Origin of the sequence: Enterococcus sp. DIV0712 (assembly GCF_050554855.1) — a bacterium.
Taxonomy (GTDB): Bacteria; Bacillota; Bacilli; order Lactobacillales; family Enterococcaceae; genus Enterococcus; species Enterococcus faecalis.
Genome location: NZ_CP187333.1, coordinates 2,614,880 through 2,672,550 on the forward strand (window position 1 = coordinate 2,614,880; position 57,671 = coordinate 2,672,550).

At 40.3% G+C, this 57,671-nt stretch carries 47 protein-coding genes and 1 riboswitch (2 of these 48 running past the window's edge); of the genes, 15 read left to right on the forward strand and 32 right to left on the reverse strand.

The genetic code is table 11. The features are described from left to right. The 6 genes from IGL42_RS12505 to IGL42_RS12530 form a co-directional block, all read right to left on the reverse strand. Positions 1-186, reverse strand: partial view of a WxL domain-containing protein gene (locus IGL42_RS12505; protein ID WP_002385163.1) — the start only. Its footprint begins 573 nt before the window's first position; 186 of the gene's 759 nt are visible here — the first part of the coding sequence; the start codon lies at positions 184-186; the stop codon falls past the left edge of the window. Next, positions 187-987 carry a WxL domain-containing protein gene (locus IGL42_RS12510; protein WP_002385162.1) on the reverse strand — a complete coding sequence of 267 codons (801 nt, stop codon included), beginning with the start codon at positions 985-987 and terminating at the stop codon, positions 187-189. 4 nt (positions 988-991) lie between these two features. Continuing rightward, positions 992-1,726: a WxL domain-containing protein gene (locus IGL42_RS12515; protein ID WP_002365407.1), complete on the reverse strand. Its 735-nt coding sequence runs from the start codon at positions 1,724-1,726 to the stop codon at positions 992-994. Next, the gene (locus IGL42_RS12520) at positions 1,683-2,072 is read right to left on the reverse strand and encodes an LPXTG cell wall anchor domain-containing protein (RefSeq protein ID WP_002365408.1); all 390 of its coding nucleotides are present in this window, start codon (positions 2,070-2,072) and stop codon (positions 1,683-1,685) included. Before IGL42_RS12520 ends, IGL42_RS12515 begins: the two co-directional genes overlap by 44 nt. Before the next feature lie 19 nt (positions 2,073-2,091). Next, positions 2,092-6,951: a hypothetical protein gene (locus tag IGL42_RS12525; RefSeq protein WP_010710865.1), complete on the reverse strand. Its 4,860-nt coding sequence runs from the start codon at positions 6,949-6,951 to the stop codon at positions 2,092-2,094. Between the two features lie 366 nt (positions 6,952-7,317). Then, positions 7,318-8,331, reverse strand: a complete 1,014-nt coding sequence (locus IGL42_RS12530; protein WP_002378998.1) for an alpha/beta hydrolase — start codon at positions 8,329-8,331, stop codon at positions 7,318-7,320. Positions 8,332-8,496: 165 nt separating this feature from the next. Between IGL42_RS12530 and IGL42_RS12535 the strand changes: the two genes are divergently transcribed. After that, a complete protein-coding gene (locus IGL42_RS12535) occupies positions 8,497-9,042 on the forward strand; it encodes a cysteine hydrolase family protein (protein WP_010710864.1) in 546 nt (181 codons plus the stop codon). A gap of 213 nt (positions 9,043-9,255) precedes the next feature. Here IGL42_RS12535 and lrgB read toward each other — a convergent pair whose 3' ends face one another. The 8 genes from lrgB to IGL42_RS12575 form a co-directional block, all read right to left on the reverse strand. After that, the gene (lrgB, locus tag IGL42_RS12540) at positions 9,256-9,939 is read right to left on the reverse strand and encodes an antiholin-like protein LrgB (protein WP_010710863.1); all 684 of its coding nucleotides are present in this window, start codon (positions 9,937-9,939) and stop codon (positions 9,256-9,258) included. Next, on the reverse strand, positions 9,936-10,355 hold the full coding sequence (gene lrgA, locus IGL42_RS12545) for an antiholin-like murein hydrolase modulator LrgA (RefSeq protein ID WP_002354829.1): 420 nt from the start codon (positions 10,353-10,355) through the stop codon (positions 9,936-9,938). The genes lrgB and lrgA overlap by 4 nt, the downstream gene beginning before the upstream one ends. Positions 10,356-10,506: 151 nt before the next feature. Continuing rightward, entirely contained in the window at positions 10,507-11,235 is a 729-nt protein-coding gene (locus IGL42_RS12550) for a LytR/AlgR family response regulator transcription factor (RefSeq protein WP_002380989.1), read from the reverse strand. Then, positions 11,216-12,985 (reverse strand): sensor histidine kinase, encoded by a 1,770-nt coding sequence (locus tag IGL42_RS12555; RefSeq protein WP_010710862.1) that lies wholly within the window; start codon positions 12,983-12,985, stop codon positions 11,216-11,218. The genes IGL42_RS12550 and IGL42_RS12555 overlap by 20 nt, the downstream gene beginning before the upstream one ends. 91 nt (positions 12,986-13,076) lie before the next feature. Continuing rightward, the gene (locus tag IGL42_RS12560; RefSeq protein WP_002354826.1) at positions 13,077-13,895 is read right to left on the reverse strand and encodes a MetQ/NlpA family ABC transporter substrate-binding protein; all 819 of its coding nucleotides are present in this window, start codon (positions 13,893-13,895) and stop codon (positions 13,077-13,079) included. A gap of 12 nt (positions 13,896-13,907) precedes the next feature. Beyond that, positions 13,908-14,579 carry a methionine ABC transporter permease gene (locus tag IGL42_RS12565; RefSeq protein ID WP_002368484.1) on the reverse strand — a complete coding sequence of 224 codons (672 nt, stop codon included), beginning with the start codon at positions 14,577-14,579 and terminating at the stop codon, positions 13,908-13,910. Continuing rightward, complete coding sequence (locus tag IGL42_RS12570) at positions 14,576-15,298, reverse strand: methionine ABC transporter ATP-binding protein (RefSeq protein ID WP_002354824.1); 723 nt, start codon at positions 15,296-15,298, stop codon at positions 14,576-14,578. The genes IGL42_RS12565 and IGL42_RS12570 overlap by 4 nt, the downstream gene beginning before the upstream one ends. Before the next feature lie 361 nt (positions 15,299-15,659). Next, on the reverse strand, positions 15,660-16,058 hold the full coding sequence (locus tag IGL42_RS12575) for an OsmC family protein (RefSeq protein ID WP_002401145.1): 399 nt from the start codon (positions 16,056-16,058) through the stop codon (positions 15,660-15,662). A gap of 200 nt (positions 16,059-16,258) precedes the next feature. Here IGL42_RS12575 and rpsN point away from each other — a divergent pair, with 200 nt between their 5' ends. The 5 genes from rpsN to IGL42_RS12600 all read left to right on the forward strand — a co-directional run bounded on the left by rpsN (position 16,259) and on the right by IGL42_RS12600 (position 19,490). Continuing rightward, positions 16,259-16,528 carry a 30S ribosomal protein S14 gene (rpsN, locus tag IGL42_RS12580; RefSeq protein ID WP_002354822.1) on the forward strand — a complete coding sequence of 90 codons (270 nt, stop codon included), beginning with the start codon at positions 16,259-16,261 and terminating at the stop codon, positions 16,526-16,528. 110 nt (positions 16,529-16,638) lie between these two features. Further along, complete coding sequence (rpmG, locus tag IGL42_RS12585; protein ID WP_002354818.1) at positions 16,639-16,788, forward strand: 50S ribosomal protein L33; 150 nt, start codon at positions 16,639-16,641, stop codon at positions 16,786-16,788. A 15-nt stretch (positions 16,789-16,803) separates the two neighbouring features. Next, entirely contained in the window at positions 16,804-17,778 is a 975-nt protein-coding gene (locus IGL42_RS12590) for a CobW family GTP-binding protein (RefSeq protein WP_010710861.1), read from the forward strand. Between the two features lie 33 nt (positions 17,779-17,811). Then, entirely contained in the window at positions 17,812-17,934 is a 123-nt protein-coding gene (locus tag IGL42_RS12595) for a putative metal homeostasis protein (RefSeq protein WP_002383181.1), read from the forward strand. A gap of 20 nt (positions 17,935-17,954) precedes the next feature. Next, positions 17,955-19,490: a zinc ABC transporter substrate-binding protein AdcA gene (locus IGL42_RS12600; protein WP_002401146.1), complete on the forward strand. Its 1,536-nt coding sequence runs from the start codon at positions 17,955-17,957 to the stop codon at positions 19,488-19,490. A 199-nt stretch (positions 19,491-19,689) separates the two neighbouring features. On the opposite strand, the gene IGL42_RS12605 is transcribed toward IGL42_RS12600, so the two are convergent. The 3 genes from IGL42_RS12605 to IGL42_RS12615 all read right to left on the reverse strand — a co-directional run bounded on the left by IGL42_RS12605 (position 19,690) and on the right by IGL42_RS12615 (position 22,551). Beyond that, positions 19,690-20,664: a tRNA dihydrouridine synthase gene (locus IGL42_RS12605; protein WP_010710860.1), complete on the reverse strand. Its 975-nt coding sequence runs from the start codon at positions 20,662-20,664 to the stop codon at positions 19,690-19,692. Positions 20,665-20,852: 188 nt separating this feature from the next. Next, complete coding sequence (locus IGL42_RS12610) at positions 20,853-21,623, reverse strand: ABC transporter permease (RefSeq protein WP_002354811.1); 771 nt, start codon at positions 21,621-21,623, stop codon at positions 20,853-20,855. Next, positions 21,616-22,551 (reverse strand): ABC transporter ATP-binding protein, encoded by a 936-nt coding sequence (locus IGL42_RS12615; protein WP_002354809.1) that lies wholly within the window; start codon positions 22,549-22,551, stop codon positions 21,616-21,618. The genes IGL42_RS12610 and IGL42_RS12615 overlap by 8 nt, the downstream gene beginning before the upstream one ends. Before the next feature lie 257 nt (positions 22,552-22,808). Here IGL42_RS12615 and IGL42_RS12620 point away from each other — a divergent pair, with 257 nt between their 5' ends. From IGL42_RS12620 to IGL42_RS12640, 5 genes are all read left to right on the forward strand, one after another. Next, positions 22,809-23,228, forward strand: coding sequence for a PTS sugar transporter subunit IIA (locus IGL42_RS12620; protein ID WP_002354802.1), 420 nt, complete (start codon positions 22,809-22,811; stop codon positions 23,226-23,228). 12 nt (positions 23,229-23,240) lie between these two features. Then, positions 23,241-23,732: a PTS system mannose/fructose/N-acetylgalactosamine-transporter subunit IIB gene (locus tag IGL42_RS12625; protein WP_002354800.1), complete on the forward strand. Its 492-nt coding sequence runs from the start codon at positions 23,241-23,243 to the stop codon at positions 23,730-23,732. 16 nt (positions 23,733-23,748) lie between these two features. Beyond that, complete coding sequence (locus IGL42_RS12630; RefSeq protein WP_002365419.1) at positions 23,749-24,564, forward strand: PTS mannose/fructose/sorbose/N-acetylgalactosamine transporter subunit IIC; 816 nt, start codon at positions 23,749-23,751, stop codon at positions 24,562-24,564. Beyond that, positions 24,561-25,388, forward strand: a complete 828-nt coding sequence (locus tag IGL42_RS12635; protein ID WP_002354796.1) for a PTS system mannose/fructose/sorbose family transporter subunit IID — start codon at positions 24,561-24,563, stop codon at positions 25,386-25,388. The genes IGL42_RS12630 and IGL42_RS12635 overlap by 4 nt, the downstream gene beginning before the upstream one ends. Before the next feature lie 147 nt (positions 25,389-25,535). Further along, positions 25,536-28,055 (forward strand): sigma 54-interacting transcriptional regulator, encoded by a 2,520-nt coding sequence (locus IGL42_RS12640; RefSeq protein ID WP_002358978.1) that lies wholly within the window; start codon positions 25,536-25,538, stop codon positions 28,053-28,055. A gap of 146 nt (positions 28,056-28,201) precedes the next feature. On the opposite strand, the gene IGL42_RS12645 is transcribed toward IGL42_RS12640, so the two are convergent. From IGL42_RS12645 to IGL42_RS12675, 7 genes are all read right to left on the reverse strand, one after another. Further along, entirely contained in the window at positions 28,202-28,762 is a 561-nt protein-coding gene (locus IGL42_RS12645) for a hypothetical protein (protein WP_002354788.1), read from the reverse strand. 189 nt (positions 28,763-28,951) lie between these two features. After that, entirely contained in the window at positions 28,952-31,969 is a 3,018-nt protein-coding gene (locus tag IGL42_RS12650) for an alkaline phosphatase family protein (protein WP_025191894.1), read from the reverse strand. Between the two features lie 138 nt (positions 31,970-32,107). Beyond that, positions 32,108-32,500, reverse strand: coding sequence for a 30S ribosomal protein S9 (gene rpsI / locus IGL42_RS12655; protein ID WP_002354786.1), 393 nt, complete (start codon positions 32,498-32,500; stop codon positions 32,108-32,110). Positions 32,501-32,513: 13 nt separating this feature from the next. Beyond that, entirely contained in the window at positions 32,514-32,942 is a 429-nt protein-coding gene (gene rplM / locus IGL42_RS12660) for a 50S ribosomal protein L13 (RefSeq protein ID WP_048670019.1), read from the reverse strand. 236 nt (positions 32,943-33,178) lie between these two features. Then, positions 33,179-33,646, reverse strand: a complete 468-nt coding sequence (locus tag IGL42_RS12665) for a Dps family protein (RefSeq protein WP_002354782.1) — start codon at positions 33,644-33,646, stop codon at positions 33,179-33,181. Positions 33,647-33,773: 127 nt separating this feature from the next. Continuing rightward, positions 33,774-34,493 carry a DUF5105 domain-containing protein gene (locus tag IGL42_RS12670; protein WP_010710858.1) on the reverse strand — a complete coding sequence of 240 codons (720 nt, stop codon included), beginning with the start codon at positions 34,491-34,493 and terminating at the stop codon, positions 33,774-33,776. An 83-nt stretch (positions 34,494-34,576) separates the two neighbouring features. Then, complete coding sequence (locus IGL42_RS12675; RefSeq protein ID WP_002396789.1) at positions 34,577-36,097, reverse strand: gluconokinase; 1,521 nt, start codon at positions 36,095-36,097, stop codon at positions 34,577-34,579. A gap of 108 nt (positions 36,098-36,205) precedes the next feature. On the opposite strand from IGL42_RS12675, the gene IGL42_RS12680 reads away from it, so the two are divergent. Beyond that, the gene (locus IGL42_RS12680) at positions 36,206-36,898 is read left to right on the forward strand and encodes a prepilin peptidase (protein WP_010710857.1); all 693 of its coding nucleotides are present in this window, start codon (positions 36,206-36,208) and stop codon (positions 36,896-36,898) included. 48 nt (positions 36,899-36,946) lie between these two features. On the opposite strand, the gene rpoC is transcribed toward IGL42_RS12680, so the two are convergent. The 5 genes from rpoC to IGL42_RS12705 all read right to left on the reverse strand — a co-directional run bounded on the left by rpoC (position 36,947) and on the right by IGL42_RS12705 (position 45,869). Then, on the reverse strand, positions 36,947-40,600 hold the full coding sequence (rpoC, locus tag IGL42_RS12685; protein WP_002354777.1) for a DNA-directed RNA polymerase subunit beta': 3,654 nt from the start codon (positions 40,598-40,600) through the stop codon (positions 36,947-36,949). A gap of 166 nt (positions 40,601-40,766) precedes the next feature. Further along, positions 40,767-44,381, reverse strand: coding sequence for a DNA-directed RNA polymerase subunit beta (rpoB, locus tag IGL42_RS12690; RefSeq protein WP_002389470.1), 3,615 nt, complete (start codon positions 44,379-44,381; stop codon positions 40,767-40,769). Positions 44,382-44,751: 370 nt separating this feature from the next. Further along, the gene (locus tag IGL42_RS12695; RefSeq protein ID WP_010710856.1) at positions 44,752-45,093 is read right to left on the reverse strand and encodes a type II toxin-antitoxin system PemK/MazF family toxin; all 342 of its coding nucleotides are present in this window, start codon (positions 45,091-45,093) and stop codon (positions 44,752-44,754) included. After that, positions 45,093-45,323: a type II toxin-antitoxin system PemI/MazE family antitoxin gene (mazE, locus tag IGL42_RS12700; protein WP_002354773.1), complete on the reverse strand. Its 231-nt coding sequence runs from the start codon at positions 45,321-45,323 to the stop codon at positions 45,093-45,095. The genes IGL42_RS12695 and mazE overlap by 1 nt, the downstream gene beginning before the upstream one ends. Positions 45,324-45,653: 330 nt before the next feature. Beyond that, entirely contained in the window at positions 45,654-45,869 is a 216-nt protein-coding gene (locus tag IGL42_RS12705; protein WP_002354768.1) for a zinc ribbon domain-containing protein, read from the reverse strand. 138 nt (positions 45,870-46,007) lie between these two features. On the opposite strand from IGL42_RS12705, the gene IGL42_RS12710 reads away from it, so the two are divergent. Beyond that, the gene (locus IGL42_RS12710; RefSeq protein ID WP_002394775.1) at positions 46,008-47,000 is read left to right on the forward strand and encodes a biotin--[acetyl-CoA-carboxylase] ligase; all 993 of its coding nucleotides are present in this window, start codon (positions 46,008-46,010) and stop codon (positions 46,998-47,000) included. A 166-nt stretch (positions 47,001-47,166) separates the two neighbouring features. On the opposite strand, the gene IGL42_RS12715 is transcribed toward IGL42_RS12710, so the two are convergent. Next, positions 47,167-47,805, reverse strand: coding sequence for a lytic polysaccharide monooxygenase (locus tag IGL42_RS12715; protein WP_002378863.1), 639 nt, complete (start codon positions 47,803-47,805; stop codon positions 47,167-47,169). A 426-nt stretch (positions 47,806-48,231) separates the two neighbouring features. Next, positions 48,232-48,398, forward strand: a riboswitch (M-box (ykoK) riboswitch). Positions 48,399-48,489: 91 nt separating this feature from the next. On the opposite strand from IGL42_RS12715, the gene IGL42_RS12720 reads away from it, so the two are divergent. Both IGL42_RS12720 and IGL42_RS12725 read left to right on the forward strand, forming a co-directional pair. Further along, the gene (locus IGL42_RS12720) at positions 48,490-50,106 is read left to right on the forward strand and encodes a phosphatase PAP2/LCP family protein (RefSeq protein ID WP_010710855.1); all 1,617 of its coding nucleotides are present in this window, start codon (positions 48,490-48,492) and stop codon (positions 50,104-50,106) included. A gap of 269 nt (positions 50,107-50,375) precedes the next feature. Further along, positions 50,376-50,519 carry a putative holin-like toxin gene (locus IGL42_RS12725; RefSeq protein WP_002396786.1) on the forward strand — a complete coding sequence of 48 codons (144 nt, stop codon included), beginning with the start codon at positions 50,376-50,378 and terminating at the stop codon, positions 50,517-50,519. 194 nt (positions 50,520-50,713) lie between these two features. Here the strand turns inward: IGL42_RS12725 and IGL42_RS12730 are convergent, their stop codons facing one another. Continuing rightward, complete coding sequence (locus IGL42_RS12730) at positions 50,714-55,405, reverse strand: WxL domain-containing protein (protein WP_010710853.1); 4,692 nt, start codon at positions 55,403-55,405, stop codon at positions 50,714-50,716. A gap of 348 nt (positions 55,406-55,753) precedes the next feature. After that, positions 55,754-57,671 carry the 3' portion of a WxL domain-containing protein gene (locus IGL42_RS12735; protein ID WP_010711264.1) on the reverse strand. The gene runs 1,082 nt beyond the window's last position, so only the last 1,918 of its 3,000 coding nucleotides appear in the window; the start codon falls outside the window, past its right edge — the gene reads right to left on this strand; it ends in the stop codon at positions 55,754-55,756.

The window sequence follows — 57,671 nt, forward strand, 5'->3', positions numbered from 1 at the left end:
AATTGGTTTATCTGGGTCTGGATTCGTCGGATCAACTGGATTCGTTGGGTTCGTATTTGGTGCAAATTGAATCGCTCCGTTTGTTTGGTATTCACCACCGTCGACTGCTAATGCACTCATTGGTACAAGTGCCAATGCGCCTAAAGTTGTGGTTGCCATCAATGTCATTACTTTTGTCTTTTTCATTTATTTCCCTCCATTATTTACTGGTACATCTGAAAGTAGCCAAGTCAAAGTTGTTTTATATTGTACTGCATCCTTAGGGGTTTTCCCGGGAACAGTTAGTGAGATTGCCCGTGTGATTGTGGCATTTACTTGCTGTCCTTGTTGATTTTTTTCGGTCACTTTTTCTGCTTGCCCCCACAGCGTGATCCACGTTCCGGCGCCGGTCTTTTCTGGGGCTTGCATGACAACAGTTTCTGCGCCCGCAGCATCTAATTGAATGTTTGCGGTAGCAGTTGGCGGCAATACGTCCGTCGCATTTGAGCGCACACTGGGCTCAGTAAAGGCGACGGTGGCGCCTGTTAATTCTTTGTGTAATGTTTCTGCATTACGAAATTGACCATTTTGTTTCACTTTTAAAACCCAGCCAGCATTGGTTCCCCGTAAATCACTTACTTGTACATAATTAGCAGTTGCCAATTCACTTGCTGAACCATCTGGGTTTTTATAGGTTTGCGCTCTGGCAAAATACGTTTGATCCTTATTCGATATCTCATTACTTCCAAAATCCAAACTTGAGGCATAATCGATGGAAAGTGGCCCAGGTGTGCCTGGATTAGGTCCATCAGGATTCGTTGGATCGACTGGTCGAACTGGTTTTTCTGGATCGGGATTTTCTGGATTTACTGGATCCGTCCCATCTGTGCTTGGGGTAAAAACAATCGACTGTTCGCTATCAAAAACGACCGTCGCCGCTTCAGCAGGAACAGTGGCGCCAAGCAACATTGTTCCGAATAACAAGGAGTAGACGACTGTTTTTTTCATTTACTTAGCCTCCAACATTCGTTGGTACAGATTTCAATGTCCATGTTAAGGTCGTACGATATTCTTTTGCTAATTTAATCGCTTTACCTGGGACATTTAATTTCACGGCAGTAGCACCTTCTGTCGCATCTTTCCCAAAACGATAGACCCAAGTCCCCATTCCTTTGCCATCTTCTGCTTTGACTAATTCTACTTCTGTTCCAGGAACAAAGGTATGTGCTGCTGTTGGTGTTGGCGCGTATGCGGCATCAACAATCGATGTCACACCTGCATTGGCAATCGATAAAGCGGCCCCAACTAATTCTTCATTTTGGGCTGTTTTGAATTGCCCATTTTGTACAGCGCTTAACGTCCAGCCTTCTTGTGTCCCACGTTTATCCGTTACCTGAACATAGTTGGGACCTGTTGTTCCATCTTTAAATGTTTGAATTTGTGCGTAATAATCTTTCGTATCGGAAGTGATTTTTTGGGCGCCAAATTGAAAGCTTGAAGCATAGTCAATTGATAAGGGGCCTGCAGTCCCTGGTTTTGGTCCAGTTGGGTCAGTTGGATCTTCTGGTTCAACTTTTTCATCTGGATTGGTTGGGTTAACTGGCTTCGTTGGATCTGTATCTGGTTCAAATGTAATGGCGCCATTACTTGTATAGTTCACGTTAATGTCTTCCGCAAATGCTTGTTGTGTCGCTAGGACACCGCTAAATCCTACAATCCCTACTACTGCTAATACTGTTTTTTTCATCTTCTCTTCTCCTTTTAATAAATAATATGCCTATAGTGATAAGGCTGATTCCCAAATAAATAAATGGTCCTTGATTGGTGGTACCTGTCGCTGGTAATCTTCCTTGTCGCGACCCATATACGCCAGAAGAAAGGACGGATGAAGCGCCTCCGTCAGCTGGCTTGGTGGGTTCAGTCGTTGTGGAAGAATTACTAGTCGCTGTTGTCGACTCTTCTGTGGGATATTCATACGTTCCATAAAAGGAGACAACACCACTATTTTCATAAGCTGCTTCCCCAAACGCAGTGTCTGAATGACAGAAGCTGAAAAGACCTAAAAAACAACTAAGCAAAAGGTATTTTTTCATCTCACTTCTCTCCTCCTTGTTATGGTGCCATGACTAATGACCATGACAATGTCCCTTTGAATTCGCCAACTTTTTGTTTCTCGACTGGCACAGATAGTTTAAGTCCCCGTTGGTTTGCCGCACCCCAACCTTGGTTAATTGTATAACTACCTGAACCGGAGCCTTCATTTTCTGTAACAACCGTATCTCCTTTATTGAGTAAAAATTCTCCTTTGTCTGTAACCAATGACAAATCTTCCAATTGATCTGTGCCGTTCGTTAAGGGATTCGTTACCTGAACATTCAGTTTCCAAGGCGTACTTTCTGTCCCACGTGTGTCTTGAACGACTAAATCATCTGAAAGAGTTGGCCAGTAAACTTCTGGCTTGGCAGAAATTTTTTGTTTGCCAAAATCAATTGTTTTAGGTACTTTTTCTAACGTTAATTCACCTGAAATAGACACATTGACTTTTTTATTTAACGTTTCACCAGCTTCTGTAAATTGATAATTGGCTGGCACCGTTTTGGCTAATTCTTCTGGTTTCGCTTGCTGAATGGCTTGGAAGGTTGCGGCATCAAGACTTGGTGTTTGATTGGCCCGACCATCTGCGAAAATCACCGTTGCTTGTGTCCATTGTGCCAACTCGTCTGAATTCGTTAAGCCATTTGCTTCTTTTAATTTCAAATGCGCACTTGTCGCATACAAGGCAAACGAACGATCTTTGGCAAGGACACTTTCATTTTTCACAACAACTAAATGAACCGTTTTGTTTTGCAAATTATCTCCTGACGTCCCTGCTTCTAATTGAATATCATGTGTCCGCGATACAGTTTTTTCTGCTAACGGCGCTTGAATTTGTGGTAAATCCGTCTCTTTTAATGAGGTTTTGAAAAACGGCCGACCTTTTGCACCGAGCATTTCTATTACTTTATCGACAGTCGTTAGTTGCGCTGCCTCATCTTCTGTGACAATCACCGATTGCCCCGAAAGTTCCACTTTATTTGAAAATTGAACTTTCACCTGATAACTGTAGTTCATATTCGTCGCTTTCCATGAAAGCGGGGTGGTATCTTTTTGCTCTGGAATTTGCTCTATCGCGCTCCCAACTTCACTAGACTTAACCGTTCCTTGGTGCAACCAAGAACCTGTTACTTCGTCAGGAAGGAAGCTTAGGGTTGGTGTTAAAGCACTTGAGGTCGGAATCATCAAACGTCCTTTTTGAACTTTTTGTCCAGCTACTTCGGTGCCCCACGCTTGTAAGGTTAATGGCGCATTGCCGGCTTTGACCTCTTTTACATCATGAGAAATAGTACCTGCACCTGCCACAATTCCAGGCGTTTCCACTTCGTAATCGATGATGGAGCCAGGAATTGCTATTCCATAGCCATTGGCGCCCTTGGTCACATCGTTATCGCCAATAAATGTTTTTCCAGTCGCTTTTTCAATCCCATGAAACGTTGTTGGCGTAAGTTTTGTAGCATTATTGACCGTTGGATTAATCGTCAAGACCTGATAGGCTTTGACATTTCCAAACCAAGTCCCTGTGCTATCCACCAAAGCAGTTGTATCTGTCGTTGGTTTAATCCATAAAAGTTCATCTTTTGTTGGATCGACAGCTTCAAAATCCGCAATGTTTACTTTACCTGTACCAGGAATTGTTTCTAATGTTGCATGATCCTGAACCGTTAGTTTGCTAGCTGAAATTAAATTGGCTGTGTTAGTGATCCCAATTCCAGCGTTTTTAGATAGATGAATTGATCCGAATTCATTGTAAGTCGTACTATGATTCGCGGCAGTAGCAGAAACGCCATTTTTGATGTTCCCACCATTAGCCATTAATTTAATGCCATTGGTGACATTCAATTCCGTAAAGTTGACAACGCCTAATCCTGTCGCATTTAGTGGTTCTGTTTGATAGTTATTGGTGCCGTCAACGTTAGTCCCAAAGTTAAAGGCCACTTTATTTGAACTAGCATTCACAATTGCATTAGTGAAATTATCTGTTGATGAACCACCGGATAAACCGTTAATACTAACTGCACCTTGAACATTTGCGGTAACATCACGTAAGATTTTTCCGCCACTGATATTGGAATACTGTGTCGCATATAAATTTCCAATACTAGAACCCGCTGCTTGAATATTCATTGTAATCTTGCCGTTCTTGGTATACGCAGCATTGGTTCCACCATCACCGTAAATGCTGGCCCCATTTAGAGATTCCACACCTGTTTTAGTGAAAATATTTAAAGTAATTGTGTTTGATTCATCCGTTCCTATTGTCGTATTTTGACCATAGGGCCGACCACCAGTAATGTAGGTATTACCAGGCAACTTAAACTCTCCGTTGTAATTTCTTAAATCAATTAAGAGTTTGGCATTTCCAAGAAGTGAGCCCGCATTGGTAATCCCACCTGAAAAACCGTTCGCGCCTGTCCGAGGAGTTCCTGAGAAATTTCCTCCGTAGATGCGATTGTCTGAATTACCAGTAATTGTATGGCCACCGCTTGCTCCATAAGAAGCGCCCATCGAAGCATTAATTACTCCTTCATAAACCGTTACACCGACATTCCCAACATTTTTGGCATCATTCCAGCCACCGCCTGAAAGAAACCAATCGACTTGACCATTATTAACGATTGTTTGACCGTTTCCATAAACTCGAGCTGCTTGATAGCCTGTTCCTTCTAATGTGTCAGCAATCCCGCCATTCAATGTGTTAGAAGTATTGCCTTCAACGACACCTGAAAAAGAGCCACCATATGTCCAGCGAGCAATGGTATTATTTAAAACAGTCTTAGTATCTCCTTTTATATAGATATCCCAAGTATCATTACTAGCAGGATAGCCGCCGCCACCAACAATATCCCAACCTGAATTATTACCACGACTTTTATTGGTCGTTGAATAATCTAAGCTTGTCGGTTTTGCGCCTGAATAAGCCATACCATCGCCACCTAAAGACCCATCACCATTCGCTGTTCCCACTTCAATTGTTGTATTTCCTTCGATATAACCGCCGCGTCCAGCTGCAGTTGAGTAAATTGCACCATTATTAAACGAACCGCTGACTAATTTAGAAGAAATATTTCCAAAAACTTTAAAAGCTGCTGCTGATTTGGCTAATTCTGCTCTTTGTTGTGGTGTATAAGCATCATACGTTGCTTCATTTGAGGCCCCAATTTGACTCTTGTTAAATTTCGAAACATTGTTACCTGCACCGCCGTTAAAATCATTAATACCACCAGCGGAATTCGTTCCTGCTGTAACCACATTCGTAATATCTCCGATGATCGTTCCAGAATATTGGTTGCCTCCTTCAAAATCTGCACGACCCGCACTATACAACTGTGTATTTAAATTTGTAGTAATTCCATCAGTCGCACGATTCGTTCCTATATCGCCGCGGGAAGAGCCACCAATAAAACGTTGACCCGCTGTATACCAACGGCCATATCCAGAAATATCGTTTGTTACTTTTCCACCAATATTTCCGTATTGAACACCGCCATAATACGTACTTAATTGGAAACCTGTAGCAGCATTCGTAATCGCAACCTTTGTTGAGACGTTACCAGTAACATTCGCTGTGTTGGTTGCGTTGGTCCCATAACCGCCCCCATAAATTGAAGCAATTCTGCCACCAGAATCATTGACAACCAATGAAGTATTCCCAGTCACTGTCCCAATATTGGCGCCCCCACTTAATGTATTTAGTCCGCTCCGTGTATTGTTAATAACAATCGTAGGATTTCCAGCTAAATTACCACCATTTTGGTTTCCGCCATAGAAATTCCATGTCCCTGTACCTGTACTATTTACTGTTAAAGTTGGGTTTCCTGAAACATCTCCTGTATCCGTTCCACCGTATACGGTCAGACCGTTTCCACTAGAGCCACCATTCAAGTTCAAACTGTAACCATTTAAATACATATTCGTACCTGTATAGTTTAGATTTCTCAAAGTGATGTTTGAGCCAAAAAAGATATTTTGATTAAATCCTAACGTCTTAGAACCCGTTGGCGCCGTTTGATCCATACTAATCGGATCCGCGCTGTTTCCAGTAATCACTAAATGATTGACCTTGCCTTGCAAGGCGTAAAAGGTCATATTACTTGCCGTAACGGTGTCAGGAATCACTTTAGCGGTGGTCGCCGCACTCGTCGTAATATTGTTTCCTATATAAAGAGTGAAATCGCCATTGTTCCCCTGTTGATACAAATCAAACAAGGCTTCTTTCAAGCCAGCCTCTGTCGATGCATATTCTTTGTACGCTGCTCCATCTCCTGCAGGACTTGGCACAACAATCACTTTTGTTTTATCTGCAGGAGCAATTGTGTCCGCAATGGACTGATCAATTGAAACAGCTCTGGCCATGCGTGTCAGTTTCTGTTTAAAGACAGCCGTAAGTTGTGTATCTTCTGAAAACTCTAATTGAAGAAGTTCTTCATTTGTATATGTTTTTCCTTGGTAAGACCAGCCAACGAAAGTCGCATTTTCCTCACTATTCGCCCATTTTGGTAATTCTTCTGTCCGAAGTGGCTGATTTTTTTCTTTTACCACTTGATAACTTTTGGCATCATTTTGAAACAAAGCTTGATCCGTTGTTTCAAAGGTCAACGTGATTTGCTTCTGCTCTTCGCTTGGTTTTGTTTCTGTGGAAGAGGTGGTTACTTTTTCTGTGATAGCACTAGATTCAGTCATTGATGACTGTTCTGTAGAATGTGCGCTGCTTTCTTTTGTTGCTTCACTTGTACTGGTTTCTGCTGTTTTTGGCTGTGTCTGCGTACGTTCCGTTTGTTGCTCCCCTTCAATCGCCCACGCTGAAACAGATAAAAATGGTTGTACAAGTAAACAAGTTGCCAATAAAACAGCGATTTTCTTTTTCATTAACTTCATCACTCCTCCCTCGAAGTAAACTTTCCACAACCAACCTATGGCTCAAGTATACGAAGTTTTCTTCTGATTTTTTTAAAGATATTTTCTTAATTTCAAAAAAAAAATTTATTTTTTAATTTTCTTTTTGTTAACTAAACGAATTTTTTGCTGTTTTTGTAAGATAAAAATGTTAATTTGTTCACAAAAATAACAAAAACGTTGTTTTTAACATTAAAATTAACAAACGAGTTCGTAGTATAGCACGGATTTTTTCTCATGTAAACATCATTAAATAAACATTTTTGTTTAATTTATACATATTTCCCAGCTAAAAAAATGACAAAAATAAATAAACAGAGGCCTTAGAAATATTTCTAAGGCCTCTGTTTATTTATACGTATTCACAAACTGGACTGTTTCTTGGTAACATTGTTTAGCTTCTTTTGTTTGATAGTCGAATTGATATTCATGGGTGATCGTTGCTTTCTTATCTTTGAAAAAGAGAGCTGAAACTGGAACATTTAAAGTTTTTAACCGCTGAACCAAGGCTAGTCCTTGCTCTTGGAATGAAAAGCTATTGCCATCTGTTAGATACGTCGGGGGAAATTCTTTGGTGACTTTATCCACTAAACTCACTTCTTGCAGTTCTGCACTCGTCTGCCAGTCTTTAGTGCCGAGCAAGGACCAAGCCACTGTTTTAACGAAAAATTTCATAAAACGATTATCACTTTGTTGGTTGGCCATTTGTTTCAAATCCACCGGACCACAATACGAGAGCGTGCCTTTTAAATGGCTAGCCGGCAATGCTGCAGTCATCCCTAGTTCTTTGGCATAGTTGGCATTGGTTTGAACTGTTGCATATTGTAGAGCAATCTGTGCACCCGCACTGTCCCCGCCAATAAAAAGCTTAGATAAATCTAACATGGGATATGCTTGTTTCTTTTCTAATAAAAATTGAACAAGTTCATCGACCTGCTGGAGCTGGCTTGGATAAGGTGCGTCTGGTGCTAATTCATAATTCATTGAAATAAAGGCAACTGAGGAATCAGCCACTAAACGTGTCGCAAACTCTTTCATCCCAGACTTATCTCCTCCCACATAGCCACCACCATGGACCCATAAAACGACTGGTACCGCTTGTTTTGACGTTTGGGGATAATACAAATCAAAGGTATTCTTTTTTCTTGAAGAAGGGTATGTTTGATTTTCTTGCAATTGAACATTGGGCAATGCTTTATCATAGGAAGCTGAATCTTTTATTTCAACTTCGCCTGCGAATAACTGGTTGATGACCCAAGCGCCTGGCTTAGGGGATAATTGAAAGGCGAGAAACACGCCTAAGCAAATAACCACAATGATTCCTAACAACCAAAGGATAAAACGTACGATTTTTCTTTTCACTCTATTCACCTGCTTTAATTTGTAGCAAAATTATAGCATGTTTTTTAGCCAAAGCGTTTATTTTGAAACAGCTTTTTTAGAATTTGATGTACTTTTATCATTTGAAATGCTTTCTTAAAAGCTGTAAAATGAACAAAATGACTTTAACCTTTAGGAGGTTGCCAAATGAAAGCTCTGATTTCCATTGATTATACGAATGATTTTGTCGCCACAGACGGAAAACTAACCACTGGTGCCGCTGGGCAAGCCATTGAAACGGCCCTTGTTCAACAAACAAAGCACTATTTTGACAATGGCGATTTTGTGGTTTTTGCCATTGATGGGCATGACCCCCTAGATCGCTATCATCCTGAAAATAAACTTTTCCCGCCCCACAATGTCTTAGGAACTGACGGGCGTAATCTGTTTGGCTCGCTAGCTGATTTTTATCAAGCTCACAAAAATGAGGCAACCGTTTATTGGCTGGACAAACGGCACTATTCTGCTTTTAGTGGCACGGATTTGGACATTCGGTTACGAGAACGAGGAATTACAGAGCTTTGTTTAACTGGTGTTTGTACAGATATTTGCGTGTTGCATACAGCTGTCGATGCCTATAATTTAGGCTATCAATTAATGATTCCCGAGAATGCCGTTGCTAGTTTTGATGAACAAGGACACGAATGGGCGTTACGCCACTTTAAACAAACTTTAGGAGCAACCATTCTATAAAAAGACTGGTCAATCCTTCCACGCGCCCTATCTATATTCAAAAAATCCTGTAAACAACGCAAAAGCCAACCTTACTATGGATAAGGTTGGCTTTTTTACACTCATTTTAACTCCGAGCCTGCGGATTAGTGATAACTAGCATTCACAGAATAAGCAGAGACTGCTAGTTGATAGAAATTAGCTACTCATAAAAGAGTGGGGAAGCCCACTTTTTTATAGACCAATGACCGTTGCAAAGAAAGGAACTACTAAAACAGTAACTACGCCAACCACTACGACAGAAATACTAGCCATAGCAGCCTCTGTTTCGCCCATTTCCATGCCAACTGCCACACCTAGGGCATGTCCGGCCGCACCTAAAGCTAAACCTTTGGCGATTGGATTGTTAATCTTAAACCATTTCAATGCAATTCCACCCAAGGCATAGGTTAGTACACCATTGAAGATTACGGTAAACGCCGTAATGGAAGCAATGCCGCCAACAGTTTGAGAAATAGGTACGGCAATCGCTGTTGTAGCAGCTTGTGGTAAGATTGAGGCCACTAAATGATTATCCATGCCAATCACTTTTCCTGCAAAATAAACAGCCACTAGCGAACCAAAAGAACCAATTGTTAACGCCGTTAAAATTTCTAACCAATATTTTTTCAACACGTCTCTCTTTTTATATAAAGGAATCGCAAACGCTACTGTCGCAGGCTCTAGAAAGAAGCTGATATATTTGCCACCTTCATTGTATTGCTCGTAACTAATTCCTGTTACTTTTAAAACGACAACGCCTAAAATCATCGCAACGAATAATGGCGTAAATAAGAAGAAACCTTTACTTTTTTTAAACAACCAAGTACCTATGCCAAATACAGCTAATGAAATAATAATGCCAACATACGGATTCATGCGCGAACCTCTCCTTTCGCTTTCTTCGTTGCTGCGGGTTCTTTTTCTTTTCGAGCATCTTTCATATGCAATAAAAAGGCGCCCGTCCAACCAGTCGTTGCTAGTAACGCTAGTGTCGCTACTAAAATAACAAAAACAATTTGAACGCCAAATTGTTGCATAATCCCTAAAGAATTAACTAAGGAAATCCCTGAAGGAACAAATAAAAATGTAATAACCGTTGATAAGCTATTACCTAGCCCTTCCACTTGCTCCAATTTAACAACTTTTGTACATAAACCAATGAACAATAACACCATGCCAATTACTGAAGCAGGCATTGGTATTGGGGAAATGAACGCCAAGCCGTTGGCGATTAACATAATAATGGCAAAAACTGCTGCTTGTTGTAAAAATGAATATACTTTCTTTTCCATTCTTCTTCGCTCCCTTTTCTCTGTTTTCTATGGGTTAAGTATATAAAGAAAACGTTTTTTTAAGGGCTTTTTTTCATGAAATGCCAGAATTTCTTCACCAAATGCAAAAATCACCACTTGAAATGCATTCGACATTTCAAGTGGTGATTTTTTAACTTAAGCCAAGTTTTTCTTTAAATTCTTTGACGTATGAACGGCTAACAGGTACTTTTGAGCCGTTGGTTAAAATTACTTGCAACGTGTTATTAAACCACGGCTGAATTTCTTGAATTTTTGTTCGATTCAAGATGAAACTTCGATGCGTTTTAATAAAGAGCGTGGCAGGTAATTTCTGTTCGATACTGTTGAGGGTCCCTGTCATCTTGTAGACCTGTTGATCCACAAAAATGCTCAGTTGCCGTTCTTCGACAGAAACGAGGTAAATATCTTCTGGCGCCACAAGATAAATGCGGTCTTCCCCTTGAATAGGTATTGCTTCAGATTTCGGTCCTTTTTCAGCAGTGTTTTCTGGGACAGCTTGAGCCATTTCTTTCGATACTTTTTCAATGACTTGTGTTATTTTTTCTTCTTCAAAAGGTTTCAAAATATAATCTTTTGCATTCACTTGAAAGGCCTTTAACGCATATTGATCATAGGCGGTTGCAAAGACCAAGTATGGCGCTTTTTTAAGATGGGTTAATTTTTCCGCTAAATCAAACCCGCTTTCATCAGTCAAATGAATATCTAAAAATAACAAATCTGGCTTTTGATCCATCATCTCTTCCATTGCCTCCGCCACAGAATCCGCTTCTGCAACGCTCGTCACTTGCGGATGTTGGGAAACAAGATAGCTCAATTCTTCTCGTGCTAAGGGCTCATCATCAACGATTAATACGTGCATCTAATTCCTCCTGTTCCATCGGGATTTCTAAATGAACATGGCTCCCGCCTGTCTCTAAATTTTCAATTAAAAAACAACCTTCTGATCCATAAAGGTTCGCCATTCTGCGGGACAAGTTTTCCAGTGCCGTGCCGGTGCCTTTTTCCGAAGTCACTGTCGTCTTTCCTAATAGCAAGCGGCGTTCTTCAGGAATCCCTTGCCCATTGTCATACACATCCACATGTAATTTGTGTTGTTTTGCTTTGACCACTACCCGAACTTGATTGTTCTCCTTCCGGCTGCCAAATGCATGCTTGATGGTATTTTCCACTAACACCTGAATCGCATACGGCGGTACTTTTTCTGAAGCAACCGCTTCTTCCACGTCAAATGTTACTTGATAACGATTCGGAAACCGTGCTTGTTCTAATGACAAATAGGCTTTTACTTGTTCTAGTTCTTGTGAAACTGGGATCGTAGTTTGCACGGCTCCCTGCAAGTTACCTCGAAAGTATTTACTTAATTGGAGCAATAGTTTCCGCGCTTTTTCACTGTCTTTCCGCATTAATGCGGAAATAGTATTGATGGCATTAAAGAAGAAATGCGGGTTCACTTGCGCTTGCAAGGATTTAATTTCAGCTTCTTTAAGTAATTTTGATTGTACTTCCGCTTCCCCTAATTCAATTTGTGAAGAAAAAATTGTCCCAAGACCTTCTGCTAACTGTTCCTCGACATGCGTTAACTGCGCTGGATCCGTAAAGTACATTTTTAAGGTGCCAACAATTTGCTGATGGGAAAATAATGGAATCACAATCGCCGCTTGCAACGGACAATTAGGCTCCGAACAACCAACTTCTTCTTTGGCATGTGCGATGGTCATTCGGCCCGTCCGTAACACTTCCCGAGAAAGCTCCGTAATGACTTCTAGCTCTGGAATATGATGATCGCTTCCTGCACCAACATGAGCTAAAATTTGATGACTGTTTGTCATGCTAATCGCACTGACTTTTGTATAATGCTTAATAATCTCCGCAACTTTTTTGCTGGAATTTTTATTGAGTCCTTCTCGAAAATATGGCAGTGTTTCCGCTGCTAATTCCAAAACATCGTGCGTCTGAACCGCTTTGGCCTGCTCTTCTTGTTTCAATGTCGTTGTTAGAATCGACATAAAAATAAACGTTCCTACGCTATTTAACAAAATCATCGGCAGCGCAATAAAACGAACCAACGTGGCCCCATCCGATAGATCACCGCTGAAAAAGAAAATAAAAATCATCTGAATCATTTCCATGCACGCTCCGACAATGGCAGAAAAGCCGGCAGACGGAAAAACGGTTTGCTTTGCCATACGGCTCCCTAAAAAACCGGCAATTAAGCCAACAATTAAAGAAGCAGGCACATAAAAGAAACTATGCCCCCCGCCTTGAATAACCCGATGAAAGCCAGCAATTAAACCAACCGTACTGCCGACAATCGGACCACCCACTAATCCAGAAACGCCAATTACTAACGTACGCGTATTCGCAATGGAAGCATTGCTGCTTAAATAGGTTAGTAAATTATTGGGAACAATCTGATTCTTAGCGATTTCGATACCTGTAAAATTAGAAATAATAGCAAATAAACCAAAAATCAAAATCAATTGAACTTTTGAAGACATTTTTTCACGACTTAATAAAACACGCTTAAAATAAGGCACATTCACTAAAAGAAAGGCCAGTAAAATAATTAAGCCCACCCGTTCCATCATTAAAATAAATAATTCGACCACACCGGCACCTCCTTCCTATTAACTATACTATAAATCAAGGAAAAGAAAAAAATGAAGCTTCTCAAAAAAGAGGCTTCATTTTTTCTATTCATTAAAACGCAGGAATATTGGCACCTTTAGAATTTTTCTTGATGTATTCAGCAACTTCTTTTGTTGTCATCGCTTCTTTTAAAACCTTGATTTTTTCGCTATCTTTTTCGCCTTTACGTGTCACAACTTGCAATGCGTAATGTTTACTTGCTTCTTCATCTTCTAACAAAATCGCATCTTTCGTTGTTAAACCAGCAGGTTCTAAGTAGGCTGGGTAGCAGAACACCATAGCGATGTCTTTTTCATCATAGGCTTTAGCTAAATTCAGTAAATCAATGCTTTCAAAAGTGATGTTTTTAGGATTTTCCACGACATCTGCCACCGTGCCGTTAAAGCCGACACCTTCTTTTAATTTAATCACGCCGTTTGCATTTAAAATTGCTAAAGCACGACCTTCATTGGTTGGATCGCTAGGAATCCCCACTTTGGCATTTTCAGGTAAATCTTTCGCATCTTGATATTCTTTTGAATAGAAACCACCAGCAAAATAATAAATCGGTTGCACAGCCACTAAATCAGCTTTTTTCTCTTTGTTAAACATTTCCATGAAAGGTTGATGTTGCGCAAAATTAGCATCCGCTTCGTCATGTTGCACGGCATCGTTGTAGGCAACATTGTCGCTCACTTCCATAATGTTAATTTTGTACCCTTTTTTCTCAGCTTCTTTCTTGGCAATCTCCAAGATATCTTTTGAAGATTCCAATTGCACGGCAACGGTAATCTCCTTGTCTTCTTTCTGGTCTGCTTGTTTATTTCCCCCACAGGCAGCTAAAATAACTGTTGCAATAACAGCGAATGTTGCTAAATAAAACTTCTTCATTCTTTTGTCCTCCTACTTTCTTTTGTCTAGTTTTTGGGCAATGAAGTTCCCAAGCATTTGTAAAATGAAGACCAGTGCAATCATAATCACAATGGCAACATACATAATACCGTATTCATACCGTTGATACCCGACACGAACTGCAAAATCGCCAATCCCGCCGCCACCAACAACACCCATCACCGTGGAATATGAAACCATACTCACTGTCGTGGTTGTGTAAGCAAGAACCAATCCGCTACGTGCTTCCACCAATAAAAAGTGCCAAATGTATTGGACTTTCGAGGTACCTAACGAATTAGCTAAAAAATAAATTTCTTCTGGAACATCCAACAGCACTTGTTCAACCAAGCGAGCAAAAATCGCGATCGCAACAATACTCAATGGCACAGATGAAGGAATTGGGCCAAACGCCTTTCCTAAAACAGAACGAGTAACTGGAATCAACGCAATCACAAATAATAAATAAGGAAACGAGCGAATAACAGTTACAATGAAATTTAAAACCCAGTACAGCCAAGGTTGATGCCCTTTGACTTTCGGATTAGCCAAAAATAGTCCTAAGCCTAAAGGTAAGCCGACAAGCAAACAGATAGCCATCGAAATCGACATCATAATCCCTGTTTCTTTTAAACCAACCAGCATAGATGGCCAATATTCGGCAAAGGTTTCTGAAAAAGTCATGGACGCAAACTCCTTTCCACTTTTTCTAAATAGGAAAGCGGTTCTTCCTCATATTGCTGAGGATTATTCAGAAATTCGCCAATTAACTGACCTTTTTCCATCACTAAGATACGATTACATAAGCGCTTCACGGTTTCTAATTCGTGACTAACAAAGAAAATAGTCGGTCGGAATTCCTGATGCGTCTTATGTAATAGTCGAACGACACTTTCTGTATTTTCTTCATCTAATGAACTCGTTGCCTCGTCACATAATAACCATTTTGGATTACGGCTCAACGCTCGAGCAATAGAGACACGCTGTTTTTCCCCACCAGAAAGCTGAGCAGGATACGCTTCTGCCTTATGGGCCATATCAACAAACGTTAATAAACGCTCAATTTTTTCAGGCTGTTTCTCTTTTAAAAGTTTCAAAGGCAACGCAACATTATCATAAATTTTCAAATTTTCTAACAAATTGTAATGCTGAAACACCATCCCCATTTGTTGTTGCTGCTGGCGAACTTCTTTTTTAGAGAAGGTTTGAACATTTCTGCCATCAATACGAATCTCCCCTTCACTCGGTTGTTCCATTAAATTCAACAAACGTAACAACGTGGACTTGCCAGAGCCACTTTTCCCAACAATCCCAACGATTTCTCCTGGTTGGACAGAAAAGTGAATATTTTTTAACGCGTGTGTCTCTTGATAGACTTTCGACACATTCACTAACTCAATCATGATTACCTCCTAAAGGCCGACAAACAAACTATAACAACTAAAAAAACTGTATAACAATTAAAGTAATTCTGTGAAACGATTTAAAAAAACTATTACGAATTAAAAAATAACACACGTTTCGAAAAACAGCGTTATATCAGAGATGTAACTACTTACATCATCTACTAAAACAGAAAAAAAAGCAACCTTTTTATTTGTGAAAAAAACACTATCTGTTTTTTGTCTGTATTATTTTGTACAAATGAATTAAAAATTTCCTGTTTCTACAGCTATTTCCCCACGCTCCTCTAAAAAAAGACATTCTCAGAAACGAGGCATCCAAAAAGGGAAAAGCGCTCGTAACGATAATGTCTCTAATGGTTTACTTTTTAAAGACAACTGTTTCTTCGACAGTAATTCTTTCAGCCAATGATTGAATCACTGGACAGTTTGGGGAGACAAGTTTCAAACACCGTGTCGCCCGTTCTTGAAAGGCTTCTGGAACAGACACATAAAAGAGAATCGTCACCTGTTTTAATGGTTGTGCGCGTCTCTCTACTTCTCTTGAATACGTGACTTCTATTTTTTCAAACTCAAAGGGAATGTGCGAATTTTCCAAAACGGATTGATACACGTATCCCCCACAAGCGCCAATTGCCGAAACGAGCATTTGAACTGGCGAATATCCCTCTTCTTTTGCTAACACCCAGCGCGCTGTTTTCGTTTGTAATTCAAATTTTTCCACACCACGAATAATCGTCAAACGTTCTACCATTGCCATCTTCACTCCTTTTTACTCTTTCTTAAAAGATACTACAAAACAGCGCTAAAACAAACATTTCTAACTTCTCAACTTAGCAAGTCCTAAAAAAAACAAAATTCTCACTTGACAAACAACGTAACACCTGATAATATACTTCCGTTCAAATCGTAACCATTACGATTTAGATTTTATAAATCCAAAAAGAAAGGAAGTGCCTTATGGCTAAAAAATCAAAAATTGCTAAAGCAAAAAAACAACAAGCAATGATTGCAAAATATGCGCCTATTCGCCAAGCCTTAAAAGAAGCTGGCGATTATGAAGGTCTTAGCAAATTGCCAAAAGATGCTCATCCAAGTCGCTTAAAACTCCGCGATCAAACAGATGGGCGCCCACGTGGCTACATGCGTAAATTTGGCATGTCTCGGATTCGTTTCCGTGAATTGGCTCACCAAGGCTTGATTCCTGGCGTCAAAAAAGCAAGCTGGTAACTCATTATTTCGATAAAGACAACTAGCGAGGACAGTCGCCTTTGGGCTGACCTCGCAGCCCCCTTTATCTTTTATACGCAATTAAAAAAATCAAATTGGAGGACGGTACTATGCGCCAAACCATTACGTTAGCTTGCGCTGAAACTGGCGAGCGCCTTTACTTAACAAGTAAAAACAAACGAAATACACCAGAAAAATTACAGCTGAAAAAATATTCACCAAAACTACGGCGCCGCGCACTTTTCACTGAAGTCAAATAACAGGAGGAAAACTTGATGGGCATTCCAATCACCATTGTTTCTGGCTTTTTAGGCGCAGGAAAAACAACCTTAATTAACCATGCGCTTGCGCAATCACCGTTTCCTAAAGAAGAAATTATTATTATTGAAAATGAATTTGGTCAAACAGGCGTTGATCACGCATTACTTTTACAAACCACGGAACGAATTATTCAATTAAATAACGGTTGCATGTGTTGCAGCTTACGAGGAGATCTTCTTGCCTCTTTATCAGCAATCTTAGAAGTGTACCAAGAAGAACAACAACCCATTGCCCAAGTCATTTTAGAAACAACGGGCATTGCTGATCCGCAACCAATCATTCAAACAATTTTAACGACCCCGCACATCAAAAATCATTTCTATATAGACAGTCTCTTAACGGTCGTTGATGGGCATCATTGGCAACAGCAGCTTCAAGAAGCCGAAGTCATCAAACAACTGGCCTTAGCAGATCGCCTCTTTTTTTCTGTCAAGGAACCAGCAGACATCACTCAGCTACCAACGTTCCAAGAAACCCTTCGTACCATTAATCCTTTTGCTGATATTTTATCCTTTCAAGCCAACGAGCCTCTTTTGGCTAGTGACTTTTTTCAATTAAATAAGTTTACGGCAACACTTACAGAACACGAAATGACTCATTCCCCGCATGAGCACGCCCACGAGCATCATCACCATACCTTTCACTCCCTTACGTTAACGGCGTCCTCAGCCCTCAACGAACCTCTTTTCACTCGTTGGCTTGATTGGTTAATGTATACGCATCAGGAAAAGTTATACCGTTTCAAAGGGATTCTCGCCTTACAGGAGCATGACTTGGCCATTGCCATGCAAGGCGTCAACCAGCAAGTGGCCTTTCAAATGACGAATCAACCCCCTCAAGAAACGACAATTGTTCTGATTGGCAAAGAATTAGAGACAAAAAAAATCCAAGAAACCTTTCAAACCCTCAACAAAATAGCTACTCCGTAAATTAATTTTTACGAAATGGAGGTCCTATATATAATGGAAAAAACTGACTTATCTAGCGCTTATCGTCGACTGAAAAGTCCCAACATCAAAACACGAAAACGCGCACTTAAAATCATTAAAGAACATAAGCGCAATAAACAAAAGAAAATTGCGTAATTCACTAAAGGAGCACACCTATGAAAAAATTTACTCTTCCCCTGTTAGCCGCCTTATCGCTAATCCTTTTCGGCGCTTGCGGCAAAACAAACACCTCTGATAAAACCGCTGACGGTAAAGAAAAACTATCCATTGTCACGACTTTTTATCCTATGTACGATTTCACTAAAAATATTGTAGGCGATGAAGGAGACGTCAAATTGTTAATCCCTGCTGGTTCTGAACCCCACGATTATGAACCATCCGCCAAAGATATGGCTACCATCCATGATGCGGATGTTTTCGTTTACCACAATGAAAATATGGAATCTTGGGTACCCAAAGCTGCTAAAGGTTGGAAAAAAGGAGCCCCGAACGTCATTAAAGGTACCGAAAACATGGTCTTACTTCCTGGCAGTGACGAAGACGGACACGACCATGACCACGAACATGGCGAAGAAGGCCACCACCATGAATTAGATCCGCATACTTGGGTTTCACCCCATCGTGCCATCCAAGAAGTTACAAACATCAAAGAACAATTAGTCAAACTTTACCCTAAAAAAGCCAAAACATTTGAAACAAACGCAGAAAAATACTTAACAAAATTAACAGCCTTAGACAAAGAGTTCCAAACAGCTTTGAAAGACGCTAAGCAAAAAAGTTTTGTTACCCAACATGCTGCATTTGGTTATCTTGCCTTAGATTACGGCTTAAAACAAGTGCCAATAGCTGGTTTAACACCTGAACAAGAGCCAACTGCAGGGCGCTTGGCAGAGTTGAAAAAATATGTCACAGACAATCAAATTCGCTATATTTATTTTGAAAAAAATGCCAACGATAAAATTGCTAAAACGTTAGCTGACGAAGCGAATGTTCAATTGGAAGTCCTAAACCCGCTAGAAAGTTTGACACAAAAACAAATGGACAATGGCGAAGATTATCTTTCTGTAATGAAAGAAAACTTAACTGCTTTGAAAAAAACAACAGATACAGCTGGGAAAGAGGTTCAGCCAGAAACCTCTGAAAAAACAGAAAAAACCGTGGCTAACGGCTATTTCAAAGACAGTGAGGTGGCTGAGAGAACACTGACAGATTACGCTGGAAATTGGCAATCCGTCTATCCTTTATTAAAAGATGGCACATTAGACCAAGTCTTCGATTACAAAGCGAAACTGAAAAAAGATAAAACACCAGCCGAATACAAAACCTACTATGATGCCGGCTATCAAACCGATGTCGACCACATCAACATCACTGATTCCACCATCGAGTTTCTGGTCGATGGCAAACCACAAAAATTCACCTATAAAGCAGCCGGTTATAAAATTTTAAACTATGCAAAAGGCAACCGTGGCGTCCGTTTCCTTTTTGAAACAGACGATGCCAATGCTGGGCGGTTTAAATACGTCCAATTTAGCGACCACAACATCGCACCAACGAAAGCCGCTCATTTCCACATCTTCTTCGGCGGCGATAGCCAAGAAAGTCTGTTCAATGAAATGGACAACTGGCCAACGTATTATCCAAACGACTTAAGCAAACAAGAAATTGCCCAAGAAATGATTGCGCATTAAGCATTCAAAAGAGAGGAGGTCGGGACAGAAGTGTTTAACTCCGAGAAATAAGAAGAAATTTCCGAAAATTGTTCTTTAATTTTTGGAGAATTTCGGCTTATTTCCGAAGGAGTTGCTTCTGTTCCCGCCGTTTATCAGTTTTTGAGCGTGGAGCAAAAATCCAAAGTGATTTTTGTCCCACGCTCCTCTCTTTTTTTATTTAGTCAAGCACACCATGTTCTGCTTCAAACGTCGCTAACAACTGGCGCACTTCATCCGTTGATTTTGTATTCATTAATTGTGCTCTTAAATCACTGGCACCTGGAAAGCCTTTGACATAAATTTTGAAGAAGCGATGCAACCCAACAATGGAGCGAGGCACCAATTCCGCATATTTGTCTTGCAAATCCAATTGTAAACGTAGCAAGCCCAGCAATTCTTGTGGTGTATGTGTTTTGGGTTCTTTTTCAAAGGCATAAGGATTTTTAAAAATCCCCCGACCAATCATGATGCCATCTACACCATATTGTTCTGCTAATTCTAGGCCCTTTTGACGATCGGGAATATCCCCATTAATCGTAATTGTCGTTTGCGGTGCGACACGGTCCCGAATAGCCATAATTTGCGGAATGACCTCCCAATGGGCATCCACTTTACTCATCTCTTTTCGTGTTCGCAAATGAATGGATAGATTCGCAATGTCTTGCTCTAATAAATGCGTAATCCACGCATCCATTTCCGCCATTTCAGTAAACCCAATGCGTGTTTTGACACTAACAGGTAAGCCACCTGCTTTGGCGGCGTCAATCAATTCAGCCGCGACTTCTGGGCGCAAAATCAGCCCGCTGCCTTTTCCACGCTCAGCCACGTTGGGCACAGGACAGCCCATATTTATGTCTAATCCTTGAAAGCCCATCTCCGCTACGCCGATACTCATTTCACGGAAAAATTCCGGTTTATCCCCCCAAATATGTGCCACCATCGGCTGTTCATCTTCTGTAAAAACGAGGCGCCCGCGCACACTGTCTTTTCCTTCAGGATGACAATAACTATCTGAATTAGTAAACTCTGTAAAAAACACATCTGGCGCCCCAGCTTCTTTCACGACATGACGAAAGACCACATCAGTGACGTCTTCCATTGGTGCTAAAACAAAAAAGGGCTTTGGCAATGTTGCCCAAAAATTCTTGCTCATCTTCATATACTCCGTTTCTGATTTTTTCTTTATTTTCAACGACAACTTGTCGACATATTCTGGTGCGAAACATTGCTATTATACAGGGAAATGCACGAAGAATCAAAAAAGGCATACTTAGAAACAAGAAAACTGTCTGAATCTGCTCGCTAGAATGAGTGATTCAGACAGTTTAATCTTTTTACGGCTTAACTACGTAAGCCACGCCCTGTTTCTACAAGGTACCAACAAATGCCATATAAAACGACAATAAATAAGATTAAAATGGTCATAGAAATACCAATTGGCACATCTTGAACCCCTAGGAAACCGTAGCGGAACCCAGAAATCATGTAAACAATCGGATTAACTTTTGAGACAGCTTGCCAAAATGGCGGCAACATGGAAATGGCATAGAAAACCCCACCCAAATAGGTTAAAGGCTGTAACACAAAGGTCGGCACAATCGATACATCATCATAGGATTGCGCAAAAATACCATTTAACAAACCAGCTAAAGAAAAAAGAATCGCTGTCATCAATAAAGTCATGATGACCATCAGCCAAGAAACAACGTGCAATGGCACAAAAAATAGAGAAATGATGGTGACTAACGCACCGACCAAAATACTACGACCAACGCCACCAATCACAAATCCCCAAATAATCACATGAGTTGGAACTGGCGCCACGAGAATTTCTTCGATATTTTTCTGGAATTTTTGTGAGAAAAAGGAAGATGAAACATTGGCGTACGAGCTTGTAATGGCTGACATCATAATTAAACCTGGCACGATAAATTCCATATAAGAAAAACCGCCCATATCGCCAATTCGCCCGCCAATCATTTTCCCAAAAATCACAAAATATAAGGACGTCGTAATTACTGGCGGTACCAGTGTTTGGACCCAAATTCGTAAATAACGGTTGGTTTCCTTCACAGCTAAACTTTTTAAAGCAGTAAAATACAGACTAAACATGTTGATCCTCCCTTTGGTACGTATCCTCGGTAATCTTCAAGAAGAGCTCTTCCAAACGGTTGGACTTATTCCGCATTGACAATACTTTGATTCCTTGTTGACTTAGCTGTTCAAACAAGTGATTGACTCCTTGGTTTCGTTCCACTTCCACCGCTAACGTTAACTCGTCCTCAAATACGCTTTGATAGCCTTCAATAACTGGCGCCTGCGTATAAGGTGCTAAATCAAAAATAAACGTTTCAAATTGTAATTTTGCTAACAAGTGCTTCATGCTGGTGTTTTCAATCAATTCACCAGACTGAATAATCCCAATGTTGCGACACAACATCTCAGCTTCTTCTAAGTAATGGGTCGTCAAAATAATCGTGGTTCCCTGCGCATTTAACTCTTGTAAAAAGGCCCACATTTCACGGCGCAATTCAATATCGACACCTGCAGTTGGTTCATCTAAAATCAATAACTTCGGCTCATGCATCAGCGCGCGAGCAATCATCAAGCGACGTTTCATTCCGCCAGAAAGCATTCGCGCCCGTTCGTTCCGTTTTTCCCATAAATTGGATTGTTTTAAATACTTTTCACTCCGTTTCATGGCTTCTTTACGAGACACCCCATAATAGCCCGCTTGATTGACCACAATCTGCTGGACCGTTTCAAACGGATTGAAGTTAAACTCCTGCGGCACTAACCCAATCTGTTGCTTCGCCCGCACCATTTCCGTATCTAAATCATACCCAAAAATTTTGACTTTCCCCGAAGTCTTATTAACTAACGAGGTCACAATCCCAATCGTCGTTGATTTTCCTGCGCCATTCGGTCCCAAAAGAGCATAAAAATCGCCTTCTTCGACTGTTAAATCAATCCCCCGCAACGCTTCAACACCTGAAGCGTACACTTTGCGTAAATCTTGTATCACAAGAGCATCAGTCATTCGTAACTCTCCTTAATGTATAAATATTCATGAATATTATTGTAACACTTCTCGATAAAAACGGGGGTTATTTTGATTAAATTTCACAGTTTTGCTTAGCTATTTTTCAACAACAAACTAGCCAACGATTAACGTGTTTATTTTGACTTGAAACTGTTTAAACAGTTTCGAGAGCGTTAAAACCCTTTCAAATCAAGGATTTAGAGTTCTCTTTTTTTGGCACAGAACTTGCTTTATATAAAAGTGAGGTGAAAAGAATGAAAAGAAAATTTTTAATTGCTAGTCACGGAAACTTAGCGAAAGGCTTCCAAAGTTCCTTGGATATTCTCGCAGACAAAGGAAAAGAGCTGGCGGTCATCAATGCCTATGTGACTCCTGAGGACTACACGCCAATTATTCAAACGTTTCTTCAGTCCCTTGGCGCAGAAGAACAAGCTATTATTTTAACAGATTTATATGGTGGTAGTGTCAATCAAAAAATTGTTCAAGAAGTCATGACGACAAAACCAGACAATGTTTTTATCATTTCCAATGCCAACTTAGCCATTGCCTTGTCGCTGATTTTCTTAAAAGAAGGCGAAAAGCTAACCAAAGAAGATATTCAAGCAGCAATTGCTGAAGCACAAATTCAATTCGTTGAATTAAACCCATCAAATGAAGAAGAAAACTTTTTTTAGGAGGAAATTAAAATGATTACACAAGTACGAGTAGACGACAGATTAATTCACGGTCAAGTAGCCGTAGTTTGGACCAAAGAATTGAATGCCCCCTTATTAGTTGTAGCGAATGATGAAGCAGCCAAAAACGAAGTAATGCAAATGACGTTAAAAATGGCTGTCCCTAATGGCATGAAACTATTAATTCGCTCAGTTGATGATGCGATTGATGTCTTCAATGATCCTCGTGGCAAAGACAAACGAATTTTTGTAATTGTGAACAGTGTAGCGGATGCTACTAAAATTGCGAAAAACGTGACAGATATTGAAAGTGTGAATGTTGCCAACGCTGGCCGCTTTGATAAATCAGATCCAGCCACCAAAACAATGGTTTTCCCGAGTGTCCAATTAAACCCTGAAGAGTTAGAAGCTGCCAAAGAATTAGCCAGTTTGACTCACGTGGAAAGCTATAACCAAGTACTGCCAACCAACTCAAAATTAAGTCTAAAACAAGCCGTCAATTAAAAGGAGGAAATGAACAATGCTTATGCATGCAACAATGGCAGCCTTAGCTGTATTTATCTGTTTTGCTGGGAACTATTTAACTGGTCAAAGTATGATGGAACGTCCCTTAGTCGTTGGATTAGTCACAGGAATTTTAATGGGCGACATGAAAACAGGGGTCTTAATGGGGGCCTCTTTAGAAGCAATTTTCTTAGGAAATGTTAATATCGGTGGTGTTATCGCAGCGGAACCTGTAACTGCGACTACTTTAGCCACAACGTTTGCAATTATTTCAAATGTCGAACAAAAAGCCGCCATGACGTTAGCCGTACCAATTGGGATGTTAGCCGCTTTCGTGGTGATGTTTTTAAAAAATGTCTTTATGAATATCTTTGCTCCTTCTCTTGACAAAGCAGCACGTGAAGGCAACCAAAAAATGGTTGTGACACTGCATTACGGAACGTGGATTATTTATTATTTAATCATCGCTTCGATTTCATTTATCGGAATTTTAGCAGGAAGCGGGCCAGTAAATCTGTTTGTTGAAAGTATTCCACAAAATTTGATGAACGGCTTAAGCGCAGCTGGCGGACTTTTACCTGCCGTTGGGTTTGCTATGTTAATGAAACTGTTATGGGATAATAAATTAGCCGTCTTTTACATTTTAGGCTTTGTTTTAACCGCGTACCTACAATTACCAGCCGTTGCGGTAGCGGTCATCGGGACAGTAATTTGTGTCGTGAGTGCCCAACGGGATGTAGAATTTCGCGACATTCTAAAAAGAAAACCTGCGGCGTCTTCTGCGGTTGAAGGCAGCGCGAAAGAAATCGAAGAGGAGGACTTTTTCGCATGAAGTTAAAAGAGAATTTATCTAAAGAAGAGAAAAAAATGATGCGCTCTGTTTTCTGGCGTTCTTGGACGATGAACGCTAGCCGGACAGGAGCTACACAATACCACGCAGTGGGTGTCATGTACACTTTACTCCCAGTTATCAATCGTTTTTATAAAACCAAGGAAGAACGGGCCGAGGCATTGGTGCGTCACACCACTTGGTTCAATGCAACCATGCATATCAATAACTTCATTATGGGGCTCGTTGCTTCGATGGAAAAACAAAACAGTGAAGACGAAAATTTTGATGCTAGCTCTATTACAGCAGTTAAAGCCTCACTAATGGGGCCACTTTCAGGCATCGGTGATTCCTTCTTCTGGGGCATCTTGCGTGTCATTGCTGCCGGTATTGGGATTTCATTAGCCAGCACCGGTTCGCCATTAGGGGCGATTGTCTTCTTACTTTTATACAACGTTCCTGCGTTCCTGATTCACTATTATGCGTTGTATAGCGGCTATTCAATCGGTGAAAGTTTTATCCAAAAAATGTACGAATCAGGCGGAATGAAGATACTCACAAAAGTATCAAGTATGCTAGGCTTAATGATGATGGGCAGTATGACTGCTTCAAATGTAAAATTCAAAACGATTCTTGAAGTTTCCGTTAAAGGAAGCAAAGACGTAGTTAAAATCCAAGACTATTTGGATCAACTATTCGTCGGTATCGTACCATTAGCCGTGACGTTACTTGCTTTCTGGCTATTACGCAAAAAAGTCAATGTTAACGTGGTGATGTTTGGTATCATGTTCTTAGGCATCTTGCTAGGATTACTAGGCATCTGTTAAAATTGAAACAATAAACATTTAATTATTAAACACTTAGAGCCTGAGACAAAAATCCAAAGTGATTTTTATCTCAGGCTTAAAAGCTGATAAACGGCGGGAACAGAAGCAACCCCTGTCCCGACCTCTCTTTTGGAAGGACGATGAATCATGCGCTTGGAGACCTACCAACACTTAGTTGATATTTTAGAAACCAGCAACACCCCGATGAGCACACAAGAAATTGCCACAAAAATTCAATTAAGCCGCTCGGTAACCAGCTTATACTTAAATAAATTATTGGAAAAAGGTGAAGTCCAACAAACGGGAAAAAAACCCGTTTATTGGCAATTAACCCGTGCAACAACCCCCACGACCGATGTGTTTCGACAATACATCGGTAGCCAAGGCAGCGCCAAAAAAGCCATCGAACAATGCAAAGCCGCTATGTTGTATCCCCCATTGGGTATGCCTTTATTAATCCATGGAGCCAGTGGCGTCGGCAAAAGCTTTTTGGCAAAACTGATTTATGAGTATCTGAAAAATGAACAAATCATTGGCCTGGAAAAATTCTACACCTTTAACTGTGCCGATTATGCCAACAATCCCGAATTGCTATCATCCATTCTCTTCGGCCATACCAAAGGCGCATTTACTGGAGCTGAATCAGAAAAGCAAGGACTCTTGGCCCAAGCTAATAATTCCGTACTCTTTTTAGATGAAGTACATCGATTATCCAACGAAAACCAAGAAAAACTCTTTCAGTTTATGGATACAGGGACCTTCCGCCCTATTGGTGAAGAAGGAAAAATGGTCCATTCCAAGGTCCGGCTACTATTTGCGACCACCGAAAACCCGAAAAAAGTCTTATTACCAACCTTTTATCGCCGAATTTCCGTAATCGTCTCACTTCCGAACTTCAAAGAGCGCCCCATTCGAGAACGGATTGCGATTTTAAAAAACTTATTCCACCGAGAAGCGAAACGAATGACCAAAGACATCAACGTGGACGAAGAAATCTTTACGGCATTATTAGAAAATGACGAACCTGGCAATGTGGGGAGTTTATCCAACAAAGTGCAGCTCCTTTGCGCGTCGCAATTACGAAAAACTTTGCCCAATCAACCTGTCGTCATTGGCGATGCAACTCAACCAATGATTGCGATTCCTTTAGACAAAGAAGTGTTAGAAGAAGACACACTTTCTTCCGATATTTTCGCAACATTTGAAGCCTTATTTACAAAAGAAAAAACACTGGCCCACTTAAAAACTGAACTGACACAATTCATTAAATATTGTTTAGACGATGAAATAACCTTGGAAAATGATTATTTTTTACAAAACCTAGTCACGGAAGTCCAAACCAAAAACAAACTAATTATTAACCAACCTGAACAAACTGAAAAACCGATGAAAGATGTTGCCAAATTGCTGAAAATTTTACCGCCAACATTTAACGAAACAATGCTCCTTCCAGTCCAAGCACAGTTAAAAGAACACTATCCGCGAACGGTTTCCCTCGTGAAAAACTTAGTCAGTCCGCTGCCAGAAGAATACCGTTTCTTGACAGAGGTACTCTTATCTGTATTACTTAGCGGAGAAATTTCTGAAACGATTCCTTACCAAGCGCTCCTCGTGGCGCATGGTGAATCGACTGCCACAAGTATTCAAGCCGTTGCCAACAAATTATGTGGTACCTATATTTTCGATGCGATTAACATGCCCTTAACCTCCTCCGTCCGAGATATCGTCGCCGAAGTTAAAGACTGGCTTTCTCAGCGGGACACATCACAAGGCGTCATTATGCTCGTCGATATGGGTTCTCTGACACAACTTTATAAAAGTTTGAAACCGCAAATTCTTGGAGAACTCTTGGTGATCAACAACCTGACCACTGCCTATGCGTTGGAAATTGGTCATCAATTAATGAACGAACAACTTTTCTATGGTATTGCTAAAACCGCTGAAAAAAAATTTAAAACCGATGTACAGTACTTTGAAGGCTTTTCAGTGGAAAAAAATATCATTGTCTCTAGTATTTCAGGTCTGGATATTGCCAAGCAAATCAAACAAATCTGTCAAAAATACTTGTATACTGATATTAAAGTCATTACCCTAAAATACAAAGATTTGGTGAACACGTTAGACATTGCCAACGCCGAAGAAAATTATTTAAAAGAAACCTCGCTCATTTTGACGACGTCCTACTTAGACAATCATACGAATGTTGCTAGCGTGAATCTCTTAGACATGTTAGACGAAGATGCAGGAACCCAGTTGATGGAACCTTTCCAAAACTTGATGCATCCCAATAACATTGATAGCATGATTAACGAATTTGTTCACTTCTTCTCGAAAGAAGGCTTGTCAGAAAAACTAGAATTTCTAAATCCTGACGTCATTATTAAACAAGTCGAAAACGTTACAAAAAACATTGAAAAACGCTTCGACCTCACACTCAGCGGCAAAATGAAATTTAACTTAATGATGCACAACGCGCTCATGGTAGAGCGGACAATGCTCGGCGTTGAAGACTATGAAATCCCTGCTAACCTCGAGGAACTAACCATTAACCAAAAACCATTTTTCCAAAATGCTAAAAACATTTTCTATACCCTAGAACAGTTTTATCGAATAGAGATTTCCAACTGGGAACTCTATGTGATTTATGAAATTTTGTCTTCTCGGTGAGGGTTATAGGGAGAGTCTCTTTTGTTCAGATGATTATCTTAAAATATAGCTAGTGGGCCATAAGTCATTTCGACTTATGACCCACTTTTTTTATTTTGTGTTAAAACACTTTCTATCAACAGAAAGTGTTTCAATAAATATTTCGTTTAGGCAGCGCCATTTCCTGTAGTGTAAACGAACAGGACAGTGAACAGGATGGACACGCCAACCATTATTAATTTTTTCGTTTTGTCGGGGTCCTCTTGAAGTAGCCATTTAATCAACAGACTGCCTCTAATCCGTTGACTTGCCTTCTCTTTTTCAGTCGCTGACTTTGTATAACGCCAACCATAAAAGTGCCAACGAAGTAAATTGGCGTACCAAGCTCGATAGTTTTTAGAAAGAAAACCACCACAGATAAACAATGCTCCTAATAAAATATCCAAATACAACCAAACAATAAATGTTAACGGAATATCGATTAATGAATAATTCTTCACTTCAATCACTTGATCTTTCAAGCCAAATTGATGAATAATCCGTTCTTGGTATTCAGAATCCGTCTCCGCTTCTTCTTTTCCCCCAACAACTTTTATGGCTGACTCGACGCCCATACCTTTTATAAAAGCTTGCTTGGAATGACAATACTTACATTCCACCACTTGATCAGCGGTATCGTACCATCTAAACGCATTCGCCCCACAACTTTGACAAACCACACTACTCATTTTCTGCCTCCGATATTCGTTATTTTTTATGGTTATGTTTCATTACTTAATGATACCATTTTTTGGAGAATTCGGCTTATTTCTGAAGAAGTTGCTTTTGTTCAGCTAATTATTTTAAGATATAGCTAGTAGGGCATAAGTCGTTTCGACTTATGCCCTACTTTCTTTATATAACATTTTTATTGCCAATCAATTCACTTTTTTTTCCGCCCAATCTGCTGAATATTGTTTTCCTGCGACTAGGTCATACTGAATCAATTCATAATCATGAAGCAACTCTTTTTGCTCCTTAGTAAGATCTTTTTCTTCTGTCGTTTTATTTTGATCACTAGCAAATACTTTTTTACCATTCTGAACGTTTTGACTACCAGAATTAGGGTCAATTGTTGTAGCTGGTAAATTATTTGTCACTGCTGTTAACAAGGCATAAAATGGTGTCACTTTAATATTAGCTTGCTCGAGCGCCAATGAAGAAAACATATACGGAGATACTAATGAATAATTTGGCAGTTTTCTTTGTTGTTGTGCATATTTATTGTTATATACGAAATAATCTGTTTCTCGATACAACAAAGGATACTTCGCTAAATCTTGTTCCTTATAGATACCTGGTAAATGATCTCCATACCAAACAATTGTAATTGGTTTTTCAATTTTATCAATTTCTTCAATAAATTTCTGCGTTGCTTGATCTGTATAATTTAAACCTTGAAGATAGGTCTTCATTTGATTTCTATTGCTTTCTGAGACACCAGCCCCCTCGAAATCAAATGTGTCTTCTTTGTAGTAATTGTTATATGGCATATGATTTTGCATTGTCGATAATTGGATAAACTGAGTCTTACCTTCCGTTGCATTTATCGCATCAACTGTTTCTTGATAGGCTGCTTCATCTGAAATATAAGGATTCGCTTCAATCTTTTGTGTATAATTCAATCCATCTGGACTTCCAATATAATGAAATTTATCAAACCCAAACTTTTCAAATACATTTAAACGACTGTAAGTATTTGCAGAAAATGGATGAATTGCTACAGCTTCATCAAATAAATTTAAAAAAGTAGGCGTCTTTTTTTGCTTGTTCACTAACTGAGTGTAAGGCACAGGCAAGGTAGCCCCCAAGTTACTTAAATCCATCCCTGTCAACGATTGCCACTCCATGTTTGCTGTACCTCCACCATAACCTGAGGAAAGCATTAAACCCGATGTTGTTTCTTTAGATAACTGTGTAATAAACGGAAATGGATTATTGTTCAAAGTTATATCCTTCAATCGAGACGGATCACTGAAGCTTTCGCTAAGAGTAAAAATAACCGTTTGCTCTTTTTGCCAATCCTGACGCTCTGAATTTATTTTTTTAGCCTCTGCATCATACTTTGCCATAATTTTTTTAATGTTCTCTTGTGAGTATCCAGAGGGTTCCTCCATAATTTTCACATCAATATTACTTAAAAATTGGATGACTGGACCATTGATCTGTGTCCCACGTCTTTGATTATAAAATTGACTATCAATACGGAAAAGCTTAAACACCAAATTAGGCAGCGAGTTCTGATGGTTAATGAAAAAGACCCCTGAAAAAAACACTAAAATTGAGACAATTCCTAATACTCGTTTTTTTATGTTTATTTTTAGATGATAGGTTCTTTCCAAACGTTTTTGTAGAATCCAAGAATAAATTCCTACTAAAACTAAACCAATGACGCTAATAATAAGAATGACAGGATTTAGCATATCTAAAATTTCACTAATACTGTTTAAAAAAGCTAAATCCGCCGGTAAAATTGGTTCAAGCCTATATTTAATTTTCAAAACTGTCGCGATAGTTAAAACAAGATCTATCACTAAGGTAAACGCAAACGCATACCAAAATCTATTAATCAATAAAATAACTAACATTAAAAATGTCATGATTACGATTACGTTTAAGAAAACCGGCGCCTGTCTATTGATAACAACGGTAAAAATAGAACGAAGTGCTGCATCTTTTGATCCATAATCTGCAATTAATAACATTTGCATAATCGTGAATAAGTAGAAAAATAGCGCACTATAAAATAATCTGCGGTAAGCGCAGACCCAGTTCCATAGCTTACTTAATTTCAATTTTAGTTGTGAAAAATTTTCTACTCTTAAATTCTGCTCAATTTTACGATATAGCGGAATTTTTTGTAAAAGTAATACAACACAGCTAGAAAGAAGTGCTACTATCAAATAAGCAATAGTTAAATAGATAATTTGTTTTGCCCAAACAGTACCAGATTTCACCTCTGTTTGAACAAATTTCTCAGAAACTAGACGTGTAACAATTGGCCAGTTTAATAAGATTTGTACAACTAATAAACTTGTAGATAGCACATTAAAATTTAAACGCAATAAGGAAAATCGTTTATTTACATTTTCTAAAAATATAAATAAAGAAATCGAATAGTACACGGAAAAAAGAGACCAAGGAACATTGAATCGAGTAGCAGTACTTGTTCCTTTGTTTAAAAATAGAGAAATATGCGTCATTAGTAAGACTAAGCTTGCTAATATTACTATTCCAAAAGCCACCTGAATAAATTTCAAATGATAACGAGGAAGAAATTTAAACCGATAAATGGTGTAGCCAACTAAGTAAAAATAAATTAAAAGTAAAATGCTATTGCCGCTAGCCATTCCCCAAATATCTTTTCCAAAAAAAGTTGGTAAAGCGATTAAAAAGAATGTTAGTAGTGACATGGTCCATTTGATTTGTTCGTTCTTTAACCGATCTAAATACTCGTGTAAATAAGGGCTTAATAAAAACAAAAGCAAGTAAGCCGTAGCAAATGGAAAAATATTTTGACTAATCGGAAAGAGTATCGTCCAATAATCACGTATATTTAATGAAAAAGAAGCCAAAGACAAATTTAAAACGAGTGTTCCAAAAACATATAATAAATAAAAATTTGCAAATTTAGCTAGCGGCTTGGTTCCTACTGTTTTTTTTCCGTGGTACCCCATATATAAAGCCAATAAATTCCCACCAACTGCAACTAATCCTAATGCTACTGAATAAAGATAAAAACGCGTACCATTTTGGTCATATTGTGGAATCGCTGTACCCGAAAATAATACACGTTGAACAATTATAAAAATACATGCCATAATTGGTGTAACTATTGGGTATTTTTTTGATTCTATCATATTTTCACCTATCTTTAATTTAAAAAAACCGTCCAAAATGGACGGTTTATAATTTTAGTTTCCTCATTTGGAAAGTGTCTTTCAAAATGATAATTGAGTGGCACTCGATTTCCAAGGAAATCTTCGTCCCAGATTGTTTTCGTAAGCGAACACGTTCGCAACGACTCCAAATAATTAACGTTTTGAGAACTGTGAAGCTTTACGAGCTTTTTTAAGACCTGGTTTTTTACGTTCAACCATACGTGCGTCACGAGTAAGTAACCCAGCGCGTTTTAAAGCAGAACGGAAGTCAGGATCTACTTGTAACAATGCACGAGCGATTCCGTGACGGATAGCTCCTGATTGTCCAGCATAGCCACCACCGTTTACGTTTACGATTACATCGTAAGCGCCTTTTGTTTCAGTTACGCCAAATGGTTGGTTGATAACTTCACGCAAGTCAGCATGTGGAATATATTCTTCTACGTCTTTTTTGTTTACAGTAATTTTACCAGTACCTGGTACTAAGCGTACGCGGGCAACTGCATTTTTACGACGGCCTGTGCCGCTATATTGTACTTGTGCCAATGAATTTCCCTCCTTAAATTAAGTTCGTGATATCTAATACTTCTGGTTGTTGTGCAGCATGTGGATGCTCAGCTCCACCGTATACGTTCAATTTAGTAAATTGTTTACGTCCTAAAGTGTTTTTAGGTAGCATACCTTTTACAGAAGTTTCGATAAGACGGCGAGAGTTTTTGTCGCGTAATTCACCAGCTGTCACTGATTTTAATCCTCCAGGATACATTGAGTGACGGTAGTAAATTTTGTCTGTAGCTTTTTTACCTGTTAATTTTACTTTATCAGCGTTAATTACGATTACGAAATCTCCAGTATCCACATGTGGTGTGAATGTTGGTTTATTTTTACCACGTAGTACAGAAGCAACAACTGCTGATAGACGTCCTAAAGGAACATCTGTTGCATCTACTACGTACCATTTACGTTCTACTTCGCCAGCTTTGGCCATATATGTTGTACGCACGTTTCTTTCCTCCAATTTTGTTTTCGATGTTTGACATACACTTGAGTTTCCGGGGCTCATTGTGGGGCAAACAATACCATTTAATATTTTACCTTCAATCACTGATAAAGTCAATGTTTTTCTGCGCTTTCAGAAAATAGATTTTCACTTATTTTTTTGTGCCTTTTAAACAGAAAAAAACCGCCAACGTCAACGTCAGCGGCTTTGGGAGTTGTTTTAAATTATGCGTCAATACCAGGCGCTTTGCCAAGTTTGGCTTGTAACATCCAAATATTTTTTTCGATGTCTGTTTTGTTTGCGATGAAAATGTCTTGTGTGCAGTCGTCGCCTTCTTCACCAGAAACTTCGATTCCTTTTGCGTAAAGGTCTGCTAAGTAACGGTAGCCTGCTACTAATTTTTCCATACGCTCTGGAATGGTGCGGTCCCAGTTACCAATTTCATCTTCAATTTTTGTATTTTCTGCGAATTCACGCAATGTTGAGAATGGAGAGCCGTCCAATGTGATTAAACGTTCTGAAACAACATCTAATTGCTCATTGATTTGATCCATGTATTCATCCATTTGTGGGTGAAGTGTTAAAAATTCAGGTCCACGCATATACCAATGTGTTTGATGAATTACCACGGAAAATTGGCTTAAATCTGCAACGAGTTGGTTCAAAATTTCTTTTGTTTTTTCAAATTTCATTCTTTGTCATCCTCCTAAATATTATTTCTACACTCTTAGTGTAATATGAATTGTGAAAAAAGTACACTGAAAACCTTTCTTTTTTAAAATTATTATCAAATTATAATAATTACAATTAAGAATCTAATTAATTTCCTGAAATCGCTGTTTTTTCATCCGCAGTGACGACTTTTTGTTCCGCTTGAGTGAGGATCATGTCGAGTGCCTCTGTCAACTGGTCAGTATCTTCTTTTCCTGTGACGAAAGCTAAAAAAAACTGATTCAGTCTCAGTTGCTCCGCTGCCGGTAAATACCATTGTCCTTCTACTTGCTTAACCGTTAATGGCAGTTCAACTGGCTCATGGCTGACATTGATTTGTTGGATTTCTTTTTTTAAAACGGCTAACGTGTGCTGCATGTCTAGCACTTGTGTTGCCTGTTGCGTTTGCTGAAGAAGAGCAGTGGTTGTATCTTCAATCGCCGTCACAAAATCTAAGCCCTTAATCTGAAAAGTGATTGTCGCTTGCCCATTCAATTCTTTTGTGGCTACTAGTTGATATGACGCTTTTTTCTTCACTTGAGCCAGTAATTCTGCGCTAAGCTTCTGGGCTTCAGTCTCGGTGACTTCAGCGTTCATTTCTTTTAAGCTATTGAAAAATTGCTTCTGGAACTGTTGACGGCTCGTCTGCAAATGCTCCGCTAAGACTTTCGGTTCACGAAAAGTTTGAGAGAATGTCGCTGGCTTTTCTTGATAAATAAAGTAATCTACCAACTGTTGCGCTGCTTTTTCGCCGGAACGAGACGGTGCACTGCAGCTTGCTAACGCCCCAATGAATAACAGAAATAGTGGTAGTAGCTGCTTCTTCATTCCTCATCCTCATTTCCTCAAGTCTTTGTCTCTCTTCTAGTTAAGCAACTTCTCAGCCATTTGTCAAAGCTATTTACTATCAATTATTTGCGGAATTCTGCTAATTTTTGATAACTTTGTGCTAAAACTTGTTGGGTTTCTTGAAAAACAGGATACAGTTCTTGATAAACTAGCAATTGATCCGCTCGTGGCGTGACCGTTTCATGAATCAGCACCTGTTGCGCCGCTGCTTGCAAATTTGGTAACTGCCCTAAGCCTTGCCAACCTAGCAAAACAGCGCCTAATGCCGAAGCTTCGGTGCTATCAGTGAACGATAACGTTTCTCCCAGCACATCAGCCATGATTTGACGGAACACAGGGGAATCAGCAAAGCCGCCTGTCGCCCGAATCTCCTGAACGGGTCCACCGAGTTGTTTCAAATCTTCTAAAATGGTTTTTAAATTGAAACAGATGCCTTCCACCACCGCTCGAGCTAAATGTCCGGCATGGTGATTTTTGCGCAAGCCAATAAAACTTGCGCTCGCCTCTGCATTCCACAGCGGTGCTCGTTCACCTAGCAAATAAGGATGAAACAGTAAGCCATTTGCCCCGGCTGGCACGGTTGCAATTTTGGCCATAATTGGGTCATAGAGATTGGTCCCGTTTTGGATAGCTTGCTGACGTTCTTCTGCAAAAATCGTTTGGCTCGCCCAATCTAACGCAACTGCACCATTACTACTTGCGCCACCAATCACCCAGTGCTGTTCATCTAGAGCAAAACAAAATGTTTCACCTTGCGGATGCAAAAAAGGTTCTTCGACAATATACCGAAGTGCGCCGCTCGTACCAACGGTCAAAGTCGCTACACCCATTCCTAGCGCTCCCAAACCTAAATTAGACAATGGACCATCCGCGCCACCAAGAACTAAAACCGTTTCCTCCTCAACACCAAGCATCTCTTGCCAAGAAGGCGCTAATGCTGGAAAAATGAACGTTGACGGGGCAACTTTTGGCAACTGTTCCTCCTCAATAGATAAATACGCCAAAATCGACGATTCCCATTGCCGCGTGTGAATATTAAATAAACCCATCCCCGAAGCACTACTATAATCTGTCCAGTATTCGCCAAAGAAACGGTAAAAAATGTAGTCCTTAATCCCAATAAACTTGGCCGCGCTCTGCGCAACGGCTGGCTGATTTTCCTGCAGCCAGCGAATCTTGTACAAAGGCGCCATTGGATGAACTGGCATGCCTGTCAATTGATAAAACAATTGGGCCGCTGGCGTTTCTTTTAACGCTTCCGCATAATCAGATGCTCGTGTGTCAGCCCAAGTAATCACTTGGGTCAATGGGCGTCCTTGCGCATCCATGGCAATTAAGCCATGCATCGCTGAAGCAAAAGAAATGAGCCCAATTGGTTGATTCTTCACTTGTTGTGTGACGGTTCGAATACAGTTCACCACAGCTTGGAACAGCGTTTCTGGGTCTTGCTCCGCCATTCCTTCAGTCTCTTGAATTAATGGATAACGCACATAGCTAGAAGCTACGACTGTGCCATTTGCTTGAAAAGCCACTGCTTTGGCTTGCGTGGTGCCAACGTCGACACCAATCGCTAATTTTTCCATTTGATTCCCTCATTTCTTGTTTCTTTTATTATTCCTAACAAAAAAAGATTTGTCTAGTCAAACGAAAAAGTTTAAAAAAAGCGTAGTTTATTTTTAAGGAGGTAACCTATGTTTTTCTTAAGTCTCTTTTTGATTGGTGCCTGTTTCGGTTCTTTTTTATGCTTAGTGGCGGAGCGCTTACCAGTAGGGCGTTCTTTGTGGTGGCCCCCTTCCCACTGTCAAGGTTGCCACCAACCTCTACAATTTTATGAATTAATTCCAGTTGTTTCGATTTTGCTGCAGCGCTTTCGTTGTCGAAAGTGTCAACAGCCAGTAGCTAAGAGTTATCTTTTAGCAGAACTTGTCATGGGCGGCTTAACCGCAAGCTGTTTTTTTGCTGGCCTGACGATTGATGCTTTGATTCTCTGGTGGTGGCTGACGAGCGCTTTCACATTATCCTTGATTGATTACTGGTATTTAGTGGTTGAACCGAAGATTCTTTATCCTAGTTTTTTTGTGCTTTGCTTGCTGAAAATTGCGGGTCAGCATTCGTTTTACTTACTGACTGGTCTTTTTTGTTTTTGTTTTTTCCGATCCGTCTTACATTATTTTCCGGAAGCCATGGGGCGAGGGGATCTTTTGTTACTGGGTTTGTGGGGCTGTTTTTTACAGGTACCTCAGTTGCTGATGCTACTATTTTTTGCCAGTAGTTATGGCCTAATCTATGGCTACAGCTGTAAATTTTTGGGGTATCCAGTTGAACAGACACTTCCCTTTGTCCCCTTTTTAAGTTTGGGCTTACTCACAATCAGTTGGTTATAGCAAATAAAAAAAGCCGCAAGGAGCATGCTCCTTACGGCTTTTTAGGGTTTATTTATTGATGTTTTTCATCGCATCTTCAGCAGCCATTTGTGCTTCAATGTCTGAAATACTATAAACGTTTTCGCTAGCTACGCCAACTTCTTTTGGTTCCATGTTACGGTAACGAGCCATACCAGTACCAGCTGGGATGATTTTACCAATGATAACATTTTCTTTCAATCCAAGTAATGGATCTTTTTTGCCACGGATAGCAGCATCTGTTAACACGCGTGTTGTTTCTTGGAAGGATGCAGCAGATAAGAAGCTGTTTGTTTCCAATGACGCTTTGGTAATACCAAGTAAGACTGGACGACTAGTAGCAGGGACGCCACCAGCAACTAATGTGTCGTAGTTACGGTCTTTAAATTCTGCGATGTCCATTAATGTTCCTGGAAGGATTTCAGTGTCACCTGGATCCATTACGCGGATTTTACGTAACATTTGACGAACCATTACTTCGATATGTTTGTCCCCGATTTCTACCCCTTGCATACGGTAAACACGTTGTACTTCACGTAATAGGTAGTTTTCAACAGATAAAACATCACGAACTTGTAATAATTGTTTTGGATCGATTGAACCTTCTGTCAACGGTGCACCACGGTGGATGATGTCGCCTTCAGCAACTTTCATACGTGCAGTGTAAGGGACAGTATAGGTACGTGTATCTGTTTTTCCTTTGATGGTTACTTCTTTTTGACGTGTGGCAGGATCTTCAGAAATATCGATAACTTCACCGGTTACTTCTGTAATCACTGCTTGCCCTTTCGGATTACGTGCTTCAAAGATTTCTTGGATACGAGGTAAACCTTGAGTGATATCATCACCGGCAACCCCACCGGTATGGAACGTACGCATGGTTAACTGTGTACCAGGTTCCCCGATTGATTGAGCGGCGATTGTACCAACTGCTTCTCCGACTTCAACGTCAGAACCAGTTGCCAAGTTACGTCCGTAACAGTGCTTACATACACCATGTTTTGTGTTACATGTAAAGACAGAACGGATGGTTACTTTTTCAATACCAGCGTCCACGATTTCTCTGGCAAGATCTTCAGTGATTAATTGATCCGCACCAATGATGATTGCACCAGTTTCTGGGTGAACAACTGATTTACGTGTATAACGACCTAATAGACGTTCGTCTAATGGTTCGATAATTTCATTACCTTCACGAATGGCTTCGATTTCAAGACCACGGTCAGTGCCACAGTCGTCTTCACGAATGATTACGTCTTGGGCAACGTCAACTAAACGACGTGTTAAGTAACCTGAATCGGCTGTCTTCAAGGCCGTATCGGTCATCCCTTTACGAGCCCCGTGAGTTGAGATAAACATTTCTAAGACAGAAAGTCCTTCACGGAAGTTTGAGATGATTGGTAATTCCATGATTCGTCCATTCGGAGCGGCCATCAAACCACGCATACCAGCTAACTGTGTAAAGTTGGAGATGTTACCACGGGCTCCAGAGTCAGACATCATGAAGATTGGGTTACGAGCTTCCATACTTTCGATCAGTTTTTGTTGGATTTCGTCTTTGGCACCGTTCCAAACGCCGATTACACGTTCATAACGTTCGTCATCAGTAATTAAACCACGACGGAATTGTTTAGTAATTGTTTCAACTTGTTTGTGGGCAGCATCAATGATTGCTTGTTTTTCATGAAGAACCATGATATCGGCAATCCCTACTGTCATCCCAGCATAAGTTGAGTGTTTGTAACCTAAGTCTTTCATGCGGTCAAGCATTTTAGAGGTTTCCGTAATGTGGAATCTCTTGAAGACTTCAGCAATGATATTTCCAAGATTTTTCTTCTTGAATGGTAAAACTAATTCTTGCTCTTTAATGTGTGCAGGAATGTCTGTACCAGCTTCTACGAAGTATTTATCTGGTGTTTGAACAGTTAAGTTATAGTCTGTTGGTTCGTTCAAGTAAGGGAACTCAACAGGCATGATTTCGTTAAAGATGATCTTACCAACTGTGGTGATTAAGATTCGTTCTTTTTGCCAATCAGTAAATGGTTTGTCACCTAAAAGTGTTGTTTGAACCCCAATACGTGAGTGTAAATGCACGTAGCCATTTTGCCATGCTAAAACAGCTTCGTTCATGTCGCGGAAGATCATGCCTTCCCCTTCACGTCCTTCTTCTTCCATTGTTAGGTAGTAGTTACCTAAGACCATATCTTGAGATGGTGTAACAACTGGTTTACCATCTTTCGGGTTCAAGATATTTTGGGCAGCAAGCATTAACATACGAGCTTCTGCTTGTGCTTCTTCATTTAGAGGCACGTGAACCGCCATTTGGTCTCCATCGAAATCGGCATTGTAGGCTTCACAAACTAATGGGTGAAGACGGATCGCACGACCTTCAACAAGAACAGGTTCGAAAGCTTGGATCCCTAATCTATGCAACGTAGGTGCCCGGTTAAGTAAAACTGGGTGTTCTTGGATAACTTCTTCTAAAATATCCCAAACTTCATCTTCGCCACGTTCGATTTTACGTTTCGCATTTTTAATGTTTGTCGCAATTTCACGTTGTACTAATTCACGCATTACAAATGGTTTGAATAATTCAATCGCCATTTCTTTTGGTAGACCACATTGGTACATTTTTAAGAACGGACCAACGACGATTACGGAACGACCAGAATAGTCAACACGTTTACCTAGTAAGTTTTGACGGAAACGACCTTGTTTCCCTTTCAACATGTGAGAAAGAGATTTCAATGGACGGTTACCTGGTCCAGTAACTGGACGGCCACGACGACCATTATCGATTAAAGCATCGACCGCTTCTTGTAACATCCGTTTTTCGTTTTGAACAATGATGCTTGGTGCATTTAAGTCTAATAAACGTTTTAGACGGTTGTTACGGTTGATAACACGGCGGTATAAGTCGTTTAAGTCACTTGTTGCAAAACGACCACCTTCCAATTGAACCATCGGACGTAAATCTGGTGGAATAACTGGGATAACATCCATTACCATCCAGCTTGGTTGGTTACCAGAAGCACGGAAGGCTTCTAAGATGTCTAAACGACGGATGGCACGTGTCCGTTTTTGACCAGAAGCTGTTTTTAATTCTTCTTTTAATTGCGCAACTTCGCCATCTAAATCGACGTTATCTAATAATTGTTTCACGGCTTCGGCACCCATAGCAGCTTTGAAGGCTTGGCCATATTGTTCACGTTTTTCACGATATTCGCGTTCCGTTAACAATTGTTTTTTCTCTAATGTTGTGTCACCTGGTTCGATGACAACGTATGAAGCAAAATAAATGACTTCTTCCAATGCACGAGGGCTCATGTCTAAAACAAGACCCATCCGAGATGGAATTCCTTTAAAGTACCAGATATGTGAAACTGGTGCGGCTAATTCAATATGTCCCATACGTTCACGACGTACTTTTGAACGAGTGACTTCAACGCCACAACGGTCACAGACAATACCTTTATAACGGATACGTTTATATTTACCACAAGCACATTCCCAGTCTTTGGTTGGACCAAAAATGCGTTCACAGAATAACCCTTCACGTTCGGGTTTTAATGTACGGTAGTTAATTGTTTCGGGTTTTTTAACTTCCCCATAAGACCAGCTTCTGATCTTTTCTGGTGAAGCAAGCCCTATTTGCATACTTTCGAATTTATTTACATCGATCAAAAGGAATTCCCTCCATTTCCTTATTTAGAGAAGCTGAGTCAGCAACTTGTTAGCAAATGGCAAGCATCACTTGAAAGAAGGTCTGACGACACTTGGAACAAGTAATGGCTTGCGCAGTTGCAACAAAGTCGCAGTTGAATCAACTCATCAGAGTGGTAGCGACAAATTAGTCTCTGTCTTCGGCTGTTTCAATTTCTTGAACAACGTCTTGTGCTTCTTCTTTCACGACTGATTCTGCTTCTTTTTCCAGCTGTTTCGCTGATTGTTGTTCCGCAAATTTGGTTAGTGCGTCAACGGTGATTAAATCATCATCGTCATCGTCCATATCGCGTAACTCAATCTCAGCTTCCTCAATGTCCAAGACACGCATGTCTAAACCAAGTGATTGTAATTCTTTCACTAATACTCGGAATGATTCAGGCACACCTGGTTTTGGAATTGGTTCACCTTTAACGATGGCTTCGTATGTTTTCACACGTCCGACAACGTCATCAGATTTGTAAGTTAAGATTTCTTGTAATGTGTAAGCAGCACCGTAAGCTTCCAGTGCCCAAACTTCCATTTCCCCGAAACGTTGTCCACCGAATTGAGCTTTACCACCCAACGGTTGTTGCGTAACAAGAGAGTAAGGTCCGATTGAACGAGCATGCAATTTGTCATCAACCATGTGGGCTAATTTAATCATATACATGACACCAACGGAAATACGGTTATCAAATGGTTCACCTGTACGTCCATCGTAAAGAACTGTTTTAGCATCGCTAGCCATACCAGCTTCACGAACAGTTTCCCAAACGTCTTCATCGGTTGCCCCATCGAAAACAGGTGTTGCGACGTGAATACCTAATTGGCGAGCAGCCATACCTAAGTGTAATTCAAGTACTTGTCCGATATTCATACGAGAAGGTACCCCTAATGGGTTCAACATGATATCAACAGGTGTTCCGTCAGGTAAGAATGGCATATCTTCTTCCGGCATAATACGGGAAACAACCCCTTTATTTCCGTGACGTCCCGCCATTTTATCTCCTTCGTGAATTTTACGTTTTTGAACGATATAAACACGAACTAACATGTTGACACCTGGTGATAATTCATCGCCAGCTTCACGAGTAAAGATTTTCACATCATGAACGATACCGCCGCCACCGTGAGGTACACGGAGAGACGTATCACGAACTTCGCGGGCTTTTTCCCCGAAGATTGCGTGTAATAAACGTTCTTCTGCAGATAATTCTGTAACCCCTTTAGGTGTGACTTTCCCAACTAGTAAGTCGCCATCTTGAACTTCAGCACCAATGCGGATAATCCCCATTTCGTCTAAGTCTTTCAATGCGTCTTCCCCAACGTTTGGAATTTCACGGGTAATTTCTTCAGGTCCTAATTTTGTATCACGTGCTTCTGATTCATATTCTTCAATATGCACAGAAGTGTAGACATCGTCTTTAACTAAACGACGGCTCATGATAATGGCATCCTCGTAGTTGTAACCTTCCCATGTCATGAAGGCAACTAAGACGTTTTGCCCTAAAGCCATTTCGCCTTCTTCCATAGAAGGTCCATCCGCTAAAGTATCACCTTTTTCAACTTTTTCACCTAAGTGAACAATTGGGCGTTGGTTGTAGCTTGTTCCTGAGTTAGAACGACGGAATTTTGTAACCATATATTTGTCTAATGCGCCATTGTCGCGACGAACGCGAATTTCTTTTGCATCGACGAATTCTACGACACCGTCATGTTTACATAGTAAAGCAGCACCTGAGTCATGGGCTGATTTATATTCCATACCTGTACCTACCCACGGAGAGCGTGGTTGAATTAACGGCACCGCTTGACGCTGCATGTTGGCACCCATCAAGGCACGGTTGGAGTCATCGTTTTCTAAGAAAGGAATACATGCTGTTGCGACTGCGACTACTTGTTTTGGTGAAACGTCCATGTAGTCAACTTTGTCTACGGCAACTTCTAAGTTTTCACTTTGTAGACGCGCCATAACAACATCATTGGCAAATGTGCCATCTTCATTTAAAAGTGAGTTCGCTTGCGCTACGATATAATGGTCTTCGATGTCTGCTGTTAAGTAATCTACTTGATCAGTAACACGGCCTGTCGCACGATCAACACGGCGATAAGGCGTTTCGATGAAACCAAATTTATTCACTTTCGCATAACTAGATAAGCTATTGATCAACCCGATATTCGGTCCCTCAGGCGTTTCAATTGGACACATACGACCATAGTGAGAGTAGTGAACGTCACGAACTTCATAACCGGCACGGTCACGAGTCAAACCACCAGGCCCTAAGGCTGATAGACGACGTTTATGGGTTAACTCACCTAATGGGTTTGTTTGGTCCATGAACTGTGATAACTGTGAAGAACCAAAGAATTCTTTGATACTTGCTACCACTGGACGGATGTTAATTAATTGTTGTGGTGTCAATGTTTCTGTGTCTTGAATAGACATTCTTTCACGAACCACACGTTCCATACGGGCTAAACCAATACGGAATTGGTTTTGTAATAATTCGCCTACTGAACGGATACGACGATTACCTAAGTGGTCGATGTCATCGACATTGCCGATATCTTCCATTAAGTTGAAGAAGTAGCTCATTGAAGCAACGATATCTGCTGGACGAACTGTTTTTACGCTGTCGTCTGGATAGCCGTTACCAATCACATTTACGATACGTTCAGGATCTTTTGGTGAAAGAACTTGAATCACTTGGATTGTCATTGGTTCAGTTACTACCGCATCTTCACTTGGATAGTAAGTTACGCTGTTTAAGCCGTTGTCAATGTATTCGCCTAATGTTTCCATGATTTGGTGTGTTAAAACCGTGCCTTTTTCGACAATGATTTCACCAGTTTCTGGATCAACTAGCGTTTCAGCTAAGGTTAAGTTTAATAGACGTGTTTTTAAGTCTAATTTTTTGTTAACTTTGTAGCGACCAACGTTTGCCAAATCATAACGTTTTGGATCAAAGAAACGTGCAGTTAACAAGCTACGTGAGCTATCTGCTGTTTTTGGTTCGCCTGGGCGAAGACGTTCATAAATGTCTTTCAAGCCTTCTTCTGTACGAGAATCACTTGCGTTTTTGTGTAAATCTTTTTCAATTGTGTTGCGTAAGCTTTCGCTGTCGCCGAAAATTTCGAAGATGGTATCATCTGAACCGAAACCTAAAGCACGAACTAACACAGTTAAAGGAATTTTACGTGTGCGGTCAATCCGAACATAAGAAATGTCTTTCGCATCTGTTTCCATTTCTAACCATGCACCACGGTTAGGAATGACTGTTGAGCCAAAACCTTCTTTGCCGTTTTTGTCCACTTTTCCATGGAAGTAAACACCTGGAGAACGAACTAATTGGGAAACGATAACACGTTCTGCCCCGTTGATGATGAAGGTACCCATTTCTGTCATTAATGGGAAATCGCCGAAGAAGACTTCTTGGGATTTAATTTCACCTGTTTCACGGTTAGTTAAACGTAATGTTACATGTAATGGCGCAGAATAGTTGGCATCATGTGCGCGGGCTTCTTCTACTGTGTACTTTGGTTCTTTTAATTCATAGTCAACAAATTCTAAGGATAAGTTTCCTTGGAAATCATCAATTGGTAAAATGTCTTCAAACATTTCACGAAGTCCCTCATCTAAAAACCATTGATAAGAGTCTGTTTGGATTTCAATTAAATTTGGTAATTCCAATACTTCACTGATACGTGCGAAACTTCTACGTTCGCGATGCTTTCCGTATTTTACTACGTGTCCAGCCAAGCTCTTCACCCCTCTAGTTATAAGTCTATCAAAACACCGATCCGAAAAATTACATTTACGTTACATATATTAAATATATGTAACAAAAAGCATTTTTTGCAGTTTTTAAGCAAAAAAAAACCAAAAATAGAACATGCTTCCGAAAAATTTTCTGGCGTTTCTACTTTTGTTTTCCTATAAAAAACCGGAACGGACAATATTTCGCTCCTGCTTCGTCACTTTCAGATAGTTTTTGCTCTATAGATTCTACTACCTTTGTCTAGAAAAGTCAAGGGTTTCTTTAAGGTTTTCTTTTTCATAAAAAGGAGTTTTTTTGTAAAGGGTTTAAACGAAAAAATGCGTAATAAATAATTACGCATTTTTTCAACAACTAGAAAATATATTCAATTATTTGGTCAATTTTCGCCATATCTTTTAATGGCAAATGCTCAATTTGACTTAATTTTCTTTCAGTGAAGTCCAAAGATTTCAGTTGTGAGATCACTACTTGTCCATGGGTTTCTATGTCATCGGGCAACGTATATCGAGTGGGAATATTTTTAATGGTGGAAATAATCGGGCAAATCACAGCAAACATGGTTTTCCGATTAAATTCATATCTTGACACGACTAAACCAGGGCGTCTCTTCTGAATTTCTTTACCTGCAGCAGGATCAAAATCAATCCATACAATATCTCCTTTTTTGGGAATGTACTTCTTTTCAACGTTCATTAAAAAAGTTCTCTCCCCTCAGGTGCAAGATCATGCCACTCATCTTTTTCATAATACTCACCTTCTGGACCTTCACTAAATGGATCCTGAATTTTAGGGACTAATGTAATTGTACCGTCGTCAGAATACATCACAATATATTCTTGGTCGACTTTTGGTTTTTTACCATTATCAGTGGGTAAAGTTAAAACGACCGAGCTTCCTTGTCTTCTTGATTTAGTTGTTAGCATGAAATCACTCCCTTCGCTTCATTATACTATGCCTTTGCAATGATGGAAAGAATTTTAAATCACACTTAACGTGACTGAGTTTACTATATAATTCGATAATGCGCGTGGGACAAAAATCACTTTGGATTTTTGCTCCACGCTCAAAAACTGATAAACGGCGGGAACAGAAGCAACTCCTTCGGAAATAAGCCGAAATTCTCCAAAAATTAAAGAACAATTTTCGGAAATTCCTTCTTATTTCTCGGAGTTAAACGCTTCTGGCCCGACCTCCTTTTCCCCTATCTTCCTCTTCACACAAAAAAACGAATGCAAAGATGCATTCGTTTTTGACTAACCGCCACCTAATAAAAAGTCTAGGACATTCATGCCGCCGCTTGTTTGGCTGCGGTAAAGTTCGGTGTAGCCGCATTGGGTACAGCTAATTGTAATAAATTTTTTATTTTGAACATCAAAAATTTTCGCAAAGTTCCCACCTGTTGCTTGAAATTGGTCCGACACATAGTGCATGTTGCCACATTTCTCACAAACATATTGTTGCTTTTCCATTCCCCTCACTCCTTCTCAATAAAACAAGTATAGCAAACGCCTGCTTCATTTTCCTCCATCCTAAGATGGATTTTTTCACTAGTTGACCAAGCCTTTTCCTTTCCGCTACAATAAGCATAACGAATCGGAGGAAAAAATATGTCGACAAAAAGCCAAGTCCTAACTTTATTGATGAAACAAACGCCCGCATTCCTTTCGGGCGAAGAGATGGCACAACGTCTGTCCTTATCTCGCACAGCTATTTGGAAAGCAATTAATGAATTGAAAAAAGATGGCTATCAAATTACTAGCGTGCAAAATAAGGGGTATCGCCTTGAGAAATCAGATGTCCTTTCTGCAGAAGGCATTCAGTTGGCATTATGGCCACAAACACCGCCTTTAACAATTACCGTCCTAGAAACATCTGAATCTACCATGACCGATGCTAAGCGGGCGATTTTAGACCAGACACCCGACAATACATTGATTGTTGCTGACATGCAAGAAATGCCGCGGGGCAGGTTCGGCCGACCATTTTTCGCTACGCCAGGTAAAGGGATTTACATGAGCATGGTGCTTCAACCGAACCAAAATTTTGAAGAAATCGCTCAATATACTGTGATTATGGCCGTAGCGGTCGCTCGAGCAATGGATGCTCTGGCAGGCGTTCACACAGAAATTAAATGGGTCAATGATCTTTATTTAAACGGCAAAAAAGTTTGCGGGATTTTGTCGGAAGCCATGAGCAATGTGGAAACAGGGCAAATTTCCAATGTCATCATCGGCATGGGGATTAATTTTTCAATTACAGAAACCGAATTTCCTGAGGACATTCGGCAGAAAGTGACTTCTCTTTTCCCAGATGGTGAACCGACGGCGACGCGAAATGAATTAGTCGCCAACATTTGGAATCATTTTTATCAAATTTTAGACGAACGTTCAACGAAAGACTTTTTAGAAGAATACCGACAACGCTCCTTTGTGATTGGCAAAGACGTCGCTTTTACCCAAAACGGGCAAGACTTCCGCGGCGTTGCGACAACCATTAATGGAAATGGAGAATTGATTGTCCAGTTGCCTGATGGCACGGCCAAAACGTTGTCTTCTGGGGAAATTAGTTTGGACCAGATTGGTGAATGGCGTCGAGAATAAGTGGGGAAGTTTAGAAAAAAGCAAGTGGGACATCAGTCGTATTGACTGATGTCCCTCTTTCTTCTTCTGAAGATAATCAGCTGAACAAAAGCAGCCCCTTCGGAAATTTCTTCTTATTTCTTGGCGCTAAACACTTTTGTCTCAGCCGCATTATCTTGATACCTGATTATTGAACATTAACATCTATCGCTTGATAAAATGAATTAATCGTGTCATTGATATCCCAAACGGCATAAATAACATGGTATCCTTTCCTATCAGCGGGAATCTTTATTCTGTGTGTTTCTGTATCATTGACCATAAATCCTTGACCAGGAGGTAAATCTTGACCGATTGGTTGCCCTACTATGCCAATCAATTCCATTTCGTCCATCGTTAATGGTGCATTAGGATTCCATCCAGGTTTCGTCATATAGTATCTAAAACGATTGGTCTTATGTTTTGCCGTCATCACCCATTTAAAATTATTCTCTCCTGTTGTTATATTACTTTTTACCCAACGAGTGGCTGTTTGTTCATCTAGTTTGGAATAGCTTGCTAAGCCAGCTGAAGGCAACCTTCCATTTAATTGACCCGTGTCTAATAATTTAGTTGGCGCTTCAATTCCTTGGGGTGTCGTGATAATTTCTGGCTGTGAGCTGTCTTGACCAGGTCCCCATCCAAATCCGTTTGCTTCCGCATTTTTGACTCGACTGACTGGGCTATCAACATAGCCGTGTGCATAACTCTGCTGTGCATCTCCTAAAGCAAAAACACTGATCATCGTTGCGCCCACTGCAATTATGAATAACATCATTTTTTTCATGTATATCGCTCCCTTATAAGCAAAACCCTTCAAAAAACATGTAATCTTAATCAACTGAAACGTAAAATCTCCACAACATCATTTTTACTTTTTCGATAGCGACCATCAACTTTGTGCACAATTATTGTCGACATATTTATTTTAAATGAACTAGCAATTCAATAGCAACTGTCCGCCTTTTTTACTGAGAAAAACTTATAGCACTCTTATAAAAAATGTTTGTTTTTTAATTTATCATTATTGAACACCAACTATTTATAGCGGTTAACCGAGAACAGCCTTGTACACTTTTTTTAGAATGCTCAAGTACTGTTTTTTTAACTTCTTCACTTCCCCACACCTTTAAATTTATTTAAAAAACAATAAATTTTCTTAAACTTCATTGTGAGAACCGCTGCATAAATTCTATACTTCTAGCGTTAGATAAAATAACCTTGTTAGGTGAGGCTCCTATCCAAACATAGGCTATTGCGCAGAAATGTCGAAAGACACCAATGTGTAAAACAGGAATGGTCGAATTAAGGCTCTTCTAAAAATAGCTAAGAGAAATCTTTACGTTGGATAGTGCTAAAGCTCAGACGATGAGAACCGATTGGCTTGCTGTGTCCTGTTTAGTCGCAAGCGCTTATTTACGATCGATGCTGGCTTAGTCTACTCTTTCAAGGGAAAAAGAAAGGGATTCTCATGCAAACATCGAATAAAAAATTTCCACTTTATGCCCTAACAACGCTTGGTTTTACTTTCCTCACTTTGTTAGTGGCGGCTAGTCCAAATTGGTTTCAACAAATGGACGAAGCTATCTATCACATCAAATGGCAATTAAATGCCCCACTTTTAACAGCGGTCAATCTGTTAGCAAAAACAGCCACAATTGGACCAATGCTGCTATTCTTCTTATTATTGATGGTATACCTTTTACGCAAAAAAGAAAAAATTCTAGCCTTGTGGGCTGTCAGTAACCTATTAGCTGTCGGCTTCTTAGGGAGCGTTTTTAAACATGTGGTGGGTCGGGCTCGACCAAACCTAGGCGCTTTAGCCGACCGGAGCTCTGCTAGCTTTCCCAGCGGACATTCATTATTAGCAATGGCGCTAGTCTGTACGATTTTGATCATTTTGGCCTATCTTCATGTTGAAAAAACCAAAGGCATCAAAATTTTCTTACTCACTTATTTAGTTTTGATTGTGTTAGGTCGTTTAATCTTACGCGTTCATTATCCTAGTGATGTCATCGCTGGGATGCTTCTAAGTTATAGTTGGATCAACTTTTCATTTCAAATTGTTCAACGTTATTTGCCGGCACCTGAACCAGAGGAAGCAGAAGTACCGACGCAACGCCGGCGCCGCCATTCTCGTAAAAGAAAAAGTTTATTCGTGGTCTTCAGTTTAACCCTTTTATTTTTAGGCACACTTTCTGTTTCGGCTTACGGCGTCAGCATGTATCGCAATTTGCAAAAAACGGCGAACACCATGTATAAACCAAGAAAATCTTCCACGAAGAGTCCCGATTTAGCCAAAGGAGAACCTGTTAGTTTCTTAATTATGGGAATTGCGAATGACTCAAAACGCAAAACCGATTACCGCTCCAACGCCTTGATGGTGGTTACAGTGAATAATCAATTACAAAAAACTACCATCACTAGCATCCCGCGTGACTACTATGTGGAAATGGCTGGCACCAATGGCGAATACAATAAAATCAATGCGGCCCACGTTTTCGGTGGTGCCGATATGCAAATTAAAACGGTTGAAAATGTCTTGCACATCCCAATCAATCATTACTTTTCAATTGATATGGATGCTATGAAGGACCTTGGCGATGCGGTGGGCGGCGTCACTGTTGACAATGCCTTTGCTTTTGACGCTGAAGGGATTCATTATCCGAAAGGCAAACAGCATTTAGGGGGCTGGGAAGCTTTACAATACGCGCGCATGCGTTACGAAGACCCTGAAGGCGACTATGGTCGTCAACGCCGCCAACGAGAAGTTTTAATCGAATTAACCAACAAGCTACTTTCTTTTAACAGCTTGCTAAAATATCAAGAAATTCTGGACGTAATCGGCGAACATGGCGAAACCGACTTGTCCTTTGACCAAATGATGGCGATGCTAAAAAAATACACCCCCGCACTAAAAACGATTGAAACCGATCAATTAAAAGGCTACGATTACACTGGCGATGGCGTGACAGGGATTGAAGGTATTTCTTATCAACTTGTGGAAGAGAGTGAACGCCAACGTGTCGAAAATGCCATCAAAGAACAAATGAACCTCTCTACGAAAGACACTGAACAATCGCAATAACGACTAAAAAGCAGCGCCCCTTAATGAAAGGGGCGCTGCTTACTTTGGCTAGTTAGACGGTCATTTCAAAAATATTAATTTTTGTCACCGTCTTAAACGGCTCTACATCAGAGAGGTATGTTACAGCATATCTCTCTTTTCATTGCTATTATAGCACAATTACCTAAAAAAACATGTTGGAAACTAATTATTTTTTAGCCCTACATGGTATAATAAAATTGTAGAGAAGTTATGGCGGCGGCTATCCAATCTGAAAGGTGGTGGTGCTTATGAATGTAAGTACTAAAATCTATGAAAGGAGAGGCCTTTTGTCTATCGCAGAAGCTTTAGCTCTGATGATTAGTTTCGGTTCTTTTATCGCAACGTTAATCTTCGGAATCCTAGAGGCTGTTAAAGAAGACAATAAAAAATAACCGTCAACTTTAGCGAGCACGGTTATTTTTTATAAATCACTAAAAATCGCTACCGTCTGAAACGGCTCTACACTAGAGAGGTATGTTGGCGCATACCTCTCTTTTCATTACTATTATAGCACAACGACCATCAAAAGACCATCAATAAAAATGCCCGAGCCTTAGAAAAATAAGAGGCTCGGGCATTTTTATTTTTATGGGCCAGTCACTAAATTCCAAGTGACGGCGGCTTGGTATTGTTGGCCAGACATGCCTTGATTGGCGGGCACTTCTAGTTTGATGTTAGCAAACGTGAAGTCCAACTGATAGACGTCACTACCTGTGAACTGTTGGTTCGCGACCACTGCTGTTGCGGTATTATCGGCGGTTAAATTCACGGTGCCAGTCTTGCCAAGCGGCGTCTTGGTTTCTGTTGGTTGGTTGTAATCGGTAAAGCTGGCAGCAGCGGCCGTTCCTAGCAACAAGCGGGTCGTTGTCGGCAAGCTGTCTGTCGCTGATTTTGGTTGCGACAGTTGCGCCGTTAAGCTCCAGTTGTCTTGGCTAGTATTCAGGCGTAAATAGGGATTGCGTGTGCCGTTGTCGTAGTAATCAGCGGCTTTTTTCAAACCATATTGTTGCTTACTTCCTGAAATCGCTAATTTGCCAAAATCAAATGTTGGCGTACTAATGAAGCCGTCGCCGTCAGGATTAGTTATTTCTTGGTCTAGGTCTTTAATACGGACCGTATCTTTGGCGATTAAGCTGCCAAAGTTGCCCGTTACTTCAACTTCAGCGGTTAAAACTTGACCAGGATTTCCTGTAACGGCGGTTCCTAATAAGTTCATTTGTAACTGTCCGCCTGCTGGTAAGGGCGTATTTAATGGCAGAGAAAAACCTGCTGCCCACTGTTCTTTCGTAACTGGATAGGCCTTAGCATTCTGCCCTGTACCTAACACAAAAATAGTATTGGGCGGGCTGATGCCAGCGGCCCATGTCGCCGTTGGTTTGATTTTAATGGTCGTCAACGGGGCTTCTCCCGTATTTTTTAACAGCACTTCCCAGTGATCCATTGTCGCGCCATTTTCGACTATGTCAGCGGAACCTTTTACCGTTAATTCTGCTGTAGGAACCGCTTCTTGATACACAGCGGTCATGTCGTCATTCTCATCAAATGTTGGAGTAAAGCTTGGTGTTGTTGTTGTTTTTAAAGGTGTTGTTGTTTCTTTCCCCTTGTACCAGCCTTTGAATACATAGGTTTTTTCTCCGACTTGGTAGGTTTTCGGCAACGCTTTTGCAGCGGTATATTTATACGTTTCACTGTTCATTACCAGCTGATTTCCTTGCGTAAATCCTGTCGGTGCTGTAATCTTCGTACCATTCTCATCTACAAAGTTTTCAGTGATGCGCCGATTTTCTAAATAGTAATTTACTGTCCCTGTTGCGTATATTTCTGTGTGGGCAGTCACCCCGCTCACTGTACTATTATAATCCATTTTATAAAGAGAAGAGAAGGTTGTTCGAGTGGTTTCCCCTTGCCACCCTACTTCAGGAAACCGGTAATCCGTTTGAGACCCCGCAATTGGTGTCACTTGTAAACGATTTTCAGTAAATTCTGCACTATTTTTCGTATTATGATACGCAATTATTCCCGTAACCCCAGAATAATTCGGACCATTATATTTACTCGACGGGGTTATAGTCGGCGTTTTATAATACTTAGGAATTGTCACGATGCTATTACGTGTTCCATAAAGCTCTTCATCCGACGTAAAACTTCCCACAATATTGACAGCTGGAATCTTTAACTGTAGAAAATCACCAGTTGGTAACGCGGTAATAGTTTGCAACTTGCTTTGTAAACCACCCACTACCTGAGACATATCTGTGCGGATATTGAAATTACTTGGTGCTACATAGTCACCCGTCTCATTGATAAAACCAAAATTAATCGTTTTGTCTTCCGTCTTAAATTCATCATATACTATAGTGATATCATCTTGGTCATCATAAGTCACTGGATAACTAATATTTCGATTTGTTCTGGTGATTTCATTTAGTTTGTCTGGTTTTTCTTTGCCTTTATACCAGCCTTTTAAGACATAAGGCCGATTATTGACTTTGTACATAAAAGGCAACGTACCTGCCTGAGTAAATGTAAAATTATCCTTATCAATGATTGTTTGTTTCCCTTGTGTGAACCCAGTTGGCGGCGTAATTTTCGTTCCAGATGCATCCACAAAATTTTCAGTTACACGGCGATTAACAAGATAGTAATATAACGTGCTTTCAGGAAACATTTCCACGCCAGCTAACGAATTATCATTTCTTATAAGTGTTGTTTTATATAAACTTGAGAAAAGGTTTTCAGGATTATCATCCCAGTATATTTCACGGAGTTTATAACGTTGGTTCTGACTCTTCGTTACTGTGAAATATACAGGATTTGCGCCTTCTGTATAAGGATTGCCAGAAAAAGTCCTTTCTACTCGTCCTGCTAATGGATACTCTTGTCCTTGATACCCAGAAGGTTTTTGAAACGAAAGGTTCTTATAGTATTTAGGAATCTCAATAAACGAGTTCCTTGTACCATAAAAGTTCGAGCTATTCGTCAACGTGTACTGTTTTTGTGGAATTGTCATGGCTTTTAAGTTTCCTGTTTGATCCGTTGCCGAAATATTATCTAAAACCGTGCTAACGCCATCGATAATCTGAACTACCTCTGTGGTGACTTTAAAGTCAGCAGGATTGAGTAATTGCCCACTTTCTCCAACAAACCCAAACTGCACGGTATTGCCGCCATATTTAATTTCTTCATATATAATTGTTAAATCATCATTATCATCATAGGAGGCATCATATTCCGGCACTCGTGTGGTTTGTAAATTTTGAGGTTGCGTTTTCCCTTTATACCAGCCTTTAAAACGATAGGCTTTGTCATTCGCGTAGTAACTATAAGGTAATTCTTGCGCCAATTTAAAATGGTAGGTGTCGCTGTCAATGACTGTTTGCTTTCCCTGAGTAAATCCTGTCGGTGCTGTAATCTTCGTACCATTCTCATCTACAAAATTTTCAGTGATGCGCCGATTTTCTAAGAAATAATACATCGTATCATCGGTTGTATAGTAATTTGGCACACTTACTTCTGTATTTGTACTAGTCAAAATAGAATCAAATCTCGTTTTGGTCGTATCCTCTATCCAAGAAGTGTAGTACAGTCGATACTGATTGGCTGTCGTTGTAGGATATAAACTATAATATTTGCCATCTGTCTCCACCCGTATGTCAGCTATCGTACTGTCCACAAAACGCATTCTTTTTGTTGCAACAGGATAAGCCGTACTGGAGCCTGTATAATGAGGCCCAGGTGTTACTGTTGGTGGTTTGTATTGTTTAGGGATTGTTAAGCGAAAATTAGTACTACCATAAAAGGCAGGATTTATCGTTTTCGTGTAGGTTAATTGTTGACTAGGAATGGTTAATTTTTTCAGATTCCCACTATTAACACCTGTTGCTGTTCCTACTTGTTTCGCTATTCCGTTCATGATCGATGTTAAATTAGTCTGCATCCCGAAATTCGCTGGCGCTATTAATGCGCCTTTTTCATCTACAAACCCAAAGCTATAAGTGATTTCCGGGATTGTCGTTGTCTTTTCTTCTAATTCCTCATAAAAAACATACACATTGTCTTTACCATCGTAAGTAACATCAAATTCTGGTGTCAATGTGGTTTCCAACTTAACGGCTTTAGGATCTGGTCGAGCGGATCCTTTATACCACCCTTTAAACTGGAAGTGACGATTCCCAGAAGAATAGGTTTTTGGAAATGCTTTTGGAGCTTTATAGTGAAAATTGTCTGACTCAACCACCGTTTTCGAAAGGGCTGCATTATAGCCTGTCGGATAGGTTGGCAAAACTGTCGATGTCATGTCATTATAATAAATACTAACTCGTCTATTGGGTACATAATAATAAATCGTATCATCGGTTATTAAATAATTATTTTCACCTGCAGTCGTGGCCATACTGTAAGCAGCAGAAAATTGGACTTTTTGAGGATCAGGGACCCAAGAATATGTTCGCAAACTAAATTGCTTAGGCGTTGCCGTAGTAAACATATTAAAACGTTCCCCTGTTGTGTATGTACTATAATCCTTGCCAGTAGCTATAGTTACTTGACGGGAAACAGCCAAAGGAAAGGTTGTCGTGTCTGGTCCTTGATAAAAATTATTAGGCGTTGTCTTGGGGGCAGCATATTGCCCTGGCAACGTAATTTTGTGATTGGTTAGTCCCGAAAAACCGTAGTCCTCTGTGGCGTCATCATCAGGAAGTGTAACTTTCGGCACCGTCAACATCTTGAAATTCCCTAGATTACTAGTTGTAATGGTTCCCACCTTTGTCTGAGTACCTGATTTTCTTTCTACTTTCGTGACATCGGCTGTGAACGTCACTTTAGCAGGATCAATAAACAACCCATTTTCATCAATAAAGGCCATTTTATAGGTTTTCTCAGGAATATCAGCCGTTTTAACTGCACGATTTTCTCGCTTTGTCGGCTCCTCCTGAGTCGCTTCAACAGCCGCTATCGTTGTATCGGCTGTTGCTTCAGTCTGGTCCTCTGCCGATGGTAGTTGCGGCTCTTCTATCATCTTTTGAAGTAATTCTGATGTCTCTGGTTCTGTGGGTGTTTCTGATGAAGCAACTGTGTTGGCTGTTTCATTTTCTTGACTAGCGTTTAACGATGAGTCGCTTGTAGCGGTATCCTCACTTGCCGTTGTTTCTCCCGTTTCAGTGGTTGTTTCATTTTCAACAACCATTGTTTCGGCGAGTACTGAGATGCCATTGAGTGAACTTATCAATAAGGAACAACACAAAGCGGTTGTAAGTAACTTTTGCCATTTTTGATTCATGCTATTCTCCTTTTTATGTATTGGTTTTATTGTTAATTGTTATATGTAAACCTTTTAATTTTCTCCATTATTCTATCAAAAAAAGGCGGCCTTGAAATTTTAAATTTTGCTACAGCTAAGTGACTTTTCCAATGATTCCTATTATACCAAGGCGGAAGAGCACTTTTTCACCGAAAAAGTGCTTGATAATCAAGAGAATCTGCCATTTTGCTACTGATTCTCAGCCAAATTCCTTAATTTTCATAAACAAAAGCTCAAAATATTAGTATCAAATACTAACATTTTGAGCTTTTCTCATGATATTTTTACTATTTATAAAAGGAGTCCGCCACATAATCCCGAAGGTTGTTAGGGACCAGTCACCAAATTCCACGTAACGGCGGCTTGGTATTGTTGGCCAACCATGCCTTGATTGGCGGGCACTTCTAGTTTGATGTTAGCAAACGTGAAGTCCAACTGATAAACGTCACTACCTGTGAACTGTTGGTTCGCGACTACCGCTGTTGCGGTATTGTCGGCGGTTAAATTCACGGTGCCAGTCTTGCCAAGCGGTGTCTTGGTTTCTGTTGGTTGGTTGTAATCGGTAAAGCTGGCAGCAGCGGCCGTTCCTAGCAACAAGCGGGTCGTTGTCGGCAAGCTGTCTGTCGCTGATTTCGGTTGCGACAGCTGCGCCGTTAGGCTCCAATTCGGTTGGGTTTTCTTGATCAGCAGATAGGGATTGCGTGTGCCGTTGCCATAGTAATCAGCGGCTTTTTTCAAGCTGTGCTGTTGCGTGCTTCCCGCTACCCCAACTTGACCAAAATTGAAGGTTGGAACACTGATGAAGCCTTCCCCAGTCGGTTCTTTTGTTTCTTGATCTAAATCTTTAATCCGGACCGTATCTGAGGCAGTCAGTTTACTGAAGTTCCCTGTGACTTCCACAGCGGCTTTTAGCACTTGGTTTGGTTGTCCAGTAACTTTTGTTCCTAGGAGATTAATCGTTAGTTGGCCGCCAACAGGAAGACTACTATCTAAAGGAATCTCAAAACCTGCTTCCCACTGCTCTTTCGTGATTGGTCGAACTTTCGTATTTTGACCAGTACCTAAAATAAACAGTTCCGTGGGCGTACTAATTCCAGCCGCCCAGTCAGTGGTTGGTTTAATCTTAACTGAAGTTAAAGGTGCTTCTCCAGTATTTTTTAACAGCACTTCCCAATATTCCATGGCTGCGCCATTGTCAATGACATCGACTGCACCACGCATCGTTAAGTTAGCGCTGATGCTTGCTTCTTTGTAGACTGCCGTCATGTCGTCATTGCCATCAAAAGTTGTATTGTATGTTGGCGTAGTGCTGGTTGTTAAAGTGTTAGGCTTCGTTTTACCTTTGTACCAGCCTTGGAAAATGTAAGTTTTACCACCTGTTGTATAACTAGCTGGTAAAGCTCTTGTTACTGTGTACTTGAAAGTGTTGCTCGTCATGGGAATCTGGTTCCCCTGCGTGAAGCCTGTTGGTGGCGTGATTTTAGTGCCGTTGGTGTCCACGAAGTTTTCGGTGACTTGTTTACGGGTGACTGTGTAGACTAATTTGGATGCATTTACTGGATTTCCACTAAAAAGATTCATGGTAATTAGAGGCTTACCTCCGTCACTCGCATAACCCATCAATGTATTGAATACTCCACTACTTTCCTTTGAAAAATATACTCCATCTGTATCAAAGCCTAATAAGGCGATATTTCCAGCACTCAGGTTATATTCTGTTGGCACTTGATTAGGATCTATAATTGTGGCGCTACCACTGGTATAGTTATAGCCATACATTTTCATAACACTTTTCACCGTATCTAATTCAATACTATTGACATATTTTAATTGTTGATTGATCGCTAGTTTATCTAGAGAAAAATTAAGTCTGTTCGTACCATTAATTGGTTTGTCATTCCCATAAACTCGCAATAGCTCTGGTGATAATGGCATCGTACCATTGTTAAGACTTAGTGTGTATTGTCCGCTACCTTGGCTTTTGGAGGTTAAATCGTACAAATCTGTATAAAGCCTATCACTCGTTCTTTGCACACGATATTTACCGCTAAAAGTTAACGCTGGCGTGAAGCCAACCCCTTTTTCGTCTACAAAGTTTACATCTAATGATGGATACAACGTTGTGACTGTCTCTTCCTCATACACCACCGTCAAATCGTCATTCCCATCATAGGTCACCGCATAGCTTGGCGCTTTGGTCGTGGTCAAGGTATTTGGCTTGGTTTTGCCTTTGTACCAACCTTTA

Excerpts from the sequence above, each read along its gene's own strand:
- IGL42_RS12550 (WP_002380989.1), bottom strand. The coding sequence starts at position 11,235 with ATGCACGTATTAATCGTTGATGATGAGCCCTTAGCACGAGAAGAATTG.
- IGL42_RS12515 (WP_002365407.1), bottom strand. The coding sequence starts at position 1,726 with ATGAAAAAAACAGTATTAGCAGTAGTAGGGATTGTAGGATTTAGCGGT.
- IGL42_RS12720 (WP_010710855.1), top strand. The coding sequence starts at position 48,490 with ATGCAAACATCGAATAAAAAATTTCCACTTTATGCCCTAACAACGCTT.
- rpmG (WP_002354818.1), top strand. The coding sequence starts at position 16,639 with ATGCGCCAAACCATTACGTTAGCTTGCGCTGAAACTGGCGAGCGCCTT.
- lrgA (WP_002354829.1), bottom strand. The coding sequence starts at position 10,355 with ATGGAAAAGAAAGTATATTCATTTTTACAACAAGCAGCAGTTTTTGCC.
- IGL42_RS12725 (WP_002396786.1), top strand. The coding sequence starts at position 50,376 with ATGAATGTAAGTACTAAAATCTATGAAAGGAGAGGCCTTTTGTCTATC.
- IGL42_RS12565 (WP_002368484.1), bottom strand. The coding sequence starts at position 14,579 with ATGACTTTTTCAGAAACCTTTGCCGAATATTGGCCATCTATGCTGGTT.
- IGL42_RS12710 (WP_002394775.1), top strand. The coding sequence starts at position 46,008 with ATGTCGACAAAAAGCCAAGTCCTAACTTTATTGATGAAACAAACGCCC.
- IGL42_RS12705 (WP_002354768.1), bottom strand. The coding sequence starts at position 45,869 with ATGGAAAAGCAACAATATGTTTGTGAGAAATGTGGCAACATGCACTAT.
- rplM (WP_048670019.1), bottom strand. The coding sequence starts at position 32,942 with ATGGCCAAAGCTGGCGAAGTAGAACGTAAATGGTACGTAGTAGATGCA.
- IGL42_RS12625 (WP_002354800.1), top strand. The coding sequence starts at position 23,241 with ATGATTACACAAGTACGAGTAGACGACAGATTAATTCACGGTCAAGTA.
- IGL42_RS12575 (WP_002401145.1), bottom strand. The coding sequence starts at position 16,058 with ATGGCAATGGTAGAACGTTTGACGATTATTCGTGGTGTGGAAAAATTT.
- IGL42_RS12640 (WP_002358978.1), top strand. The coding sequence starts at position 25,536 with ATGCGCTTGGAGACCTACCAACACTTAGTTGATATTTTAGAAACCAGC.
- IGL42_RS12715 (WP_002378863.1), bottom strand. The coding sequence starts at position 47,805 with ATGAAAAAAATGATGTTATTCATAATTGCAGTGGGCGCAACGATGATC.
- IGL42_RS12730 (WP_010710853.1), bottom strand. The coding sequence starts at position 55,405 with ATGAATCAAAAATGGCAAAAGTTACTTACAACCGCTTTGTGTTGTTCC.
- IGL42_RS12535 (WP_010710864.1), top strand. The coding sequence starts at position 8,497 with ATGAAAGCTCTGATTTCCATTGATTATACGAATGATTTTGTCGCCACA.
- IGL42_RS12665 (WP_002354782.1), bottom strand. The coding sequence starts at position 33,646 with ATGAAATTTGAAAAAACAAAAGAAATTTTGAACCAACTCGTTGCAGAT.
- IGL42_RS12595 (WP_002383181.1), top strand. The coding sequence starts at position 17,812 with ATGGAAAAAACTGACTTATCTAGCGCTTATCGTCGACTGAAAAGTCCC.
- mazE (WP_002354773.1), bottom strand. The coding sequence starts at position 45,323 with ATGCTAACAACTAAATCAAGAAGACAAGGAAGCTCGGTCGTTTTAACT.
- IGL42_RS12610 (WP_002354811.1), bottom strand. The coding sequence starts at position 21,623 with ATGTTTAGTCTGTATTTTACTGCTTTAAAAAGTTTAGCTGTGAAGGAA.
- IGL42_RS12605 (WP_010710860.1), bottom strand. The coding sequence starts at position 20,664 with ATGAGCAAGAATTTTTGGGCAACATTGCCAAAGCCCTTTTTTGTTTTA.
- IGL42_RS12680 (WP_010710857.1), top strand. The coding sequence starts at position 36,206 with ATGTTTTTCTTAAGTCTCTTTTTGATTGGTGCCTGTTTCGGTTCTTTT.
- rpsN (WP_002354822.1), top strand. The coding sequence starts at position 16,259 with ATGGCTAAAAAATCAAAAATTGCTAAAGCAAAAAAACAACAAGCAATG.
- IGL42_RS12670 (WP_010710858.1), bottom strand. The coding sequence starts at position 34,493 with ATGAAGAAGCAGCTACTACCACTATTTCTGTTATTCATTGGGGCGTTA.
- IGL42_RS12645 (WP_002354788.1), bottom strand. The coding sequence starts at position 28,762 with ATGAGTAGTGTGGTTTGTCAAAGTTGTGGGGCGAATGCGTTTAGATGG.
- IGL42_RS12560 (WP_002354826.1), bottom strand. The coding sequence starts at position 13,895 with ATGAAGAAGTTTTATTTAGCAACATTCGCTGTTATTGCAACAGTTATT.
- IGL42_RS12510 (WP_002385162.1), bottom strand. The coding sequence starts at position 987 with ATGAAAAAAACAGTCGTCTACTCCTTGTTATTCGGAACAATGTTGCTT.
- IGL42_RS12695 (WP_010710856.1), bottom strand. The coding sequence starts at position 45,093 with ATGAACGTTGAAAAGAAGTACATTCCCAAAAAAGGAGATATTGTATGG.
- IGL42_RS12635 (WP_002354796.1), top strand. The coding sequence starts at position 24,561 with ATGAAGTTAAAAGAGAATTTATCTAAAGAAGAGAAAAAAATGATGCGC.
- IGL42_RS12590 (WP_010710861.1), top strand. The coding sequence starts at position 16,804 with ATGGGCATTCCAATCACCATTGTTTCTGGCTTTTTAGGCGCAGGAAAA.
- IGL42_RS12520 (WP_002365408.1), bottom strand. The coding sequence starts at position 2,072 with ATGAAAAAATACCTTTTGCTTAGTTGTTTTTTAGGTCTTTTCAGCTTC.
- IGL42_RS12570 (WP_002354824.1), bottom strand. The coding sequence starts at position 15,298 with ATGATTGAGTTAGTGAATGTGTCGAAAGTCTATCAAGAGACACACGCG.
- IGL42_RS12675 (WP_002396789.1), bottom strand. The coding sequence starts at position 36,097 with ATGGAAAAATTAGCGATTGGTGTCGACGTTGGCACCACGCAAGCCAAA.
- lrgB (WP_010710863.1), bottom strand. The coding sequence starts at position 9,939 with ATGAATCCGTATGTTGGCATTATTATTTCATTAGCTGTATTTGGCATA.
- IGL42_RS12630 (WP_002365419.1), top strand. The coding sequence starts at position 23,749 with ATGCTTATGCATGCAACAATGGCAGCCTTAGCTGTATTTATCTGTTTT.
- IGL42_RS12615 (WP_002354809.1), bottom strand. The coding sequence starts at position 22,551 with ATGACTGATGCTCTTGTGATACAAGATTTACGCAAAGTGTACGCTTCA.
- IGL42_RS12600 (WP_002401146.1), top strand. The coding sequence starts at position 17,955 with ATGAAAAAATTTACTCTTCCCCTGTTAGCCGCCTTATCGCTAATCCTT.
- IGL42_RS12525 (WP_010710865.1), bottom strand. The coding sequence starts at position 6,951 with ATGAAGTTAATGAAAAAGAAAATCGCTGTTTTATTGGCAACTTGTTTA.
- IGL42_RS12620 (WP_002354802.1), top strand. The coding sequence starts at position 22,809 with ATGAAAAGAAAATTTTTAATTGCTAGTCACGGAAACTTAGCGAAAGGC.